Annotated in this window: 52 protein-coding genes (2 of these 52 only partly in view); 17 read left to right on the forward strand and 35 right to left on the reverse strand. The window is 64.6% G+C overall.

The window, feature by feature from the left end; genetic code table 11:
• Positions 1-1,319 carry the 5' portion of a PrkA family serine protein kinase gene (locus CQ050_RS23870; protein WP_369868742.1) on the reverse strand. The gene continues 598 nt to the left of window position 1, outside the view, so the window shows 1,319 of its 1,917 coding nt (coding positions 1-1,319); it begins with the start codon at positions 1,317-1,319; its stop codon lies beyond the left edge, outside the window.
• Between the two features lie 1,019 nt (positions 1,320-2,338).
• Positions 2,339-3,454 (reverse strand): bifunctional diaminohydroxyphosphoribosylaminopyrimidine deaminase/5-amino-6-(5-phosphoribosylamino)uracil reductase RibD, encoded by a 1,116-nt coding sequence (ribD, locus tag CQ050_RS23875; RefSeq protein ID WP_105559348.1) that lies wholly within the window; start codon positions 3,452-3,454, stop codon positions 2,339-2,341.
• Between the two features lie 215 nt (positions 3,455-3,669).
• Here ribD and CQ050_RS23880 point away from each other — a divergent pair, with 215 nt between their 5' ends.
• Both CQ050_RS23880 and CQ050_RS23885 read left to right on the forward strand, forming a co-directional pair.
• On the forward strand, positions 3,670-4,233 hold the full coding sequence (locus CQ050_RS23880) for a cysteine hydrolase family protein (RefSeq protein ID WP_105559296.1): 564 nt from the start codon (positions 3,670-3,672) through the stop codon (positions 4,231-4,233).
• Positions 4,234-4,252: 19 nt separating this feature from the next.
• Positions 4,253-5,215, forward strand: a complete 963-nt coding sequence (locus CQ050_RS23885; RefSeq protein ID WP_105559297.1) for a GlxA family transcriptional regulator — start codon at positions 4,253-4,255, stop codon at positions 5,213-5,215.
• Between the two features lie 49 nt (positions 5,216-5,264).
• Here the strand turns inward: CQ050_RS23885 and nrdR are convergent, their stop codons facing one another.
• Positions 5,265-5,744, reverse strand: a complete 480-nt coding sequence (gene nrdR / locus CQ050_RS23890; protein WP_105559298.1) for a transcriptional regulator NrdR — start codon at positions 5,742-5,744, stop codon at positions 5,265-5,267.
• A 217-nt stretch (positions 5,745-5,961) separates the two neighbouring features.
• Positions 5,962-7,212, reverse strand: coding sequence for a serine hydroxymethyltransferase (gene glyA / locus CQ050_RS23895; protein WP_105559299.1), 1,251 nt, complete (start codon positions 7,210-7,212; stop codon positions 5,962-5,964).
• A 204-nt stretch (positions 7,213-7,416) separates the two neighbouring features.
• Here glyA and CQ050_RS23900 point away from each other — a divergent pair, with 204 nt between their 5' ends.
• Positions 7,417-8,055 (forward strand): LysE family translocator, encoded by a 639-nt coding sequence (locus CQ050_RS23900; RefSeq protein WP_105559300.1) that lies wholly within the window; start codon positions 7,417-7,419, stop codon positions 8,053-8,055.
• Between the two features lie 86 nt (positions 8,056-8,141).
• Here CQ050_RS23900 and CQ050_RS23905 read toward each other — a convergent pair whose 3' ends face one another.
• The 3 genes from CQ050_RS23905 to CQ050_RS31180 form a co-directional block, all read right to left on the reverse strand.
• On the reverse strand, positions 8,142-8,795 hold the full coding sequence (locus CQ050_RS23905; RefSeq protein WP_105559301.1) for a YbhB/YbcL family Raf kinase inhibitor-like protein: 654 nt from the start codon (positions 8,793-8,795) through the stop codon (positions 8,142-8,144).
• 71 nt (positions 8,796-8,866) lie between these two features.
• Positions 8,867-10,096: a tyrosine--tRNA ligase gene (gene tyrS, locus CQ050_RS23910; RefSeq protein ID WP_105559302.1), complete on the reverse strand. Its 1,230-nt coding sequence runs from the start codon at positions 10,094-10,096 to the stop codon at positions 8,867-8,869.
• A gap of 142 nt (positions 10,097-10,238) precedes the next feature.
• Positions 10,239-10,529, reverse strand: a complete 291-nt coding sequence (locus tag CQ050_RS31180; RefSeq protein WP_233214268.1) for a hypothetical protein — start codon at positions 10,527-10,529, stop codon at positions 10,239-10,241.
• Here CQ050_RS31180 and CQ050_RS23915 point away from each other — a divergent pair.
• Complete coding sequence (locus CQ050_RS23915; protein ID WP_369868744.1) at positions 10,416-11,771, forward strand: peptidoglycan DD-metalloendopeptidase family protein; 1,356 nt, start codon at positions 10,416-10,418, stop codon at positions 11,769-11,771. The genes CQ050_RS31180 and CQ050_RS23915 overlap by 114 nt on opposite strands.
• 79 nt (positions 11,772-11,850) lie before the next feature.
• Positions 11,851-12,984, forward strand: a complete 1,134-nt coding sequence (locus CQ050_RS23920; protein WP_105559349.1) for an anhydro-N-acetylmuramic acid kinase — start codon at positions 11,851-11,853, stop codon at positions 12,982-12,984.
• 78 nt (positions 12,985-13,062) lie between these two features.
• On the opposite strand, the gene erpA is transcribed toward CQ050_RS23920, so the two are convergent.
• The 14 genes from erpA to pmbA form a co-directional block, all read right to left on the reverse strand.
• Positions 13,063-13,434, reverse strand: a complete 372-nt coding sequence (gene erpA / locus CQ050_RS23925; protein WP_006388644.1) for an iron-sulfur cluster insertion protein ErpA — start codon at positions 13,432-13,434, stop codon at positions 13,063-13,065.
• An 86-nt stretch (positions 13,435-13,520) separates the two neighbouring features.
• Entirely contained in the window at positions 13,521-14,267 is a 747-nt protein-coding gene (locus tag CQ050_RS23930; protein WP_105559304.1) for a DUF6776 family protein, read from the reverse strand.
• 48 nt (positions 14,268-14,315) lie between these two features.
• Positions 14,316-15,380 (reverse strand): N-acetyl-gamma-glutamyl-phosphate reductase, encoded by a 1,065-nt coding sequence (argC, locus tag CQ050_RS23935; protein WP_105559305.1) that lies wholly within the window; start codon positions 15,378-15,380, stop codon positions 14,316-14,318.
• A 157-nt stretch (positions 15,381-15,537) separates the two neighbouring features.
• Positions 15,538-16,152, reverse strand: coding sequence for a hypothetical protein (locus CQ050_RS23940; RefSeq protein WP_199196913.1), 615 nt, complete (start codon positions 16,150-16,152; stop codon positions 15,538-15,540).
• A 7-nt stretch (positions 16,153-16,159) separates the two neighbouring features.
• Entirely contained in the window at positions 16,160-16,456 is a 297-nt protein-coding gene (locus tag CQ050_RS23945) for a hypothetical protein (protein ID WP_105559307.1), read from the reverse strand.
• Between the two features lie 145 nt (positions 16,457-16,601).
• A complete protein-coding gene (gene rpsI, locus CQ050_RS23950) occupies positions 16,602-16,994 on the reverse strand; it encodes a 30S ribosomal protein S9 (RefSeq protein ID WP_006217310.1) in 393 nt (130 codons plus the stop codon).
• Positions 16,995-17,003: 9 nt separating this feature from the next.
• Positions 17,004-17,432, reverse strand: a complete 429-nt coding sequence (gene rplM, locus CQ050_RS23955) for a 50S ribosomal protein L13 (protein WP_006217309.1) — start codon at positions 17,430-17,432, stop codon at positions 17,004-17,006.
• Between the two features lie 325 nt (positions 17,433-17,757).
• The gene (locus CQ050_RS23960; protein ID WP_105559308.1) at positions 17,758-18,468 is read right to left on the reverse strand and encodes an ABC transporter ATP-binding protein; all 711 of its coding nucleotides are present in this window, start codon (positions 18,466-18,468) and stop codon (positions 17,758-17,760) included.
• A gap of 55 nt (positions 18,469-18,523) precedes the next feature.
• Positions 18,524-19,312 carry an ABC transporter ATP-binding protein gene (locus CQ050_RS23965; protein ID WP_105559309.1) on the reverse strand — a complete coding sequence of 263 codons (789 nt, stop codon included), beginning with the start codon at positions 19,310-19,312 and terminating at the stop codon, positions 18,524-18,526.
• The gene (locus CQ050_RS23970) at positions 19,305-20,186 is read right to left on the reverse strand and encodes a branched-chain amino acid ABC transporter permease (RefSeq protein ID WP_105559310.1); all 882 of its coding nucleotides are present in this window, start codon (positions 20,184-20,186) and stop codon (positions 19,305-19,307) included. Before CQ050_RS23970 ends, CQ050_RS23965 begins: the two co-directional genes overlap by 8 nt.
• A gap of 3 nt (positions 20,187-20,189) precedes the next feature.
• Complete coding sequence (locus tag CQ050_RS23975; RefSeq protein ID WP_105559311.1) at positions 20,190-21,071, reverse strand: branched-chain amino acid ABC transporter permease; 882 nt, start codon at positions 21,069-21,071, stop codon at positions 20,190-20,192.
• A gap of 164 nt (positions 21,072-21,235) precedes the next feature.
• Positions 21,236-22,390 carry an ABC transporter substrate-binding protein gene (locus CQ050_RS23980; protein ID WP_105559312.1) on the reverse strand — a complete coding sequence of 385 codons (1,155 nt, stop codon included), beginning with the start codon at positions 22,388-22,390 and terminating at the stop codon, positions 21,236-21,238.
• A 261-nt stretch (positions 22,391-22,651) separates the two neighbouring features.
• On the reverse strand, positions 22,652-23,749 hold the full coding sequence (locus tag CQ050_RS23985) for a TRAP transporter substrate-binding protein (protein ID WP_105559313.1): 1,098 nt from the start codon (positions 23,747-23,749) through the stop codon (positions 22,652-22,654).
• Between the two features lie 169 nt (positions 23,750-23,918).
• On the reverse strand, positions 23,919-25,283 hold the full coding sequence (gene pmbA, locus CQ050_RS23990; RefSeq protein ID WP_105559314.1) for a metalloprotease PmbA: 1,365 nt from the start codon (positions 25,281-25,283) through the stop codon (positions 23,919-23,921).
• A gap of 58 nt (positions 25,284-25,341) precedes the next feature.
• Here pmbA and yjgA point away from each other — a divergent pair, with 58 nt between their 5' ends.
• From yjgA to CQ050_RS24020, 6 genes are all read left to right on the forward strand, one after another.
• Complete coding sequence (gene yjgA / locus CQ050_RS23995) at positions 25,342-25,893, forward strand: ribosome biogenesis factor YjgA (RefSeq protein ID WP_105559315.1); 552 nt, start codon at positions 25,342-25,344, stop codon at positions 25,891-25,893.
• A gap of 33 nt (positions 25,894-25,926) precedes the next feature.
• Complete coding sequence (locus tag CQ050_RS24000; protein ID WP_105559316.1) at positions 25,927-26,604, forward strand: alpha/beta hydrolase; 678 nt, start codon at positions 25,927-25,929, stop codon at positions 26,602-26,604.
• Positions 26,605-26,919: 315 nt separating this feature from the next.
• The gene (locus CQ050_RS24005; RefSeq protein WP_105559317.1) at positions 26,920-27,924 is read left to right on the forward strand and encodes an ABC transporter substrate-binding protein; all 1,005 of its coding nucleotides are present in this window, start codon (positions 26,920-26,922) and stop codon (positions 27,922-27,924) included.
• Positions 27,924-28,736 carry an ABC transporter ATP-binding protein gene (locus CQ050_RS24010; protein ID WP_105559318.1) on the forward strand — a complete coding sequence of 271 codons (813 nt, stop codon included), beginning with the start codon at positions 27,924-27,926 and terminating at the stop codon, positions 28,734-28,736. The genes CQ050_RS24005 and CQ050_RS24010 overlap by 1 nt, the downstream gene beginning before the upstream one ends.
• A 3-nt stretch (positions 28,737-28,739) precedes the next feature.
• Positions 28,740-29,576, forward strand: coding sequence for an ABC transporter permease (locus tag CQ050_RS24015; protein WP_105559319.1), 837 nt, complete (start codon positions 28,740-28,742; stop codon positions 29,574-29,576).
• A 9-nt stretch (positions 29,577-29,585) separates the two neighbouring features.
• Positions 29,586-30,278, forward strand: coding sequence for a cysteine hydrolase family protein (locus CQ050_RS24020; RefSeq protein WP_105559320.1), 693 nt, complete (start codon positions 29,586-29,588; stop codon positions 30,276-30,278).
• A 78-nt stretch (positions 30,279-30,356) separates the two neighbouring features.
• Here the strand turns inward: CQ050_RS24020 and CQ050_RS24025 are convergent, their stop codons facing one another.
• Entirely contained in the window at positions 30,357-32,798 is a 2,442-nt protein-coding gene (locus CQ050_RS24025) for a GNAT family N-acetyltransferase (protein ID WP_105559321.1), read from the reverse strand.
• 118 nt (positions 32,799-32,916) lie between these two features.
• On the opposite strand from CQ050_RS24025, the gene gltX reads away from it, so the two are divergent.
• Positions 32,917-34,323: a glutamate--tRNA ligase gene (gene gltX, locus CQ050_RS24030; protein WP_105559322.1), complete on the forward strand. Its 1,407-nt coding sequence runs from the start codon at positions 32,917-32,919 to the stop codon at positions 34,321-34,323.
• 63 nt (positions 34,324-34,386) lie between these two features.
• Here gltX and CQ050_RS24035 read toward each other — a convergent pair whose 3' ends face one another.
• The 3 genes from CQ050_RS24035 to CQ050_RS24045 all read right to left on the reverse strand — a co-directional run bounded on the left by CQ050_RS24035 (position 34,387) and on the right by CQ050_RS24045 (position 36,906).
• Entirely contained in the window at positions 34,387-35,586 is a 1,200-nt protein-coding gene (locus CQ050_RS24035) for an MFS transporter (RefSeq protein WP_105559323.1), read from the reverse strand.
• Between the two features lie 99 nt (positions 35,587-35,685).
• A complete protein-coding gene (locus tag CQ050_RS24040; protein ID WP_105559324.1) occupies positions 35,686-36,192 on the reverse strand; it encodes a hypothetical protein in 507 nt (168 codons plus the stop codon).
• 264 nt (positions 36,193-36,456) lie between these two features.
• The gene (locus CQ050_RS24045) at positions 36,457-36,906 is read right to left on the reverse strand and encodes an Lrp/AsnC family transcriptional regulator (protein ID WP_105559325.1); all 450 of its coding nucleotides are present in this window, start codon (positions 36,904-36,906) and stop codon (positions 36,457-36,459) included.
• 130 nt (positions 36,907-37,036) lie between these two features.
• On the opposite strand from CQ050_RS24045, the gene CQ050_RS24050 reads away from it, so the two are divergent.
• From CQ050_RS24050 to CQ050_RS24070, 5 genes are all read left to right on the forward strand, one after another.
• Complete coding sequence (locus CQ050_RS24050; protein WP_105559326.1) at positions 37,037-40,543, forward strand: indolepyruvate ferredoxin oxidoreductase family protein; 3,507 nt, start codon at positions 37,037-37,039, stop codon at positions 40,541-40,543.
• A gap of 302 nt (positions 40,544-40,845) precedes the next feature.
• Complete coding sequence (locus CQ050_RS24055; protein WP_105559327.1) at positions 40,846-43,776, forward strand: ribonucleoside-diphosphate reductase subunit alpha; 2,931 nt, start codon at positions 40,846-40,848, stop codon at positions 43,774-43,776.
• Between the two features lie 21 nt (positions 43,777-43,797).
• Positions 43,798-44,997, forward strand: a complete 1,200-nt coding sequence (locus tag CQ050_RS24060) for a ribonucleotide-diphosphate reductase subunit beta (protein WP_105559328.1) — start codon at positions 43,798-43,800, stop codon at positions 44,995-44,997.
• A 350-nt stretch (positions 44,998-45,347) separates the two neighbouring features.
• The gene (locus CQ050_RS24065) at positions 45,348-46,073 is read left to right on the forward strand and encodes a histone H1-like DNA-binding protein (protein ID WP_105559329.1); all 726 of its coding nucleotides are present in this window, start codon (positions 45,348-45,350) and stop codon (positions 46,071-46,073) included.
• Between the two features lie 132 nt (positions 46,074-46,205).
• Positions 46,206-46,766 carry a YggT family protein gene (locus CQ050_RS24070; RefSeq protein WP_105559330.1) on the forward strand — a complete coding sequence of 187 codons (561 nt, stop codon included), beginning with the start codon at positions 46,206-46,208 and terminating at the stop codon, positions 46,764-46,766.
• A 31-nt stretch (positions 46,767-46,797) separates the two neighbouring features.
• Here CQ050_RS24070 and CQ050_RS24075 read toward each other — a convergent pair whose 3' ends face one another.
• From CQ050_RS24075 to accC, 10 genes are all read right to left on the reverse strand, one after another.
• The gene (locus CQ050_RS24075) at positions 46,798-48,246 is read right to left on the reverse strand and encodes a D-alanine--poly(phosphoribitol) ligase (protein ID WP_105559331.1); all 1,449 of its coding nucleotides are present in this window, start codon (positions 48,244-48,246) and stop codon (positions 46,798-46,800) included.
• Between the two features lie 16 nt (positions 48,247-48,262).
• Positions 48,263-49,390 carry an MBOAT family O-acyltransferase gene (locus CQ050_RS24080; protein ID WP_105559332.1) on the reverse strand — a complete coding sequence of 376 codons (1,128 nt, stop codon included), beginning with the start codon at positions 49,388-49,390 and terminating at the stop codon, positions 48,263-48,265.
• Between the two features lie 7 nt (positions 49,391-49,397).
• A complete protein-coding gene (locus CQ050_RS24085; RefSeq protein WP_105559333.1) occupies positions 49,398-49,550 on the reverse strand; it encodes a hypothetical protein in 153 nt (50 codons plus the stop codon).
• The gene (locus CQ050_RS24090; protein WP_105559334.1) at positions 49,547-50,734 is read right to left on the reverse strand and encodes a D-alanyl-lipoteichoic acid biosynthesis protein DltD; all 1,188 of its coding nucleotides are present in this window, start codon (positions 50,732-50,734) and stop codon (positions 49,547-49,549) included. Before CQ050_RS24090 ends, CQ050_RS24085 begins: the two co-directional genes overlap by 4 nt.
• Positions 50,712-50,951, reverse strand: coding sequence for an acyl carrier protein (locus CQ050_RS24095; RefSeq protein WP_006226661.1), 240 nt, complete (start codon positions 50,949-50,951; stop codon positions 50,712-50,714). Before CQ050_RS24095 ends, CQ050_RS24090 begins: the two co-directional genes overlap by 23 nt.
• 443 nt (positions 50,952-51,394) lie before the next feature.
• Positions 51,395-51,898, reverse strand: a complete 504-nt coding sequence (locus CQ050_RS24100) for a glycine zipper 2TM domain-containing protein (RefSeq protein WP_054427255.1) — start codon at positions 51,896-51,898, stop codon at positions 51,395-51,397.
• Positions 51,899-52,103: 205 nt separating this feature from the next.
• The gene (locus tag CQ050_RS24105) at positions 52,104-53,045 is read right to left on the reverse strand and encodes a carbohydrate kinase family protein (RefSeq protein ID WP_105559335.1); all 942 of its coding nucleotides are present in this window, start codon (positions 53,043-53,045) and stop codon (positions 52,104-52,106) included.
• A 12-nt stretch (positions 53,046-53,057) separates the two neighbouring features.
• Positions 53,058-54,608: a DUF3426 domain-containing protein gene (locus CQ050_RS24110; RefSeq protein WP_105559336.1), complete on the reverse strand. Its 1,551-nt coding sequence runs from the start codon at positions 54,606-54,608 to the stop codon at positions 53,058-53,060.
• Between the two features lie 24 nt (positions 54,609-54,632).
• Positions 54,633-55,559: a 50S ribosomal protein L11 methyltransferase gene (gene prmA, locus CQ050_RS24115; RefSeq protein WP_105559337.1), complete on the reverse strand. Its 927-nt coding sequence runs from the start codon at positions 55,557-55,559 to the stop codon at positions 54,633-54,635.
• Between the two features lie 136 nt (positions 55,560-55,695).
• Positions 55,696-56,796, reverse strand: the 3' portion of a protein-coding gene (accC, locus tag CQ050_RS24120) for an acetyl-CoA carboxylase biotin carboxylase subunit (protein ID WP_054427251.1). Its footprint extends 246 nt past the window's final position; the window shows 1,101 of its 1,347 coding nt (coding positions 247-1,347); its start codon lies beyond the right edge, outside the window — the gene reads right to left on this strand; the stop codon is at positions 55,696-55,698.

A 56,796-nucleotide genomic window follows, 5' to 3' on the forward strand; every position in this document is an offset into this window, starting at 1 on the left:
AGGTGCACCGGGTTGGCGGCCACTTCCGTCTGGTCGTAGTTGAAGACGCTGGACAGGATCTTGTACGCGAAACGCGTCGACACCCCGTTCATGCCTTCGTCCGTACCGGCGTAGTCCTTGTATTCCTGCAAGGCCTTGGCCTTCGGGTCCACGTCCTTCAGGCTTTCGCCGTCGTAGACGCGCAGCTTCGAATAGATGCTGGAGTTCTCGGGTTCCTTCAGACGGGTCAGCACCGAGAACTGCGCCATCATATCCAGCGTTCCTGGCGCGCACGGGGCGGCCGACAGCGAGCTGTGATGCAGCAGCTTTTCGTAGATGCGGACTTCTTCGGACACCTGCAGGCAGTAAGGCACCTTGACGATATAGATACGGTCAAGGAACGCCTCGTTGTGCTTGTTGTTGCGGAAGGTCTGCCATTCGGATTCGTTCGAGTGCGCCATGATCGCGCCGTTGAACGGAATCGCGGAGAAGCCCTCCGTGCCCTTGAAGTTGCCTTCCTGGGTGGCCGTCAACAGCGGATGCAGCATCTTGATCGGGGCCTTGAACATTTCCACGAACTCAAGCAGCCCCTGGTTGGCCAGGCACAAGCCGCCGGAATAGCTGTAGGCGTCCGGATCGTCCTGCGAATGGCGGTCCAGTTTGCGGATGTCCACCTTGCCGACCAGCGACGAAATGTCCTGGTTGTTCTCATCGCCCGGTTCGGTCTTGGCGATGGCGATCTGGCGCAGCACCGACGGATTCAGCCGCACGACCCGGAACTGCGAGATGTCGCCGTCGAATTCCTTCAGCCGTTTGACGGCCCAGGGCGACATGATGCCGCTCAGGTAGCGCCGCGGGATGCCGTATTCCTTTTCAAGCGTGTCGCCGAAGCGTTCGGGATGAAACAGCCCCAAAGGCGTTTCGTTGACGGGCGACCCCTTCAAGGCATAGATGGGATAGCTTTCCATCAAGGCCTTCAGACGTTCCGCGATGGACGACTTGCCGCCCCCCACGGGCCCCAGCAGGTAGAGGATTTGCTTGCGCTCTTCCAGCCCCTGAGCAGCGTGTTTGAAGAACGCGACGATCTGGCCGATCACGTCCTCCATGCCGTAGAACTCCTGGAACGCCGGATAGCGCCGGATGGTCCGGTTGGAAAACAAACGGGAAAGACGTGGGTCGTTGCGCGTATCCACGATTTCGGGTTCGCCGATCGCCGCCAGCATGCGCTCAGCGGGGCTGGCGTACGCCATGGGATCGCGTTTAGCGAGGTTCAGATATTCCTCAAGGGAAAGCTCTGACTCCTGCTCTTTTGCATACTGCGACTTGAAGCCTTCGACGATGTTTTGCACGGAAACCTCCTACAACACGCGAAAAATTCAGCACGTCCCTACGTGTCCCCATTGTGCCTCAGTGCCTACGCTTTACTAGACAAACCAGCGATAAGCATTTGCGGCCCGGTGTTATGTTGCTTTCGCCACACATCAACCATGAAGCACGATCGGGGGCCCTTTCCATTTAGGCTGCATCCCGCGGACACAAGTTCCGTCAGGGAATGCAACTTACGTGAATAAGTTATCTCGCTAGCCTTCAGCATATTGCTATGGCCGGCACGCATGGTGCGGCCGCACATGAAATGGTCAGCAATCATTTGAAGGGATGAGCGATATCCCGGTGGATTCTTATGATTCGGGCGTAAACCCGATGCGCCCGCTATGCGATGGCAGCGGACGGTCTGAACAGCGCCTTGGCGTACTTGTTCAGCAGCGTGCCGGTTCGGTCGTGAAAGGCGCCGATATCGCGGCACGGGAATCCGTGGTGACGAGGGCGCGTAGCACTGTTCGGTGCAGGCCGTTAGCACGTAGCGCCAAGTCATGTGCCTATGCTAAAGCCAATTGACGCTTTTGTGGCAATTCATTTGGCGCATCGCCGAAAATAGTGATGAGGGTTTTCGCGATGAAAACGCCCTGCGCGAATCGCTCGCAAACTTGATGCGATTGCGGCCACGCATGCGTCGCGAGGCCTTTGAGAAAGGCATTTCGCGCGGTTTCAATCGCACAATTGGCAGCCGCGCATGGCGAGTGCTATTACCCATGGCGCAAGCACGGATACTTCCTGCAAGCGTTGTCATCGACAAGAAACCAAGCCTTGCCGCCCACGCGGAAAACACGCATCCCGACGCGCGCCGCTTTTTAAACACGCAACTTCAGCAAAAAGGCGGACCAGCAGGTGCCAGCATCTGCCGTGCCATCCACGCCAGCGCGGGCGTCTTCGCACGACGCCATCGTGCGGCGTCAAGCAGCGTCACGCGGGTCCAAGGTGGGCCGGCGGGCGTGGAAACGAGTGGGGTGAAAAGAGAGATTCAGGCGTCAGCAGGCAAGGCCACGCGCTGCGCCAATTGCCGCCAGGCGCCAGGCACCCTGGCGCGCAGGCGCATGTCCGCGCCCAGCCGCGCGGCATCGATGAATTCGTAACGCTGGGCGGCGTCCAGGTGCTCAAGCATGGGCAGGCGCACCATGCCCGCCGCGTCGCCCAGCAGCACGGGCGCCAGATACAGCAGCAGTTCATCCACGCAGCCCGCGGCAACCAATGCGCCGGACAGGCCCGCTCCGGCCTCGACATGGACTTCGTTGAACTGTTCCTGGGCGAACCAGCGCATCATGGCCGGCAGATCGACGCGGTCCGGCGCCTGCCCGGGCAACACCACCACTCGCGCATTCTTGTCCGCCAGCCGCGCGGCCTTGGCGGCATCTTCGCGGGCGGTAAAGACGATCACTTCCGCGCCATCAAACAACCGGGCACCCTCCGGGATCTCGAAACGGCCGTCCACTACCGCCTTGCGCGGCTGGCGCGGCGTTTCCAGGCCGCGCACATTGAGTTGCGGGTCGTCTTTCAATACGGTGCCCATGCCGGTCAGCACCACGCAGCTGCGCGCACGCCAATGATGGCCGTCCGCCCGGGCCTCGGCACCGGTGATCCACTGCGACATGCCGTTATGCAACGCGCTGCGGCCGTCCAGCGACGCCGCCATCTTCATCCACACCCAGGGCAACGACCGGCTCATGCGCGAGATGAACCCCACATTGATCGCCAGGGCTTCCTCGGCGCAGACGCCGGTCACGACCTGGATACCGGCGTCACGCAAGCGCGCCAGGCCCTGTCCGTTGACGAGCGGATTGGGGTCGCCAATGGCGACGACGACTCGCGCGGGCTTTGCCGCCAGCACGGCGTCCACGCAAGGCGGCGTGCGTCCGAAATGGCTGCAGGGTTCCAGCGTGACGTACATCGTCGCGCCTTCCACGGGTTCGTGCCGGGCCTGGGCGTCGCGCAGCGCGCGGATTTCGGCGTGCGGGCCGCCGGGCGGCTGCGTCGCGCCTTCGCCCAGCACGCGCCCGTCGCGCACGATGACGCATCCGACCCTTGGGTTAGGCGCGGTCGTGAACAGCACGCTCTCTGCCAGCGCCAGGGCGCGTCGCATCCAGAAGATATCGTCAGGGTGGCTTACGGTCGTCATGGCAGGAATTGTATGTCCGGCGGCGCGGCGCAGGGCGTAACGTGCCTTGACCAGGAGGGGTATGCTTCCTGCATGTCCGTTTTGGGCCGGTCGAGGTCTTTCGACGATCTCGCGGGCGGCTGAAATTCACTTCAGAATGGCGCTGCACCCCCTGAAATCCTTGGCCTGGAGCCCGGAACATGAAACAAGCACTGATCGTCATCGACGTACAAGAGTCTTTCCGGCATCGTCCGTTTTGGGATGAAACCGAATATCCGGCGTTCCTGGCCCAGATCCAGGGGCTGATCGACGCTGCGTCCGCCCAAGGCATCCCCGTCCTGCAGGTGTTCCACACCAGCAAGTCGGCCGACCCTGCCAACCCGTTTTCGCTGGCCTCCGGCCACGTCAAGACACTGGAAGAATTGCGCATCGCGCCCACCGCCGTGTTCCACAAAACGGTGCACTCGTCGCTGTACGCCGAAAGCGCGGATGGCCACTCGCTGCATGACTGGCTGTGGGAAAACGGCATCGAAGGCATCATCGTCAGCGGCATCCGAACCGAACAATGCTGCGAAACGACGTCGCGCCACGCCAGCGACGCGGGCTTCAAAGTCGTCTTCCCGACCGACGCCACGCTGACGTTCGCCATGCAAAGCCCGTCCGGCAAGCACTACACGCCAGCCGAGATCCGGGACCACACCGAGCTGGTGCTTCAAGGCCGCTTCGCCCGCGTCACGCGCGCCGCCGACGCGCTGGCGGCCTGATCCGGACCAGGAAGGCGCCATGATTCCCGTGTACTTCGTGCTGTCGCGGGGCATCGTCCTGCTGGACCTGGCGGGTCCCGCAGAAGCCTTCCGCGTCGCCAACAAGCTTTGTCCCGGCACGTTCGAGCAGCACTTCTGCGGCCCTTCCGAGGTCGTGGAAAGCGGCATCGCCGGGCTGCACCTTGCCCATATACGGCCACTGCCGGGCGCACTGCCCGCCCATGCGCTTGTCATCATTTCCGGAGTGGTCGGCCAGCCCATCCGGCTGGATAGCCCCGACGCCCACGCCATCATCGACTGGCTGGCGGTCCGCCATCCGGCGGACGGCTTCACGCTGATGACCGTGTGTGCCGGCGCGTTGTTCGCCGCCTCGGCCGGATTGACCCGGCAACGCGAGTGCACCACGCACCACTCCTGCCTGACGCAGTTGACGGACATCGATCCGACCGCCCGCGTGCACGACAACCGGATCTTCGTCGAAGACGGCAACCTGGTCAGCAGCGCCGGCATCACGGCGGGCATCGACCTGGCGCTGCACATGGTGGCGCGCCACTGCGGACCGCGCACCGCCAGCGAGGTAGCGCGCGACATGGTCGTCTATCAGCGGCGGGCCGGCACGGACGCCACGCTGTCGCCCTGGCTGGAGCACCGCAGCCACATGCATCCTGGCGTGCACCGCGTGCAGGATGCGGTCGTGCGCAACCCCGCCGCGCCGTGGTCCGCGCAGTCGCTGGCGGATCAGGCGCATACCAGCGCGCGCCATCTGACGCGCCTGTTCCGCGAACACGCGGGCTGCACCCCGATGGACTACCTGTATCAGATACGCGTCGCGCTGGCGCGCGACATGCTGCGCGAAACCCGGCTGGACCTGGAGCGCGTGGCGGAAAAATCCGGCTTTGGCTCGGCGCAGCACATGCGCCGCGTGTGGCGCAAATTCCAGCCCCAGACACCCAGTCTGGCGCGATCGTCGTCAATGCCATGACGGCGCCGAAGCGCCGTCGTTCATCTTGTCATGCCGAATTCAGCCGGCGCTATTCCTTGCGCAGCTTGCCGGGCAGCAAGGGCCCCTGCATTTCCCGGATGGCCTCGACGAATTCGCCGATGTCCTCGAAGCTCTTGTAGACCGACGCAAAACGCACATAGGCCACCTTGTCCAGCTTGCGCAGCTCGGTCATGACGAGTTCGCCGATGTGTTCGCTGGGGACTTCCCGCAGTCCGCTCGCCAGCAGCTGTTCTTCGATGCGGGCCACGGCGGCATCCACGTCTTCGGTGCTGACGGGCCGCTTGCGCAGCGCCAGGCTCAGGCTGGCCCGCAACTTGGCGGGATCGTACTCGCTGCGGCTGCCATTGCGCTTCACCACGGAAGGCAAGGCAAGCTCCACCCGCTCATAGGTGGTGAACCGCTTGTCACAGGACAGGCAGCGGCGACGGCGGCGGATGGCGTCGCCCTCTTCCGAGACCCGGCTGTCAACGACCTGTGTTTCGGCATTGCCGCAAAATGGACACCGCATGTGTGTTCCCTAAAGGCACGGATAGCAATAATTGAGCATATTGTAACGATGCGCCCCCGGGGAGGCACCAATACGGCTAATTCGTCCCCGATATCATGGACAGCCCGGTCGAGGATAGCGCCTGCCGCGCGGAAAGCAAAGGGACGGCGCCTTGCGGGGCCGTCCCTTTGGTGTGGCCCCAACGGCGGATAGCCTCGGGGCCCGGGGGGATACTGCTTTACTTCTTGCCGTAGACCGGCAGGCGCGACGTCAGTTCGTTGACGCGGGCACGCACGGCGGCGATGTTGGCTTCATCACGCGGATTGTCCAGCACGTCGGCGATCAGGTTGGCCGTCAGCTCGGCATCGGCTTCCGTGAAACCGCGGGTGGTCATGGCCGGCGTGCCCAGGCGGATGCCGCTGGTCACGAAGGGCTTTTCCGGGTCGTTCGGGATGGCGTTCTTGTTGACCGTGATGTGGGCCTGGCCCAGCACGGCTTCCGCTTCCTTGCCCGTAATGCCCTTGGCGCGCAGGTCCACCAGCATGACGTGGCTTTCGGTGCGGCCGGAAACGATGCGCAGGCCACGCTTGACCAGCGTGTCGGCCAGCACCTTCGCGTTCTTGACCACTTGCTGCGCGTAATCCTTGAAGCCGGGTTCCAGCGCTTCCTTGAACGCCACGGCCTTGCCGGCGATGACGTGCATCAGCGGGCCGCCTTGAATGCCGGGGAAGATCGCCGAGTTGATGATCTTCTCGAATTCGGCCTTCATCATGATCACGCCGCCGCGCGGGCCGCGCAGCGACTTGTGCGTCGTGGACGTGACGAAGTCGGCGTGCGGAACCGGGTTGGGGTAGGCGCCGCCGGCGACCAGACCCGCGTAGTGGGCGATGTCGACCATGAACAGCGCGCCGTTTTCACGGGCGATGCGGGCCATGCGCTCGAAATCGATGTGCAGGGCGTAGGCCGAGGCGCCCGCGACGATCAGTTTGGGCTTGTGCTCGCGGGCCAGCTGTTCGACTTGCGCGTAGTTCAGGACTTCGTTTTCGTCCAGGCCGTACGCGATGAAGTTGTACAGCTTGCCCGATGCGTTGACCGATGCGCCGTGCGTCAGGTGACCGCCTTCGGCCAGGCTCATGCCCAGCACGGTGTCGCCCGGCTTCAGCACGGCCATGTACACGCCCTGGTTGGCCTGCGAACCCGAGTTGGGCTGCACGTTGGCGGCGTCGGCGCCGAAAATCTGCTTCAGGCGGTCGATAGCCAGTTGCTCGACCACGTCCACGTACTCGCAACCGCCGTAGTAGCGCTTGCCCGGATAGCCTTCGGCGTACTTGTTCGTGAGCTGCGTGCCCTGGGCTTCCATGACGGCCGGGCTGGCGTAGTTCTCCGAAGCGATCAGCTCGATGTGCTGCTCTTGGCGAACGTCTTCCTTCTGGATGGCGGCCCAAACGTCCGGGTCAGCCTTGGACAAGGTGAGGTTGCGGTCAAACATGACGGGGGATTCCTGAGGCGGTAAGAGAGGAGAAAGCCGTGTCGGGTGGGTAAACCCGAAGAATGCTGAATAGTTTACCGCGTCAGGCGGATTCAATTGCCGCCAAAATGCGTCGAAGCGGAGCAAAATACCGGCGATGGGCGCGAAAACCACGCCAACGCGCCGCGCCCGGAAACCGCTCTCAATCCGACTTGAGAAACTTTCATGCAAACCGCCACCCTCATAACCTACTCGCTAGTAGCCGCCGCCAGCGTCATCAGCCCGGGCCCCGCCACCATGCTTGCCATCCGCAATGGCGCAGCGGGCGGCGTGCGCGCCGTCGTGCCGTCCACGCTGGGCAATGTCACCGGGTTGTTCCTGCTGTCCGCCGCCGCGATGCTGGGTCTGGGCGTAGTCCTGCAATCTTCCGCGATGCTGTTCATGGCGCTGAAGATCGCCGGCGCCGCCTACCTGATCTACGTCGGACTGCGCCACCTGCTGGGCCGCGCCCACATCGCGCCGCCCGAAGACGCCGCCACCGGCACCCCGCCGCGCCGGCCCGGCCGCCTGTACCTGGAAGCCACGTTCGTGGCCGCCATGAATCCCAAGCCCATCCTGTTCTTCACCGCGCTGTTCCCGCAATTCCTGAACGCGCACGAGCCGCTGCTGCCGCAATTCTTCATCCTGACCGGCATCTTCATGGCCATGTCGCTGGTGTCGCTGCTGACCTACGGCGCCCTGGCCCGCCGCGCCCGCCGCCTGCTGCGCCAGCCGCGCATCGTGGTCTGGCTGAACCGCCTTGTCGGTTCGATCTTCGTCGCCTTCGGACTGGCGCTGCTGCGCCTGAAGCGGTCGGCCGCCTGATGCGAAGCACGCCCGAGCAACGGGCGCCGCGAACGTAAAAAAGGGCCGCGATCGCGGCCCTTCCGAAGTGGCGATAGCGGCTGGCGCTACGCCTCGGTGGTTCCGATCTGCTTGGGCGCCAGCTTCGGGTTGAGCGTGTAGGTGCCCGTGACGGAAGCCTGGGCCAGCACGTGTTTCTGCATGGCGCGCAGCGCGTCCTCGCCGGTGAAGGACCCGTTCAGGTTCAGGCTATGCACGTCCAGCGCATACAGCGTGAAGACGTAACGGTGCACGATCGAATCGTTCCAGGGCGGGCACGGGCCGTCGTAGCCGAAGTAGTCGCCGCTCATGTCGTGGTCGTTGGCGAACCACGAGGAATACGAGTTGATGCCCTGGCGCGCGTCCATCGGCGCCAGCGGGCCACCCTTGCCGCGCGGGGTGATGCCGTTGGAGAAGGCGCCTTCGTCGATTTCGCGCATGTCGGCAGCCAGGTCCACCAGCACCCAGTGGAAGAAGTCCACGCGGGGCAGGTCGGCCGGGACTTCGCGGCCTTCCTGGTTGACGTCGTCGGGCCTCGAGGGCACGTCCGGATCGTGGCAGATCAACGCAAACGACTGCGTTCCCGGCGGGACGTCGTCCCACGAAAACTGCGGGTTGTAGTTGTCTGCCAGCGCGACGTGCGATTGCGCATCGATTTTGCCGAAGGCGTAGCGTTCGGGAATCGACTCGTGATCGGAAAAAGACAAACTCGAAAGTTTCATGTCGTGCTCCTTGAAGTGCCGCAAAGGCTTGCCGCCCCTGCCTGTACCCTCAGCGTATCAAAACTTCGCAATTATGGGTTCAAGTTAACACGCGCGAACTTGCGCTTGCCCACCTGCACCACATAAGTGCCGGCCGGCAATTGCAACGATTTATCTTCGACCCGATCGCCGTTGACCCGCACGCCGCCCTGCTCCACATTGCGCTGCGCCTCGGACCCCGATGCGACCAGGCCGGCTTCGCGCAGCAGCTTCAGGATGCCCACCGGCGCGCCGCCGATATTCACTTCGGGCATGTCTTCCGGGATGGCGCCGTCGCGAAAGCGCGCCTCGAAGGACGCCAGCGCGTCGTCGGCCGCGCGGGCGGAATGGAAGCGCGTGATGATTTCCTGAGCCAGCATGACTTTGGCATCACGCGGGTTGCGGCCGCCATCGGTCTCTTGCTTGAGGGCCGCGATGTCTTCCAGGGACCGAAACGACAGCAGCTCGAAGTAGCGCCACATCAGCGTGTCGGAAATCGACATGAGCTTGCCGAACATCGAATCGGGCGACTCCGAAATGCCGATGTAGTTGCCCTTCGACTTGGACATCTTCTCGACCCCGTCCGTGCCCACCAGCAGCGGCATCGTCAAAATGCACTGCGGCTCCTGGCCATACTCCTTTTGCAGCTCGCGCCCGACCAGCAGGTTGAACTTCTGATCGGTGCCCCCCAGCTCCAGATCGGACTTCAGCGCCACCGAGTCATATCCCTGCATCAGCGGATACAGGAATTCGTGCACCGAAATCGGGATGCCACCCTTGAAGCGCTTGGTGAAATCCTCGCGCTCCATCATGCGGGCCACGGTGTAACGCGACGCCAGCTGGATCATGCCGCGGGCACCCAGCGGATCGCACCACTCGGAGTTGTAACGGATCTCGGTGCGCGCCGGATCCAGCACCAGGCTGGCCTGCGCGTAGTAAGTCTTGGCGTTGGACTCGATCTGCTCGCGCGTCAGCGGGGGACGGGTGCTGTTGCGGCCGCTGGGGTCGCCGATCGTGGAGGTGAAATCGCCGATCAGGAAGATGACGTTATGGCCCAGATCCTGCAACTGGCGCATCTTGTTCAGCACCACGGTGTGGCCCAGGTGGATGTCCGGCGCGGTGGGATCCAGCCCCAGCTTGATGCGCAGGGGCACGCCGGTCGCGCGGCTCTTGGCCAGCTTGCGGGCGAACTCGGACTCGACCAACAGCTCGTCGCAACCGCGCTTGGCTATACGCAGATCGGCTTCGACTTCGGGAGTGATAGGGGCTTCGGAGGATGACATGGCAGGGGGACCAACGCGGCTTCAGCCGACAAAAAGGTGTAAAAAGTGACGAAAACTATCGAAAATTCTAGCCGAATCAGCTAGGATACCGCCCAATCATACGCAACTGCTATCTATACGCAGTTCGCAGTTGCGGTTCAGCCTACCACCCGTTGTTCACAAGATGCGCCCGCGCCAGCAGCCCTGTCCCCGATTTCGTGGCGCGCAAGGGCCGTTCGTATTGCGCACCCTGCGAGCTCAAGCCACCTGAGAGGGTATCTTCACGATGAATCGTGGCCTCCACGAACTGGCGAGTAGCATCAAGCGCAAAGTTGCTGCCCTGTTTGCGCCCGTTGAGCCCAAGCCCCATCGCTCGGGACTTTTCCGCCGCACTCTTCTCGTCACCGCTATTGGTCTGTTTGCTGGCGCCGCCGCCCTCGGCATGGTGCAGCAACCCGACCGCACCGAACTTCCCCCGTCCCGAATCATCCAGAGCGTTCTGCCGCTGACCGCCGAACAAGTCGAAGTCAGCAGCCCCAGCGCCGCGCCGTACATCAGCGAAACCCGCATCCGTGCCGGCGACACGCTGGCCGCCGTGCTGCAACGCCTGGAGCTGGACGCCCCGAACCTGCAGACCTTCCTGACGCATGAAGCCAGCGCCCGCAGCATCTACAAGCTGTACCCGGGCCGCTCCGTCCAGGCTGCGACGGACGATCAGGGCAACCTGATCTGGCTGCGCTACATCCACACCCCCGGCAATGAATCCGACGGCCAGGTCGTGACGCGCATGCTGCACGTCGCGCCGTCCGGCGACAGCTACAAAGCCGAGGAAGTCACCGAAAGCACCGACCGCCAGACACGCGTCGCCGTGGGCACGATCAAGTCGTCGCTGTTCGGCGCCACGGACGCCGCCGGCATCCCGGATTCGGTCACCATGCAGATGGCCGACATCCTCAGCGCCAAGATCGACTTCCTGCGCGACCTGCGCCAGGGCGACCAATTCCGCGTGGTCTACGAAGTGCGCTCGCACGACGGCCGCTACGCTGGCGCCGGCCGCGTGCTGGCCCTGGAATTCATCAACGGCGGCAAGACCTACAGCGCCGTCTGGTTCAGCCCCGACGAGAAAAGCGGTTCGTACTACGACTTCGACGGCACCAGCCTGCGCGGCGCCTTCCTGCGCACCGCGCTGAAGTTCAGCCGCATCAGCTCGACGTTCGGCATGCGCATGCATCCCATCCACAAGACGTGGACGGGCCACAAGGGCGTGGACTACGCCGCGCCTTCGGGCACGCCGATCCACTCCACGGCGGACGGCACGGTCGAATTCTCGGGCTGGCAGAACGGCTACGGCAACGTGGTCATCGTGAAGCATCACGGCAAGTACTCGACGCTGTATGCCCACCAAAGCCGCATCGCCGCAGGCGTCACCAAGGGCTCGAAGATCTCGCAAGGCCAGCTGCTGGGCTATGTGGGGTCCACCGGCTGGGCCACCGGCCCGCATCTGCACTACGAGTTCCGCGTGGACAATCAGCCGATCGACCCGCTGTCGGTCGACCTGCCCGTTGCCCGTGCCCTGGAACCCGCGGAAGTGCGCGCGTTCAACCAGGCCGTGGCGCCGTACAAGCAACAGATCAAGTTGCTGACCGAGTTCCAGCAGACGCTGCCTGACGCCCTGACCAACGTGGCCAGCCGCTAACCGGCCCGCCGCAACAAAACGTCCCAAGAGGCGGCCCGTGCAGATTCTGCCGGCCGCCTTTCTTCTTTCCGAGGCGCCCGTGAATTCCTCCGCACCCCGCCCGCAGGGCAACCCCGCCCTCTATATCGGCTTGATGTCCGGCACCAGCGTCGACGGCGTCGACGGGGTGCTTGTGCGCCTGGACGCTGACCAGGCGCCGCAGGTGCTGGCCAGCGCCAGCCTGCCCATGCCCGAGAACCTGCGCCGCGAACTGCTGGCGCTGAACCTGGCTGGCGACGACGAGTTGGCGCGCGCCGCCCTGGCGGCCAACGCGTTGGCGCGGCTGTATGCCCAGGCGGTCGCCGCCCTGCTGCGGGACGCAGGCGTCTCGGCCAGCGCCGTGACCGCCATTGGCGCGCACGGCCAGACGGTGCGCCACCGGCCGGACAGCGGCTATACCGTGCAACTCAACGCCCCCGCCCTGCTGGCGGAATTGACCGGCATCGACGTGGTGGCGGACTTTCGCAGCCGCGACGTGGCCGCCGGGGGCCAGGGCGCGCCGCTGGTGCCGCCGTTCCATGCCGCGATCTTCGGCGCCGCGCATGGCCGCGCGGTACTCAACCTGGGCGGCATCGCCAACGTGACGCTGCTTGCGCCCGGCCAACCGGCCCGAGGCTTCGATACGGGTCCGGCCAATGTGTTCCTGGACGCGTGGTGCCAGCGCCATCTGGGGCAGCCCTATGATGCTGGCGGCCGCTGGGCGGCCACGGGCCAGGTGGTGGCGCCGCTGCTGGAGCAACTGATCGCCAGCGAGCCCTGGTTCGCGCTGCCGCCCCCCAAGTCAACCGGCCGCGACCTGTTCAACCTGCAATGGCTGGACGACCGCCTGGCGGCGTTCGACGGCCCCAAACCCGCCCCTCAGGACGTGCAGGCGACGTTGCAACGCCTTACCGCCAGGACCGTCGCCAACGCCATCGACGCGGCGGCTGCGGGCACGCAAGAGGTATTCGTGTGCGGTGGCGGCGCCTACAACGCCGGGCTGATGCGGGAACTGGCGTACTGCCTGCAGCGCCCGGTGCAGCCGACGGACGTGCTGGGCGTGCCTGCGCAGCAGGTCGAGGCCCTGGCGTTTGCCTGGTTGGCGCAGGCCTTTGTGGAACGCCGGCCCGCCGGCTTGCCGGCCGTCACCGGCGCCCGGGGCGCCCGGATCCTGGGCGCGCTCTATCCCGCTTGACGCGGGGTCGAGGGGCGTGGCCCCATGCAAAAAGCCCTTCGGCACGCCGAAGGGCTTTTTATTGTCCTGCTTCGGCGATTACACCGAGAACGAGGAACCGCAGCCGCAAGTGGTGCTGGCGTTGGGATTACGGATGACGAACTGCGCGCCTTCCAGGTCTTCCTTGTAGTCGATCTCGGCGCCGACCAGATACTGGAAGCTCATCGGATCGACCAGCAATTGAACACCGGCCTTGTCCAGCACGGTGTCGTCTTCGTTCACGACTTCGTCGAACGTGAAGCCGTACTGGAAGCCCGAACAGCCGCCACCCTGGACAAACACGCGCAGCTTCAGCTCGGGGTTGCCCTCTTCGGCCAACAGGTCCTTCACTTTGGCGGCGGCCGAGTCAGTAAATACCAAGGGAGCAGGCGGGGCGGCCTGAAGGTCGACGGTTTCGGTTACTGCATTCATGGTTCACTCCTGGCCGGATCGGCCATATTTCGGTGAGCGGCAACGGCGCTCGCATAGTGTCACTATAGCCCAGGGCTTGACTAGACTCAAAGTTCCAGTTTGATACTGCGCGATGCCCGGACGGTATCCCCTTCCAGCACACTGACCGTGACGCTTTCGGGGACAAAACCCTCGGGCACGGCCAGCAAGCCCTGGCTGCGCTGATATTGATCGAATTGCAGGGCCAGGGACGCCGCCGTGGTGGATTCACCCGTGGCGGTGACCGGCCCGGCTTCGGCTTTGACTTGCAGGGGCGCCAGGTCGACGGTCATGGTCTCGCCCTTCAGGATGCCCGTGGCCTGGAACCGCAGCGCGCCCGCGAACGGCGATCCGCCATTGCGCCCGCTGCGCATCAGCAGCACCTTGTAGCGCAAGCCCCCGCCATCGCGGTCGATTTGCACCCCCCGGATATCCACCGAACCTTCCGGGCCCGGAGGCAGCAATTGTTCGTAGAAAGCCAACTGGTCGCGCACCCGGCCGACTTCGGCCTGCACGGTGCGCAGTTGCGTTTCAAGTTCTTCGCGGGCCGCGCGCTCGATGACAAGTTCGCCATCCGCGGTATCCAGCTGGCCCTGCGTGTAGCGTAGCTGTGCGGCCTGCTGGCGCATGGCCTCTTGCTGGACCTCGGCTTGGGCCGCGCTGATCACGACGGCATCCTGCGGCAGGGCTTGCCGCTGGGCATGGAAATACCCCGCGACGCCGCCCAGCAGCACGCCGATCAGCAATCCGGCCGCCACGCGCAGCAGCCCGCCGGCGGGGCGGGACTGCGGGGTGGCGGGAGAGTCAGCTGACATAAAGCGCGTCGAGGAGCAGCGGCCAGGGCCGGCTGCCCGATCCAGGCATCAGGGCAGGATCGCGACCTGATCCAGCCCGGTCGATTCCGGCACCCCGAACATCAGGTTCATGTTTTGGACCGCCTGGCCCGCGGCGCCCTTGACCAGGTTGTCTTGCACGACCAGAACAATCAGCTGGTCGCCATTTCCGGGGCGGCTCAGCGCGATGCGCAGGTTGTTCGACGCGCGCACCGAACGGGTTTCAGGCAGGCTGCCGGCCGGCATCACGTCCACGAAGGGCTCGTCGGCGTAACGCTGCTCGAACAACGCCTGGAAGTCCGTATCGCGGGCTTCCGGCAGGATGCGGGCGTAGATCGTGGAGAACATGCCGCGGATCATCGGCACCAAGTGCGGCACGAAGGTCAGGCCGACCTTGCCGCCGGAGATCTTTTCCAGCTGGGCGACGATTTCCGGATGATGACGGTGCCCGGCCACGCCGTAGGCCTTGAAGTTATCCGAGGCTTCCGAGAACAACGACCCCACTTCCGCCTTGCGGCCAGCGCCAGACACGCCCGACTTGCAGTCGGCGATCAGGGTTTGCGCATCGACCAGCGCCTTGCCGCCCTCCAGCAACGGGGCCAGGCCCAGCAGCACGGTGGTGGGATAGCAGCCGGGGTTGCCAATGACGCGTGCCTTGGAAATGGCTTCGCGGTTCAGTTCCACCAGGCCATACTGGGATTCGGCCAGGATGTCCGGGCAGGTGTGGGGAATCTTGTACCAGCGCTCGAAGGTCGGGATGTCCTGCAAGCGGAAATCGGCGGCCAGATCGATGACGCGGGTGCCTGCGGAAATCAGTTCCTGGGCCTGCGCCATCGCCACGCCGTGCGGCGTCGCGAAGAACACCACGTCGCAGTCGGTCAGCGACGCTTTTTCCGGCGCCGAAAAGGCCAGGTTCACGCGGCCGCGCAGGTTCGGATACATATCAGCCACCGGCAGCCCGTCTTCCTTGCGGGACGTGATGGCGGTCAATTCCACATTGGGATGCTGCGACAGCAAGCGCAGCAGCTCGACGCCGGTATAACCGGTGCCGCCGACGATACCAACCTTGATACGGGTGTTCGATGCTTGGGCCATGATGGATATGAACTCTTCGTAGGACGAAAACAGATTGTATCGCCCGGAGGATACAGGGTTGCCTCACCACCGGCAGAACCGCCCGACAACCTGACTTCATCCGACCGATAGACAGGCGCGAAGTTCCGCGCCGGAAAGGTGGCGCCGCCTGGCACCACTATGCCGAAATGGCCGACAGCGCCCTCAACTCTTCAAGCAACCGCGGGGATGGCCGCTCCAGCACTTTGTTCTGGATATCGAACACTACGGACTTGATCAAATCCGTCTTGTTCAGCGACGTGCTCGCTTCCAACCTGCGGATGTCTTCCGTGACTCTAGCGGGCACCTTCATCGACAGGCGACGGCGCGGCGCGCCGCGCTTTTCGGGAAACGTAGCCACTGCCCGCTCGAATGCGGCCCTCAACAACTCAGGGGCACCCGCATCGTTCGCCGCCTTGTGCATGAAATAAGTCAGCAGTACCCGCCGGAAATCAGTGGAGGCGCGGTGATCAATCGTATGCACCGCGTAGTCCAGGATATCCACGTATACCGCAGGCAGATTCGTTTCAATGGACTCCAGCGCTTGCTTGCGCGCCTTGCTGATGGCGGGGGTGGACTGTGCGGGAATGGACACCGTGCCGCCGCATTGGCTGCAAACGCCGACCAGGATATTCCTGACCGTGCCCGATCCGTCACTGAACGGAACGTCGCGACGAACGAACGCCGTCGAGACCAACGCGGCGCAATCGTGGCAGAACGCCTGGCTACGATCGCCTTCCTGGAAAATTTTCATGACGCCCTCAACGGTGGACACTGATGAAGATGGTGACGGGGTCGATGAAGTAGAACTTCACGTACCAGCCGCTGGCCCGGAGGATGTGGCAATCGATGTTCAGGCCGCCATGCAACGGGCTGCGTGTGTAGCCTGCCCCGTCGCTGCGCCGCAGGAGGTCAGCCAGGTCGACAGCGGAAACCTCGCCTGTGGCCAGCAGATTCTTCACATCGACGTGACGGCGGGCTTCGTGCTGATAGGTGCCCTCAAGCAGGGCTGCAACGACTGCGGCCCTGACTGCCTTGAACCCGTGCGGCTGCGCCATCTTCCGCTCCCGAAAATTATTATACGAATATCATCGTATAAATGGAAGCGAGAATCGAGGTCAAGCTGGTAGTCACCGCAAGGCGCCATGGAGCGTGGTCGCCCAAAAGCAAAAAACCCGCCGAAGCGGGTTTTTTGCAGCAACATTAACGCTTGCTGAACTGCTTGCGACGACGTGCCTTGCGGAAGCCGACCTTCTTACGTTCGACTTCGCGGGCATCGCGGGTCACAAAGCCAGCTTGCGACAGTGCGGGCTTCAGGGTCGCGTCGTAGTCGATCAGGGCACGCGTGATGCCGTGACGGACTGCGCCAGCCTGGCCGGTTTCGCCGCCGCCATGGACGTTGACTTTGATGTCGAACGATTCCAGGTGGCCGGTCAGTTCCAGCGGTTGGCGCACGATCATGCGACCAGTTTCGCGGGCGAAGAAGTCGTCGACGGGCTTGCCGTTGACAACGATCTTACCCGTGCCCTTCTTGATGAAAACGCGAGCCACCGAAGTTTTGCGACGGCCGGTTCCGTAATTCCAGTTACCGATCATGGCGTTTCCTTAGATATCCAGCGTCTTGGGCTGCTGGGCGGTGTGCGGGTGCTCGGCACCAGCATAGACCTTCAGCTTCTTGATCATGGCGTAGCCCAGAGGACCCTTGGGCAGCATGCCCTTGACGGCCTTCTGAATGGCGCGACCGGGAAAACGCTCTTGCATTTTCTCGAAGTTCGTTTCGCGGATACCGCCCGGGTACGTGGTGTGGCGGAAGTACTTCTTGTCCTTCGCCTTGGTACCGGTAACGACGATATCGGATGCGTTGATGATGACGATGTAATCGCCCGTATCAACGTGCGGCGTGAATTCAGGTTTGTGCTTGCCACGCAGACGACGTGCGACTTCGCTGGCCACACGACCGAGGACTTTGCCCTTGGCGTCGATCACAAACCAGTCACGTTGGACTTCATGCGGCTTGGCCACAAAGGTCTTCATGATGGTTCCTAAGAATAAAAAGTTCTTGCTGACTAGAACGTCTAGCCAGTGTTCTTTCCCAGACTGGGCAAAACCTGGATCCTGATGAAGAGAAACCAATGAATAATTCACGGATTTCAGTTCGGGGATTTTGCCTTTATCGACGTCCCGCCTAAGCGTTATTACCCGCCCGTGCAATAGTCAAAATGAGGGAAAGCCTGAAATTCTAACACGGCTGCTCAAAAATTGGGCAAGCGAAAAGAATTCAGGTGGCAGCTGGCCGCAAGCGATGTTGCAGCCAGCGCACAAGGAAATCCGGGGACAAATCCCCGGCGGGCGGGCGCGTTCACGCGCCCAGGTAGGCTTCCAGCACGCGGGGGTGACCCAGCAGTTCGCGGCCCGTGCCCGTCAGCGCCATGGCGCCGTTTTCCAGCACGTAGCCGTTTTGCGCAATCTTCAACGCCTGGCGCACGTTCTGCTCCACCAGGAACAGGGTCAGGCCGTCGGCGTTGATGGCGCGCAGCGAACGGAAGATCTCCTGCACGACGATCGGCGCCAGACCCATCGATGGCTCGTCCAGCAGCAACAGGCGCGGCTTGGCCATCAAGGCCCGGCCGATGGCCAGCATCTGCTGTTCGCCGCCCGACAGGTTGCCGGCGATGCCCGTGATCCGCTCTTTCAGGCGCGGGAACAGGTTGAACACGTATTCCAGGTCGGAATCCACGTTCTTCAGACCCCGACGATAGGCGCCCAGCTCAAGGTTTTCCAGCACCGTCATGGTGGTGAGGATGGCCCGGCCTTCCGGCACCTGCACGATGCCGCGCGCCACGAGCTGGTGCGGCGGCAGGTTGGTGACGTCTTCGCCTTCGAACAGGATACGACCGCGCGCTTTGGGCAGCAGGCCCGACAGCGCCAGCAACGTGGTCGATTTGCCGGCGCCGTTGGCGCCGACCAGGGCGGTGATTTCGTTGGCGTTCAGGTCCAGGTCGATGCCGCGGACGGCTTCGATATGGCCGTAGTTGACCTCGAGTCCGCGGACTTCCAGCATCGCGCTCATCGTGCAGCCTCCGCGCAATGCGCTACGGTATTCGTCTTGGGAGCGGCCCGGTGACTCATCGTGCAGCCTCCGCTTGTTCGGTGTCTTCGTCGTCTTCGCGGCCCAGATAGGCCTCGATGACCTGCTCGTTGTTGCGGATCTCTTCGGGACCGCCGCAAGCGATGATCTTGCCGAAGTTCAGCACCGCGATGCGCTCGCACAAGCCCATGACGAAGCGCATGTCGTGCTCGATCATCAGGATGGTGTAGCCACGGTCGCGAATGGCGAGGATCTCGCGCATGAGTTCGGCGCGTTCGCCGGTATTCATGCCCGCGACCGGCTCGTCCAGCAGCAACAGCTTTGGCTCGGTAGCCAGCGCGCGCGCCAGCTCCAGGCGGCGCTGCTCGCCGTAGGACAGGTTGTCGGCCAGGTCGTTGGCCTTGTGATCCAGGCGCATCCACGTCAGCAGTTCGTGCGCGCGCTCGCGGGCGCGCTTTTCGTGCTCGCGGTAACCCGGCAGGCCCAGCAGCAGGCTGGGAAAGCCGTAGTTCATGTGGCGATAGGCGCCGACCACCACGTTTTCCAGCAGCGTCATCTCTTTAAAGAGACGGATGTTCTGGAACGTGCGGGCAATGCCCATGCGCGTGATGCTGTGCGGCTTCTTGGCCAGGACGCTTTCGCCGTTGAACGTGATCGTGCCGCCGCTAGGCGGCAACAGGCCGGTGATCAGGTTGAACACCGTGGTTTTGCCGGCGCCGTTGGGGCCGATCAGGCCGAAGATCGCGCCTTCGGGCACGGACAGACTGACGTCATGCAGCACATGCAGGCCGCCAAAGCTCTTGGAGACGGAGGACAGTTCAAGCATGGCGCTTGCCTCCCTGGCCGCCCTGGCCTTGACGCATCCAGCGCTTGAAGCGCGCCGGATCCCAGATGCCTTGCGGCAGGAACAACACAATCACCACCAGAATCACTCCGTTCGCGATCAGGCGCAAATCCGCGAAGCCGCGCAGCAGCTCGGGCAGCACCGTAATGATGAAGCTGCCCAGTACCGGACCGGCCAGGCCGCCGATGCCGCCCAGGATGGCCATGGTCAGGATTTCAACGCCACGGTCGAAACCGTATTCGTTGGGGCCGATGAAGAAGGTCAGGTGCGCGTTCAGGGCGCCGGCCAGGCCGGCGATCATCGCGCCCGCCACGAAGGCCAGCATTTTGTTGGCGCGCACGTCGATGCCCATCAGGCCCGCGGCCGTTTCGTCGCCGCGAATGGCGTCGAACGAGCGGCCGATCTTGGACGCGCGAACGCGCCACAGCACGAACAGGACAATGACGACCGCCACCACCACATGCCACCACTGCGTCAGCTGCGGGATGCCGTTCAGGCCCAGCGCGCCGCCGGTCAGGGACTCGGTGTTCAGGATGGTCACGCGAACGACTTCACCGAAGCCCAGCGTGGCCATGGCCAGATAGACCCCTGACAAGCGCAAGGTCGGCAAGCCGATCAGCGCCGCGACCAGGGCTGGCGCCGCCATGCCCCCGGCCAGTGCAACCGAGAACGGCGCGTCGTAGTTCATGGTGAGCAGCGCGGCGGTGTAAGCCCCGATGCCCATGAAAGCGGCGTTTGCCATGGCAAGCATGCCGCAAGCCAGGGTCAGCCAGATGGAGAGGGCCAGCAAGGCGTTGGTGCCCAGCGTAAGCACCAGGTTGCCGTAGATGGCCCAGAAGTTTTCGAATCCGCTCATTCTTTAAGCCTTGCGTTGAACCACTTTGCCGAACAGACCTTGCGGGCGCACCAGCAGGATCAGGAACAGCAGGCCGAAAGCCACCGCATCGCGCATGGTGGAGCCGACGTACGCGACGGACAGCACCTCGGCGAAGCCCAGGAAAAGTCCGCCCAGCATGGCACCGCGGATGTCGCCCATGCCGCCCAGGATGATGACCGCGATGCCCTTGTGCAGCATCGGCTGGCCCATCAGCGGGAATAGCGCGTTGGAATACAGCCCGATCAGCACGCCGGCCACGCCACCCAGGGCAGCCGCGGCGAACGAGGTGGTGACGAACAGTTTTTCGACGTTGATACCCAGCAGCCAGGCGGCTTTGGGCGATTCGGCGATGGCGCGCAGCGCGCGGCCGAACTGCGTGCGGCGCATGACATACATCAGCACGGCCATCAGCGCGAACGACAGGAAGATGATGCCGAGTTCGATGACCGTCAGGTGCAGGCCGGCTACTTCGATGACTTCCTCGGGCACGGTGCCGTGCGGGAAGCGCAGGTTGCTGGCGCCGAAAATGCTTTGGGCGCCATTGTTCAGGATGATGCCCACGCCAATCGTGGCGATCATGGGGATCAAGTGCGGTGCGTTGCGCTTGCGCAGGGGCTTGAGCACCAGGTAGTCGATGATGACCCCGGTGAAGCCAGCCACGAAGAACGCGACCATCAGCGCACCCCACAGGGGCAGGCCGAATTGCTGAACGACGAACAGTGCCGCGTAGGCGCCAACCATGAAGACGGCGCCGTGCGCCAGGTTGATCACCCCGAGCACGCCGAAAATCAGCGTGAAGCCCAGCGCGAACAGTGCATACACACAGCCCAGCGACAAGGCATTGACGAATTGTTGTTCGAACATGATGGGACTTTCCAGATCTATGAGGGCCTCCACGCGCCCGCTGCGTGGTCTAGCTCTCCCGAGGGAGGCCATTTTTGTCTTGGGACGGCCCTACGATAAAAAGCGCCTTGCGGACAGCCGGGCCGTCCGCAAGGCGCATCCCCCCGCGCGGGGATGCGTACTGCTTACTTCTCGATGACGTACTTGCCGTCCTTGGTCACGCTGACGATCGGCGCCTGGTCGGCGTCATAGCCGGCGGGTTTGCCGGCACGGTCGTTGGCTTGACGGAACTTGAACGCGCCGGTGGCGCCGGTCCAGGTTACGGAAGGCAGGGCGTCGCGCAGGGCAGCGCGGTCCTTGGGCAGTTCGCCGGTCAGCTTGGTGTTCTTCAGCGCCTGGGCCACGATGTACATGGCGTCATACGACTGGGCGGCGAACTGGTCGGGCGAACCATTGAACTTGGCCTTGTAGGCGCCAATGAACTTGACGTTCTCGGGGGCCTTGTTCTCGATCGACCACGGGCTGCCGATCCACAGATTGTTCGATGCGCCACCGGGGGCCAGGTCGAAAATCTTGACCGAGTTCATGCCGTTGCCGCCGATGACCGGCACGTTCAGACCCAGTTGGCGAGCCTGCACCATGATCGGGGCGCCTTCGGCCAGCAGTGCAGACAGCACGATGGCGTCGGGGTTGGTGCCCTTGATCTTGGTCAGCTGGGCCTTGAAGTCCACGTCGCCCTTGGCGAACGTTTCGGTCGTGGTGACCGGAATCTTCTGGTCTTCCAGGGCCTTCTTGAAGTTGTCGTAGCCGCTCTTGGTGAAGACGTCGTCGTTGCCGTAGAGCACCGCCACGTTCTTCAGGCCGGTCTTGGCCTTGACGGTGGAGATGGTGGCCGGCAGCACGTCGGCTTCGGTGACCGAGTTGCGGAACACATAGTTGCCGATGGACGTGATGCCGTCGGCGGTGTTGGACGTGCCGAAGGCAACCGTCTTGGCGGCTTGGGCGATCGGGTCGGCGGCTTGGGCCGAGTTCGACAGCGTCGGGCCGAAGACCATCAGGACGTTGTCCTTGAAGATCAGTTTCTTGAAGACGTTGATGGCTTCTTCTTTCTTGCCTTGTTCGTCCTCGACCACCAGCACGAGCTTGTTGCCGTTGATACCGCCCGCAGCATTGATTTCATCAGCGGCAAGCTGGAAACCGTTGCGGATCGAGACGCCGTACTGAGCGGCGCCGCCGGACAGGGCTTCCGCCACACCCAGCTTGATGTCAGCCGCGTTCGCAGCCGGGACGATACCGGCGGCGATCAGCGCGGCCAGCAGCTTCTTGGTCTTGGATTGCATGGTTGATACCACCTTAAAGTCTGTCTCGGAATATTGGTAATCCGGGCTGGTGTAATCCCGCCGGATTGACGTCTTATGCCGCCTAAAGGCGTCATGATTGCGCGTCAAGACCCGGGATATTACTCCTTTGTATCAGGCCGAAACTCGAATGTGGTTCGAGAAAAGCCCCAAAACCGCCCATTTTTTTGTAAAAAACGCGGTATTACTAGCAAAAACCCTACGCTTCGCCGAATGCCGTTCAGGCTGCGGCGAACCTCCCTGCTACCTGCCCGACAGCGCCACGCCCAGGTACTGGTCGTAAGCGTTTTCGGTCAAGCGGAACCACGGCATCTCGCTGTCGCGAAAGCCCATGTAACTGTCGTATATGGCCTTGAACTTCGGGTCTTTGGCCGCCAAGTCCTGGTATGCCTGCTGCGTGGTCTCGAAGGCCACGTCCATGATGGAGCGGGGAAACGCGCGCACTTGCGTGCCATTTGCCGTCAATTGCGCCAGCGCGGCGGGATTGCGGGCGTCGTAGCGCGCGGTCAAGGAGACATGCGCGGCCAGCGCGGCGGCCTGCACCACCGCCTGGTAATGCTTGGGCAGCTTGTTCCAGGCCTCGTCATTGATATAGAGCGACAACTGTTCGCCGGCCGCCCACCAGCCGGGTGCGTAGTAATACTTAGCTACTTTATTCAGGCCCAGCTTGTCGTCGTCATAGGCGCCCGCGCCGGCCACGGCTTGCAGACCGCCTTTTTCGAAGGCCTCGGCCAACGGCTTGGCCGGGTCGGCCGGCTGCGGCGCTACGCCCATGCGACCGAGCACATCGGCGGCCAGGCCGCCGACCCGCATTTTCAGGTCTTTCAGGTCGGCCAGCCGCTTGATTTCACGGGTGTACCAGCCGCCCATCTGCGCGCCGGTGTTGCCCAGCGGGAAGTTGATGATCTTTTCGGGTTTGAAGAGCTCGCGGGTCAGGCGCAAGCCGTCGCCTTCGTTCATCCAGGCGTTCATCTGGCGCGCGTTCAACCCGAAGGGCACGGCGGCGTCAAAGCAGAAGGCGGGATTTTTGGCGAAGAGGAAGCGGGACGAGCCATGGCCGCATTCCACCTTGTTGGTGGAGACGGCTTCCAGCAAGTCGGATGCCGGCGCGATCTCGCCCTCGGGGTAGTGGCGGATGTTGAACTTGCCGCCCGTGGCTTCCGAGACGATTTTGCAGAAATGTTCGCCGGCGCCGATACGCAGGTCCAGGGCGGCGGGAAAAGCAGACGACAGGCGCCAGCTCAGGGACGGCATGTCCTGCGCGAACGCAGGCGCGCTGACGGCGGCCCCGGTGGCGACGGCGCCGAGTCCGGCGTGCTTCAAGAATGAACGTCGTTGCATCTCTCTTTGCTCCTTACAGCAACACCTGGGACTTCGAGCAATACCCGCCGGATATTACACGCTGGCGGGGCTTGGAATCGCTAGAGGAATTCCCGAGCCGGTAAGGGAATGCAAAGACGGGGACATGCGAAGACGCGCGGCAGCCGGGGCGGCCGCGCGTCGGGCGGGATCAGGTGCCCGCGATGGCCATTTGCTCGATCAGGATCGAACCCGTGGTCTTGGTGCCGCGCGAAATGGTGTCCGCGCCCACGGCCACGATCTGCTGGAACATGTCGGCCAGGTTGCCGGCGATGGTGATTTCCTGGACGGCATGCTGGATCTTGCCGTTTTCGACCCAATAGCCAAACGCGCCGCGCGAATAATCGCCCGTCACGTAGTTGACGCCCTGGCCGATCAGTTCGGTGACGAGGAAGCCCGTGCCCAGCTTCTTCAGCATGGCTTCGAAGTTGTCGCCGCGCTTGGTCAGCGTGGAGCTGAACACCAGGTTGTGCGAGCCGCCAGCGTTGCCGGTGGTGGTCATGCCCAGCTTGCGGGCCGTGTAGGAAGACAGGAAATAGCCTTCCAGCACGCCGGCCGACACCACGTTGCGGTGGCGCGTGCGCACGCCTTCGTCGTCGAACGGCGAACTGCCCATGCCGCCGGGGATGTGGGGGTCTTCGGTCAGGTTGATGTGCTTGGGGAAGATCGGCTTGCCCAGCGAATCCACCAGAAAGCTGGCCTTGCGATAGAGCGCGCCGCCATTGACCGCCTGGGTCAGCGCGCCGACCAGCCCCAGCGCCAGCGGCGCTTCGAACAAGACAGGAAACTTGCCGGTGCGGATGCGACGAGCCGACAGGCGGCTCAGCGTGCGCTCGGCGGCATAGCGGCCGATGGCCTCGGGCGACGCCAGCTTGGCCGGATCGCGTTCCGAGGTGTACCAGTAATCGCGCTGCATGCCGTTGCCGCGGCCCGCGATGGGCGCCACGGACAGGCTGTGGCGCGAATACGGGTAGCCGCCCATGAAGCCCCGGGTATTGCCCATCACGAACTGGCCTTCGTAGGTGCCCACGGTGGCGCCGTCGGTATTGGTGATGCGGGAATCGACGTCGCGCGCGGCACGTTCGGCGCGCAATGCGAGTTCGGCCGCCTCTTCGGTGGACACGCTCCAGGCGCGGTGCAGGTCCAGGTCGGGGAATTCGGTGGCCAACTGGTCGGCGTCGGGCAGCCCGGCGGCCGGATCGGCGGCGGTATGGCGGGCGATGTGCCAGGCAGCTTCGACCGTCTGGCGCAGGGCCGCTTCAGAAAAATCAGAGGTCGAGGCGGACCCGCGGCTCTGGCCGGCGTAGACCGTCAGATCCAGCGAACGGTCGCGCGTCTGCTCAACGGTTTCGATGTCGTTCTTTCGGACCGAGACCGACAGGCCCAGGCTTTCCGAGACTTCCGCCGCGGCGTCCGAGGCGCCGATCTGGCGCGCATAGGCGAGGGTTTGTTCGACGAGTTCGGAAAAACGCGCGTGATTCGCCGCCAGCGGCAAGGATGAGGAGGTTTTAACCATTGCTGTCCAATTTGCAGAGACGGTTATCATAGCCAAGTCTGTCAACGCGCAGTTTTCCATGAATTCCCATACTGAAGAAGAATCCGTCGACGACGGTTACGATGAAAACGGCTACGACCGTCCCAGCAAGTCCCAGGTCAAGCGTGAAATGCACGCCTTGCTGGACCTGGGCAAACAGCTGATCGAACTGTCCCCCGAACGCCTCAAGCAGCTGCCGCTGGCCGAACGCCTCTATGAGGCGATCCGCATGGCGCAGCGCACGACCGGCCGCGAAGGCCGCCGCCGGCAGGTCCATTTCGTGGGCAAGCTGATGCGCGACGCCCCCGCCGACGAGATCCGCGCCCAGCTCGATGTCTGGGAAAACGGTTCACGCGAGGAAACCGCCGCGATGCATCGGCTGGAAACGCTGCGCGACCGCCTGCTGGACGACGACGATCTGCTGACCAAGCTGTTGGCGAACAATCCCCAAGCCGATGCGCAGCAGTTGCGCACGCTGATCCGCGCCGCGCGCAAGGAAAAGCTGGCCAACGCCGCGCTGCTGCAAGGCCAGGAGCCGCAGAAGAAGCACTATCGCGCGCTGTTCCAGGCGCTGAAGACCCTGACGCTCTGATCCCTCACCCCTGATTTTTCCCGCCGGCCGTCCATGAACGCATCTACCGACCTGCTCGATTGCATCGAGATCGAAACCGCCCCCCACCCCACGCACGCCGTGATCTGGCTGCACGGCCTGGGGGCCGACGGCAATGACTTCGCGCCCATCGTCCCGGAACTGGACCTGCCCAAGGGCCTGGGGGTGCGTTTCGTGTTTCCGAACGCGCCGGTGCAGCGAGTGACGATCAACAACGGCATGGCGATGCGCTCGTGGTACGACATCCTGGTGATGGACCTGGTGCGCGTGGAAGACGCCAAGGGCATCCGGGCGTCCGAAGCCGCCGTCCACAAGCTGATCGCGCGTGAAAACGCCCGGGGCATCCCCACGTCGAACATCGTGCTGGCCGGCTTTTCGCAAGGCAGCGCCATGACGCTGCACACCGGCCTGCGCCTGCCGGAAAAGCTGGCAGGCATGATGGCGCTATCGGGATACCTGCCCCTGGTGGACACCGCCGAGGCCGAACGCCACAGCGCCAACAACGCCACGCCGATTTTCATGGCCCACGGCCAGTACGACCCGGTCGTGTCGCTGGCGCGCGCCGAGGCGTCGCTGGCCGAGCTGAAACGGCTGGGCTACGACGTGCGCTGGCACACCTACCCGATGCCGCATTCGGTCTGCGCCGAAGAAGTCCGCGATATTTCGGCGTTTTTGAATAGCGTGCTGGCCTGATCGGGGCTCGACCCCGGGCTGAACTCGGACTGATCCCGGGTTCAGCCGTGACGCCCCATCCAAACGGCTAAAACCGTCTCTTGTATACCAAGTGGTATTCCAGCCCTGAATTTTCCCGGCTGTGCTGGCGCTCGTCCATAGAGAAAAACGCCAATCCCAAAATGCTTGTCGCCCATTTGTATTGAATATAGTATTCGATCCATGCCTTGCGGCCCGGGCAGCGATCGTTCGGGCTTCCCTGTTGTTGTCGATTCCATCCCATTGGCCGCGTTGCGCCGGGTTCGGCGCGCCATACAAGACGCAGGAGAAAGTCCCGTGAAATCCTTGCCATTGCCCCGCCTGGCGGGCGCGGCGCTGCTTGCGCTGCTTGCCCCGCTGGCCGCCCACGCCGAAGCCCTGAATCCCCCCGTGAAAGTCCGCTACGAAGAGGTGGTGCGCTCCATCCTTTACGTGCCCAAGTACGTGGCCCTGTCGCAGGGCTACTTCAAGGATGCCGGGCTGGACGTGTCCATGAAGACATCCCAAGGCACGGACAAGGGCATGACCGCCCTGCTGTCGGGCAGCGCGGACATCGTGCTGATCGGGCCCGAAGCGTCCATCTACGTGCAGAACAGCGAATCGCCGGTCAAGCCGAAGATCTTCGCCGGGTTGACGGCCACCGACGGCTTTTTCCTGTTGGCTCGCAAGCCCGTCGACAAGTTCGACTGGTCGATGCTCAAGGGCAAGGACATCATCGGCTTTCGTCCGGGATCCAACCCCATCGTTTTCCTGGAAACCGCGTTGCGCAAGCATGGCCTGGACCCGCAGAAGGACGTGAAACTGCTGAATAACATCGGCATCCCGGCGCGCGCCGGGGCATGGATGGCGGGCCAGGGCGAATACGGCATTTTCCTGGAGCCCGAGGCCGGTGAACTGGTGCGCAACGGCAAGGGTTATATCGTGGCCTCGGTCGGGCATGAAGTGGGCCAGGTGGACTACACCGTCTTCACCGCCACCGACAAATACATCCGCGACAACCCCAAAGTCATCCAGGCCTGGACCGACGTGGTCGCGCGTGCCGAAAAGTATGTGAAGGACACGCCCGCCGCCACGCTGGCCCCACAGATCATGACGTTCTTTCCCGGCATGGACACGGGCGCGGTTACCGAGGCGATCGACCGCTACAAGCAATACCAGATCTGGAAGACGTCGCCGCTGGTCACGGCCGAAGCCATGTCGAAGCTGCAGGACATGCTGATCGCCAGCGCCGTCATGAAGGACACCGCCCGCGTCAAGTATGAAGACGTGGTGGTGGCCGACTTCGCCAAAAAGGCGCCGTGATGGGAGCCGCCGTCCACAACCTGAAGCCGGCCGCCGCCACGGCGAAGATCGAGCTGCGCGACGTCTGCCTGTCGTACTTCACGACCGAGGGCGAAACCGAAGCACTGTCGAACGTGTCGTTCACGCTGGCGCCGGGCGAATTCGTCAGCCTGATCGGGCAAAGCGGATGCGGCAAGAGCACCCTGCTGTCGCTGATCGCCGGGCTGATCCCGCCGACCTCGGGCGCCGTGATGATCGATGGCCAGGGCGTGACCAAGCCCAATCCGCGCATCGGCTACATGCTGCAGCAGGACTACCTGTTTGAATGGCGCACCATCCTGGACAACGTGATGCTGGGCGCCGAGATCCAGGGCAGGCGCGATGCGCGCAGCGAGGCGCGCGCCGTGCATCTGCTGGAAAAGTGCGGGCTGGGCGCGTTCCTGTCGCACACGCCGCGGCAATTGTCGGGCGGCATGCGGCAGCGCGCCGCGCTGGCCCGCACGCTGGTGACCGAGCCGGACGTGATCCTGCTGGACGAGCCGTTTTCGGCCTTGGATTCGCAGACGCGGCTGGCGATCTCGGATGAAGTCGTGGATATCCTGCGGCGCGAAGGCAAGACCGTGGTGCTGGTCACGCACGACATCGGCGAAGCCATCGCGATGACGGACCGCGTGATCGTGCTGTCGCGCCGCCCCGGCAGGCTGAAAAGCCAATACCGCATCCACTACGGCGACGGCGCGCGGCCCACGCCTTTCCAGGCGCGCTCGCGGCCGGAATTCAATACTTACTTCAAACAGCTCTGGGACGAGCTGGACGTCCACGTGGAGGGTTGACCCATGAATGCGCCCATCGCCAATACCGTCCCGCTGCGCGCCGTGCCGGCGCCCAGCGCGAAGTACCTGGACTACCTGCGCCGCGACCGCGCCCGCAAACGCAACATCCGCCTGACGCAGGCGCTGCTGCTGCTGGTGTTTCTATGCGCGTGGGAAATCCTGCCGCGCATGCACGTGCTGAACCCGCTGCTGACCAGCTACCCCAGCGCGCTGTGGCCCACTTTCATCGAACTGTGGAACAACGGCCAGCTGGGCAAGCACATCATGACCACCCTGTCGGCCACGCTGGTCGGCTTCACCCTGAGCATGGCGATCGGCATCGTGGTGGCCGCCGCGCTGTGGTGGTCGGACTTCCTGTACAAGGTGCTGGACCCCTTCCTGGTGGTGGCCAACGCCATGCCCAAGATCGCCTTCGTGCCGATTTTCTACCTGTGGCTGGGGTCGGACTACGCCGTGTACGGCATGGCCGTCGCGATTGCGGTGTTCGTCACCATCATGGTGGTCTATGCAGGCTTTCGCGGCATCGACCTGAACAAGGTCAAACTGGCCCACACGTTCGGCGCCAGCCGCTGGCAGGTGCTGACCAAGGTGGTGCTGCCCGGCAGCGTGCCGACGCTGATCGCCGCCGTGAAGATGAACATCGGCCTGGCGCTGGTGGGTGTCATCGTGGGCGAATTCCAGTCGGCGGATTCCGGCCTGGGTTTCCTCATCATGAACGGCAGCCAGGTGTTCAAGCTGAACATCGTCATGACCGCCATCGCCATGCTGGCGCTGATTTCCAGCGTGATGTACCTGATCATCTACCGCGTCGAGGCCGCCGTGGCGCGGCGCTACGGATAAGGAACGACCATGGAATTTCCGCAATGGGTACAGGATCGCGTCGTGGCCCGGCAGGGCTGCCTGCATCCGTACGACGAACTACCCGCCGCCCGCACGGCGGTGATCTTGGTGGACATGCAGCAGTACTTCACGCTACCCGGCTACCAGGGCGAATGCGCGCCGGCGCGCGAGATCATCGCGCCGGTGAACCGCCTGTGCGACGCCGTGCGCGCGGCGGGCGGCACGGTCGTCTGGGTGCAGACAGCCTCCGACAACGCCGATGCCTTCTGGTCGCATCACCATGGCGTGATGCTGACGCCCGAGCGCAGCGCCCGCCGGCTTGAAACGCTGCGCCGCGATTCCCCGGGCTTCCAACTGCACCCCGACCTGCATGCGCACGAGTCGGACCTGCGCGTGGTCAAGCGTTTCTACAGCGCCATGGCGCCCGGCTCGTCCGAGCTGGAGCCCCTGCTGCGCGGGCTGGGCGTGGACACGCTGCTGATCGCCGGCACCGTCACCAACGTGTGCTGCGAATCCACGGCGCGTGACGCCATGATGCGGGACTTCCGCACGATCATGGTGGACGACGCGCTGGCGGCGGTCACGCCCGCCGAGCACGAGCATGCGCTGCATGGCTGGATGCTGTTCTTTGGCGACGTGCTGTCGGTGGATGAAGCGGCGGCGCGGCTGACGCCGCGCGTGGCGGCCAGAAAGAGCGCCTGAAGGCGGCCTGATCCCCGCGCGCCGCGCGGAATCAGGCCGGGAATCCGGACACCGTCAGGCCGCCGCCGCGCGGCCGTATCAGGCCAGGCCCAGCCAGACCCGGCGCATCGTGGGGTCTTCGGGGTCCGCGTCGTTGGTGAAGCCCAGGCTGGTCATCAGCGCCAGCATGGGCCGGTTCGTCGACAGCACCAGGCCGTCGATGTATTCCAGCCCCTGCTCGCGCGCGGCATCGATCAGCGCCGTCATCAGTTGGCGGCCCAGGCCACGCCGCTGCCAGTCGTCGCCGATGACCAGCGCGTATTCCGCCCCCCGCCCGTCGGGGTTGCGCAGGTAGTGCGCGAACCCGACGATGACCTCGCGCGGATGGCCGCGATTGGCCGGGTTGGGCACTTGCGTCGCCGCCACCAGCGCCAATTCGCGGTGGTAGTCCACCTGGGTGTAGCGCGACACCATGCGCGGGGTCAGTTCTCGCATCATCGACACGAAGCGCATGTAGCGCGAACGTTCCGACAAGCCACGGATGAATTCCTGCAGGGCCTCGCCATCTTCCGGGCGGATCGGGCGCAGCACCCAGGGGATGCCGTCGCTGAACCGGCGCACTTGCACCAGGCGTGTCGGGTAGGGGTGGATCGCCATGTGCGGATAGCCCGAGGTCTGCGGCGTTGCGCAGCCCGGGGTTTCGGTCAGCATCAGGCGCAGGCCGCCCGCGCGCAGATGCGTTTCGCCGGCGTAGAGGGGGTCGATGTCCAGCGTTTCGATGTCGGGTAGCTCGGACACCATTTCAGACACCAGCACCACCGCTTGCTGCAAGGATTCGGCGGCGATATGGCCGATGCGCGGTGCCAGCACGCGGCGCCACAGCCGGCTGCGTTCGATCAGCTGGCGCGCCAGGAAGCCGTTGAGCGGCGGCAGGTCCATGCCGCGGTCGGACGCTGACAGCATCGCGTCGGGGCCACCCGCGCCAAAGCGGATGACGGGGCCGAATTGCGGATCGCGCCGCACGCGGATCGCCATGGGCCGGGATTCGGGCTCGGCCGCGGCCACGTCCACGGGCATGTCGCGCAGCGGCACGTAGAACAGCCCTAGCAGGGTCCGGATCTCGGATGTGTTCAATTCGCGCCGGCAGTCGGCGCGCACCCGCGCGATGACGTCGCGCGCGGCGGCGAGGTCGGGCACGTGACTGGGGGGCTCTTGCGGCTGCGTCTGCAGCAGCAACTGCTGGTTGTAGTGGTGCGAGGCCAGCACGCCAAAGGCGTCGGCGGCGGATTCCGGGGTGCGGAAGGCCGATGTGCCCGCGTCGTCGAGCATGCGCCGCAGCGGCCGCATGCCGGCGTCGCCCATGAAGCAGCTGACGACCGGTTTTTTTGCCTTGGGCGCGATCAGCGCCAGCTCGCGCGCGACGGCGGGCATGTCGGCCAGCGCGTCGGGGGCCAGCAGCACCAGCACGCCGTCCACGCCGGTATCGTCCAGCACCGCTTCCAGGATGGCGCGGATGCGCTCCGGCGTCATCGGCATATAGGTAATGACGGGGTTGGCGCTGACGGCGTCCGGCTCCAGCATGGCTTCCAGCGCACGGCGCGTGGCGGGCGCCAGCTCGGCGCGCAGCACGGCGGCGTCGGGGCCGATCAGGTCCATGGCCAGCTGCGGGGGGCCGTTGCCGTTGGAGATCAGCGCCACGCGCCGGCCCTTGGGACGCCGCGTGTAGCCCAGCACCTTCACGGCCGAGAACAGCTGCACGAAGTAGCGCACCCGCACCGCGCCGGCGCGGCGCAAGGCGGCGTCGAAGATGGCGTCGGCACTGTCGGCGTCGGAGCGGCCGGCTTTCAGCACGATCACGGGCTTGACGCTGGCGGCCGCGCGCAGCGTGCTCATGAATTCACGGGCCGGCCCCACGTCTTCCAGATACAGCACGATGCTGTCGGTGCGTGGATCGCTGGCCAGGTAGTCCAGTACTTTCGACAGCCCCACGACCGCCTCGTCGCCCAGCGACACGGCGGTGGAAAACCCGATGTGCACGTCTTCGGCCCAATCCATGACCGCCGCCATGATCGAGCGCGACTGCGCCAGCAGCGCCACGCGGCCGGCGCGCGCCAGCACCGGGTGCTGGCTGAAATTCAGGCCGGCATGGGGACGCTGGGCGCCGAACGAGCGCGGGCCCAGCAGCTCGCAACGGTTTTCTTCGGCCCAGGCTCGGCAAAGGGCCAGCGTGCCGCGCGGATACGGGTCAGGCAATTCGTGAGGCAACAGGATCACGGCGCGCGGCGCCAGGGGCGACAGGCGCCGCAGCGTCTCGGGCAGCACCGCCGGCGATACGCAAACCAGGGCCAGATCAGGCCGTTCGCCGGGCGCCAGCCCTTGCAGGGCCGCGGGCAGCTCGGGCGCAGCCCCGGTTTCGCAGGCCACCACGGTGGTTTTCGCCTTGAGCGCGGGCGACAGGGAACCCGACGCCGGCAGGGGCCGGTCGGCAACGATCACCAGCGAACTGGGTTCGAACATCGGGGCAAGAGCGTGTCGCAGCATAGGGGGCAGGCCCTAATCTAAAATACCGTTCATCGTAACAAGACAATCCCGTCGTCCGCTTGATGTGGACCCTGCCTGACGCCGCTTTGTGGCGCCGCAGCCGCTATCATTGCCACCTATGACCTCCAACGCCTCCTCCCCCATTCGTACCCGTTTCGCGCCTTCGCCCACGGGCTTCCTGCACTTGGGCGGCGCGCGCACCGCGCTGTTCTCCTGGGCCTTCGCGCGCCATCACCAAGGCACGTTCGTGCTGCGCATCGAAGACACGGACGTCGAACGCTCCACGCCGGAAGCGGTGCAGGCCATCCTGGACAGCATGGAATGGCTGGGCATGCAGCCCGATGAAGGCCCGTTCTACCAAATGCAGCGCATGGACCGCTACCGCGAAGTGGTGGCGCAAATGCTGGCCGCCGGCACCGCCTACCACTGCTATAGCTCGCCCGAAGAAGTGGAAGCCATGCGCGAGGCCGCCCGCGCCCGCGGCGACAAGCCGCGCTACGACGGCACCTGGCGCCCCGAGCCCGGCAAGACGCTGCCCGCCATCCCCGACGGCCGCAAGCCCGTCGTGCGCTTCAAGAACCCCCAGGAAGGCGCCACCTCCTGGAACGACATGGTCAAGGGCACGATCAGCTTCGACAACACCGAACTGGACGACCTGATCATCGCGCGCCCGGACGGCACACCCACGTACAACTTCTGCGTCGTGGTCGATGACTGGGACATGGGCATCACCCACGTGCTGCGTGGCGACGACCACGTCAACAACACCCCGCGCCAGATCAACATCCTGCGCGCGCTGGGCGCGGCGCTGCCGGAATACGGCCACGTGCCGATGATCCTGGGCCCGGACGGCGAAAAGCTGTCCAAGCGCCACGGCGCCGTCAACGTCATGGAATACGACAACGACGGCTACCTGCCCGAGGCCATGATCAACTATCTGGCGCGCCTGGGCTGGAGCCACGGCGACGACGAGCTGTTCTCGCGCGAGCAACTGGTGTCCTGGTTCGACACCAAGCACTTGTCCAAGTCGGCGTCGCAATGGGATCCGAAGAAGCTGAACTGGGTCAACGCCCACTACATCAAGCAGATGGACAACGCGGAACTTGCCGAACGCGTGGCCCCGCGCGTGGCGAACCGGGGTGGCCATCCGGAAAAGATCGACCTGCCGGGCGTCATGGGCCTCTTGAAGGACCGCGCTGAAACGCTGGAGCAACTGGCCGACGGCGCCATGCTGTTCTGCGCCGAGTTCAAGCCCGCCGCGGCCGAACTCGTCGAACAACACCTGACCGCGCCCGCGCGCGAAGCGCTGGCCGATTTCGCCCAGCGCGCGCAGGACACTGAATGGACGCGCGAGGCCCTGTCCGCCCTGATCAAGGCCGTGCTGGCCGACCGCGGCCTGAAGATGCCGCAACTGGCCATCCCGCTGCGCGTGGCCGTCACCGGCCAGACGCAAACGCCCGCTGTCGACGCCGTGCTGGCCCTGCTGGGCAAGCAGACGGTGCTGACCCGCCTGGCCGCGATCTAACCCCCGCAGCCAACCGCCCACGGGCCTGGCGCATCAATGTGGATGCGCCAGGCCCGCGTCGTTTCAAGCCTGTTGAACCGCTGCCCGCGACTTCAAGGCCCGCGCGAAGAAGGCGCCCAGCAATGGCAGGAGCACGGCGGACCCGCCGAACAACGCGGCCGCGCCGATCTGGTCCACCACCGCGCCCGCCAGGGCCACGCCCGCCGCCTGCCCCATGAACAGGCAGGATGCGAACCAGGCCACGGCGGTGCCGCGCGCGGACGGCACCATCTGCGTCGCATTGGTCTGCAGCGTGGCGTGCAGCAGGTAGTAGCCGAAGCCGGCCAATACGCTGGCAAGCAGGCTCCACATCCAGACGGGGCCCAGCAGGTAAGACAGAAAGGCGACGCTTAGCACCAGGCCGCCAGCGACCGCCAGGCCGCGTTCGCCCAGGCGCTTGAGGATGCGGCCGGCCACCACGGTATAGATCAGGCCGCCCACGGCGTACACCGCCACGAGCGCCCCCGCCGCGGTCAGCGAAATATTGAAGCGTTCATGCAGATACGACGGCGCGAACGCCAGCGCCCCGAACACCAACAGGCCTTCCGCGAAGACCGTCGCCAGCACGATGCGAGCCCACGGCGTGCCCAGCACCAGCCGCGCCTGCGCCACGAACCCCTGCTTGACCGCCCCCGCCTCCACCCGGCCGAAGCCGGACACCTGCTGGCGCCGGACTTCCAGATGCAGCAGCACGCCAACGGCCAGATATCCGACGACCAGGGCGGCAAAAGCCCAGCGCCAGCCAATCGTGTCCGCGAACAGGCCGCCGGCCAGTTGCCCGGCCGACATGCCCAGGATGGTGCCGGTCAGAAAGCGCGCCAGCGTCGCCTGCCGGCGCTCGTACGGCACGTTGTCGCCGATCCAGGCCATGGACAGCGGCACGATCCCCGCCCCCGCCGCGCCCGACAGCGCGCGGCAAAGGACCAGCACATCCAGGGATTCGGCCATGACGGCGCCCGCGCTGCCCAGCGCGCAAGCCACGGTCGCCACGCTGACGACGCGGTACTTGCCGTAGCGGTCGCCCACCGGGCCGAAGAACATCTGCAGCACGCCGTAGGCCACCGCGAACGCCGTCACGGCACGCGCGGCCTGCCCGGTGGTGGTGCCGAATTCCGCCGCCAGTTGCGGCAGCATGGGATCACAGATGCGGAAAGCGCTGGCGCTGACGAAAGCGGCCAGGGCAAGCAGCGCGATGGCGCGCGCTTCGGAGGACATGGCGGGCATGGAGGGCGGGACGGCGCGGCGAAAGTCGAAGCCCGCACCTTACCGCAGCCCGGCCGTCTTGGCGAAGCCACCGGGCGGAGTGTCCGCCCGGCGCAACGATCAGTAAGGCAGGCGGTAGCCTGCGGGCATGCGGCGCGCGGTGACGACCTGGCCGCCGTGCTTCAGTTCGCGCAGCGTCAGTTTGGCCTTCTCGACTTTTTCAACGCGGTAGCGGTTCAGGTAGATGGGATCGTTGGCGTCCACCAGCTCACCGGCGGATTTCGTGGTCCGCATCGTGTAGATGCCGTCGGCCACCGTCCAGCACCCGGTCTCGCGTAGCGCGGGCCGCGCCTTGCGGCCGATCTTCAGCAGGGTTTCGTAGGCCATCGTGCCATCGGCGGACAACACGATCAGCGATTGCAAGTCGCCGCTGACGTCGCGAGGCTTGGTGTTCGACAACCACGTGCCGATCATCGGATCGCCGCTTTGGGCGGGTACGCAAGCCACCGGTTTGGGCGGCTCGGCGGGCTGGGCCTCGGTGATGACGGCGGGCTTCCTGGCCACGCAACCGGCCAGGACAAGAACGGCGCAGGCGATGCCGGCCGAACGCAAATACACACTGCTCATGTCTTCCTCAACACGTCTGTCGACGCGTCGCGCCGATCACACCGGCACGCCCTTCGCGCAGCAAACATCACGCACTCTAAAGAGCCGCCAGGGAAGAATCAACGACGATCCGCGCGGAGTGCAATTGCGCAACAGTCCGGCCTTGAAAGGCCGGGCTTTAGCCCCGGAAACCGCACGAATGCGTTGGTTTCAAGCGACACCGCGACGGGCAGACTGCCTAGGACGAATATCGCGCCCTCTATATATAGAAGGCGCGATGCGCTTTCACAGCGGCAGGCGCTGTTCGTGCTTGATCTCGCGCAGCGCCACGATCGTGCGCGTCTGGCGGATACCCGGCATGTTGAACAGGAAGCGATGCAGGAAACGGTCGTAGGCCTCGGGGCTTTCCACCAGGATCTTCAACAGGAAATCCGAATCGCCCGTGACCGCATAGCACTCCAGGATTTCGGGGGCATCGCGCACCGAGCGCTCGAAGTTCTCGACCGTGCTGGCGGAATGCCGCTCCAGGCTGATCTGCGCGAACATGCAGCCCAGCCCCACCTTGCTGCGGTCCACCTGCGCGCTATAGCCCTGGATGACGCCGCTGGCTTCCATTGCCTTCACCCGCCGCCACACGGGCGCGGCCGACAGCCCCACCTTCTCCGACAACTGCTGCGCCGAAGCCCGGCCGTCCTCCTGCAAGGCCTTGAGGATGCCGATATCGGTCTTGTCCATCGCTTTGTCTCCTGGTTTTTATCGAACACGAAATGTTCATTGCGTATTATAGGGATAGCACGATCCGAAAACGCAATAAATCGAATGCTCCGCGAACCTATCATGGTGCGAAATACCAGGAGCATTCATTATGGACGGCACGCCCGCCCCCGAACCCCAGCTGGACCTTGACTACCAGCTTGCCGACAACCTGACCCGGGAGTCCGGCCGCATCTTCCTCACGGGAACGCAGGCCCTCGTGCGCATCATGCTCACGCAGGCGCGCGTCGACCGCGCGCGCGGCCTGAACACGGCCGGTTTCGTGTCGGGCTACCGCGGGTCGCCGCTGGGCGGCGTCGACATGGCGATGTGGAAGTCGAAGCAGGCGCTGGACGCCGCCAAGATCTCTTTCCTGCCCGGCATCAACGAAGACATGGCGGCCACCGCCGTCATGGGGACACAGCAAGCCGGCGTGCGCGGCGACCGCAATGTCGATGGCGTCTTCGCCATGTGGTACGGCAAGGGCCCCGGCGTGGACCGCGCGGGCGACGCCCTGCATCACGGCAACGCGGCGGGCGCATCGCGCCACGGCGGCGTGCTGGTGGTGGTGGGTGACGACCATACCGCTGTCTCGTCGTCGATTCCGCACGCCAGCGAAGCCTCCCTGATCGGCTGGCAGATGCCCATCGTGCATCCCACGTCCATCGACGAATACGAGACCTTCGCGCTGTGGGGCTGGGCGTTGTCGCGTTATTCCGGCACCTGGGTCGCGTTCAAGGCCGTGTCCGAAACCATCGAAAGCGGCCATTCGTTCACGCCCGCTGCGGTGCATGCCTACGACATGCCCGCCGATCCCGACATGCCGCCCGAATCGCTGGAGTATTCAGCGCGCGACTTCCTGTCGCTGGCTGTCGAAACGCGCATGAACCTGCGCATGAAGGCCGTGGCCGCGTTCGCGCGCCGCCACAGCATCGACCGCCTGACCTGTCCCGCCCCGAAGGCCACGGTAGGGATCGTGACCGTCGGCAAGGCGCATCTGGACACGATGGAAGCGCTGTCACGCCTGGGCGTGGACACCGTCACCGCCAATGCGCCCGTGCGCATCTACAAACCCGGCCTGACCTGGCCGCTGGACGGCGAACGGCTGCTGGCGTTCGCGCGCGGCCTGTCGCACATCCTGGTGATCGAGGAAAAAGGCGCGGTGGTCGAAAGCCAGATCAAAGACCTGCTGTTCAATCGTCCCGACCGCCCCTCCGTCATCGGCAAGAAGGGCTTCGACGGCGAAACCCTGGTGCCGTCGGCCGGCCAGTTGCGCCCATCGCTGCTGGCGCAGCCCTTGGCGGGCTGGCTGACCCGCACGGCCGGCGTGCCGCTCGCCGCCGACCTGGCGGCGTTCGAATGCCAGGCCGCGCTGTCCAACGACGCCGACGGCATGCGCCGCCGCCCCTACTTCTGTTCGGGCTGTCCGCACAGCACGTCGACCAAAGTGCCGGAAGGCAGCCAGGCGCTGTCGGGCGTGGGCTGCCACTACATGGCGGCATGGATGGACCGCGACACCGGCGGCCTGACGCAGATGGGCGGCGAAGGCGTCGACTGGATCGGCCTGTCCCGCTACACCAAGATGCCGCACATCTTCCAGAACATGGGCGAAGGCACCTACTACCACTCGGGCTATCTGGCGATCCGCCAGGCCGTGGCGGCCGGGGCCAACATCACCTACAAGATCCTGTTCAACGACGCCGTCGCGATGACGGGCGGACAACCGGTGGACGGACCGATCTCGGTGCCGCAGATCTGCCAGCAACTGCGCGGTGAAAACGTGGCCCGCATCGTCGTCACCAGCGACGAACCCGAGAAGTACCAGGGCGTGGACCTGGGGCCGAACATCATGGTGCACCACCGCCGCGAGTTGGATGCGCTGCAACGCGAACTGCGCGAGATCCCCGGCGTGACCGTGCTGATCCACGACCAGACCTGCGCGGCCGAAAAGCGCCGCCGCCGCAAGAAGAACCAATTCCCCGACCCCGCGCGCCGCATGCTGATCAACAGCGCCGTGTGCGAGGGCTGCGGCGATTGCGGCGTGCAGTCGAACTGCCTGTCGGTCGTGCCGCTGGAAACGCCGTATGGCCGCAAGCGCGCCATCGACCAGTCCAGCTGCAACAAGGACTACTCCTGCGCGGAGGGCTTCTGCCCCAGCTTCGTGTCGGTCATGGGCGGCAAGCCCAGGAAGAGCGCGGCGCCCAAGACCGACCTGGAACGCCTGCAACAACTGATCGGACAACTGCCGCTGCCGGCCACGCCCACGCTTGACCGTCCCTACCGGTTGCTGGTCGCGGGCATGGGCGGCACCGGCGTCATCACCATCGGCGCCATCGTCTCGATGGCCGCGCACCTGGAAGGCCTGTCGGCCGCCGTGCTGGACCTGACCGGCCTGGCGCAGAAGGGCGGCACGGTCGTCAGCCACATCCGCCTGGCGCCTGCTGGCGCGCCGGCGGGCCCGGTGCGCCTGGACTGGCAGCAGGCCGATGCCGCCATCCTGTGCGACCCGGTGGCCTCGGTGGCGCCGGATTCGCTGGGCGCGCTGCGCCGCGGACACACGCAAGTCACCGTCAACACCTATGTGGCGCCGGTCTCGGACTTCACCCGCAATCCCGATGCCGCCATGCGCCCCGAAGCGCTGCTGGCCAAGATCCGCCACGCCGCGGGCGAGTCCAACACCGCTGCCATCGACGCGCACGAAGCCGCGCTGGCCCTGTTCGGCGACAGCATCCTGTCCAACATGTTCATGCTGGGCTATGCGTGGCAGCGCGGCGGCGTGCCGTTGTCGCAGGCCGCCATCCATCGCGCCATCGAGCTCAACGGCGTGGCGGTCGCGGCCAACCGCGCCGCGTTCGACAGCGGCCGCCTTGCCGCGCACCAGCCCGACGCGCTGGATAGCGCCCTGCGCCCGCGTGCCCAGGTGGTGCAGCTTCACGTGCCCGAGACCTTTGAACGGGCCGTCGCGCGCCGCATCGCGGACCTGACCGCCTATCAGGACGCCGGCTATGCCCGCGAATACCAGGACGTGGTCGAGGCCGTCGCGGCCCGCGAACGCGAACTGGCGCCCGACGCCAAGACCCCGCGTCTGGCGCTGGCGGTGGCCCGCGGCCTGTTCAAGCTCATGGCCTACAAGGACGAATACGAAGTGGCGCGCCTGTACACGGATGACGCGTTCCAGGCGCAATTGAAGGGCCAGTTCGAAGGCGACTACAGCCTGCGCTTCCACATGGCGCCGCCGATCTTCGCGCGCAAGGACCCGCGCACCGGCGTGCCGCGCAAGATGACGCTCGGCCCGCGCACCATGACCGCACTGAAATTGCTGACCCGCATGAAGGGCCTGCGCGGCACCTGGTTCGACCCCTTCGGCCGCACCGCCGAGCGCAAGATGGAACGCGCGCTGATCGGCGAATACCGCCAGACCATAGACCAGCTTCTTGTAGGGTTGACGCGGGACAAGCTCGCGCAAGCGGCTACAATCGCCGGCCTTGCAGAAACCATCCGCGGCTACGGCCACGTGAAGGCTTCGAACGTCGAGAAGTATCGGACGGAATTGGGTCGATTGATGCAGAGCTATATGGCACCGGCCCCGCGCGACATGCCCCTGCGGAAAACCGCATAAACATTCGCTCTTAGCGGTCCGGTCCTGGGCGCGCCTTACTGGGCGCGCCCAGTGCATTTAGTAACAATCTTTTGTGAGCTTCGTCATATCTTCTTCTTGTCCCTGTAGTTCTCGATCACTAGAATTAGTGTCCAACGAGGGGTGCTACACTACATGTTGTGGTCGCCTAAGCGCTGATTCTCGTCGGCCACGCCTTTTGGACTAGCCCGTCCAAGCGTTCCGACCCCCTCAAAAGATCCACATTCGTACCGGACATGACCGTCGTCATGTCGCTATCTACGCGTTTTCGCACAGGAGCTTCCATGCAGACTACGATCGCCTCTGTGACCCGGCCTTCGGCCGTGCCGCCCTCGCAAACCGATTCCCCTGCCGACGCCAATGGCGGGCAATGGGCCAGCTACAACATCATTCGCCGCAATGGCTCGGTGGTCGGGTTTGAACCCAGCAAGATCGCCATCGCCATGACCAAGGCCTTCCTGGCCGTGAACGGCGGCCAGGGTGCGGCGTCCGCGCGCGTGCGCGAACTGGTCGAGAACCTGGCCAGCCAGGCCGTGAACGCCCTGGTGCGCAACCGCCCCAATGGCGGCACCTTCCATATTGAAGACATCCAGGACCAGGTCGAACTGGCCTTGATGCGCTCCGGCCAGCACGACGTCGCCCGCGCCTACGTGCTGTACCGCGAGAAGCGCACGCAAGAGCGTGCCGCCGCCGCTGCCGCCGAAGGTCAGGACAAGGCCGCCGCCGCCCCGCAGGAACACGTGCTGAACGTGACCGATGCCGGCGTGCGCCGTCCGCTGGATCTGGCTGAACTGCGCGCGACCATCGTCGCCGCCGGCGAAGGCCTGGACGAATTCATCGATAGCGAAAGCATCCTGAAGGAAACGGTCAAGAACCTGTACGACGGCATCCCCGTCGACGAAGTGTTCAAGTCCGCCATCCTGTCCGCACGCGCGCTGGTCGAAAAGGACCCGGCCTACAGCCAGGTCACAGCCCGTCTGCTGCTGCACACGATCCGCAAGGAAGTGCTGGGCGAAGAAGTGTCGCAAGACGGCATGGGCGCGCGTTACGCCGAATACTTCCCCACGTTCATCGCCCGCGGTATCGAAGGCGGCCTGCTGTCGCCCGAACTGGCCAGCTATGACCTGACCCGCCTGGGCAAGGCCCTGAACGCCAAGCGCGACCTGCAATTCGGCTACCTCGGCCTGCAGACGCTGTACGACCGCTACTTCCTGCACATCCGCGGCACCCGCATCGAACTGCCGCAGGTGTTCTTCATGCGCGTGGCCATGGGCCTGGCGCTGCGCGAGGCCGACCGCGAAACGCGCGCCATCGAGTTCTACGAGATCCTGTCCTCGTTCGACTTCATGAGCTCGACGCCGACGCTGTTCAACTCGGGCACGCTGCACTCGCAACTGTCGTCGTGCTACCTGACCACCGTCTCCGACGATCTGGAAGGCATCTACGACGCCATCAAGGAAAACGCGCTGCTGGCCAAATACGCCGGCGGCCTGGGCAACGACTGGACCCCTGTCCGCGCGCTGCGCAGCCACATCAAGGGCACCAACGGCGAAAGCCAGGGCGTCGTCCCGTTCCTGAAGGTCGTCAACGACACCGCAGTCGCGGTGAACCAGGGCGGCAAGCGCAAGGGTGCGGTCTGCACGTACCTGGAATCGTGGCACCTGGACATCGAAGAATTCCTGGAACTGCGCAAGAACACCGGCGACGAACGCCGCCGCACGCACGACATGAACACGGCGAACTGGATTCCCGACCTGTTCATGAAGCGCGTCATGGAAGCCGGCGAATGGACGCTGTTCTCGCCGTCCGACTGCCCTGACCTGCACGACAAGGTTGGCCGCGAATTCGAAGAAGCCTACATCGGCTACGAAAAGCGCGTCGCCAGCGGCGAGCTCAAGCTCTACAAGAAGATGCCGGCGCTGACGCTGTGGCGCAAGATGCTGTCGATGCTGTTCGAAACCGGCCACCCGTGGATCACGTTCAAGGATCCGTGCAACATCCGTTCGCCGCAGCAGCACGTGGGCGTCGTCCACAGCTCGAACCTGTGCACCGAGATCACGCTGAACACGAACGAATCCGAAATCGCGGTGTGCAACCTGGGTTCCGTGAACCTGGTCGCGCACATGAAGCCGGCAGCCGGCGGCGGTTTCGAACTGGACCACGACAAGATCAAGCGCACCGTCAGCATCGCGATGCGCATGCTCGACAACGTCATCGACATCAACTATTACGCCGTCGAGAAGGCCCGCAATTCCAACGCGCGCCATCGTCCGGTGGGCATGGGCATCATGGGCTTCCAGGATTGCCTGCAGATGATGCGCGTGCCGTACGCATCGCAAGCCGCTGTTGAATTCGCCGATCGTTCGATGGAAGCGGTGTGCTATCACGCCTACTTCGCATCGAGCCTGCTTGCCGAAGAACGCGGCCGCTATCAGTCGTATGAAGGTTCGTTGTGGTCGCGTGGCATCTTGCCGCAAGACACGCTGAAGATGCTGCGCGATGAACGCGGCGGCCATGTTGAAGTCGATGAATCGAGCTCGCTCGATTGGGATACGTTGCGCGCGCGCATCAAACAGCACGGCATGCGCAACTCCAATTGCGTTGCAATTGCCCCAACCGCGACTATTTCCAATATCATTGGTGTATCTGCGTGCATCGAACCTACTTTCCAGAACTTGTACGTCAAATCGAATCTCTCCGGCGAGTTCACGGTCGTTAACGATTACCTCGTGCGTGACCTGAAGAAACTCGGTCTCTGGGACGAAGTCATGGTCGCCGACCTCAAGTACTTCGACGGCAGCCTGTCCCGCATCGATCGCGTACCTTCCGAACTCCGCGAACTCTACGCCACCGCGTTCGAAGTCGAACCGAGCTGGCTGGTGGAATGCGCGTCGCGCCGTCAGAAGTGGATCGATCAAGCCCAGTCGCTGAACATCTACATGTCGGGCGCATCGGGCAAGAAGCTGGATGACACCTACAAGCTGGCATGGCTGCGTGGTCTGAAGACGACGTACTACCTGCGCACCTTGGGCGCCACCAGCGCCGAAAAATCCACGGGCCGCGGCGGCGAACTGAACGCCGTCACTGCCGGTGGCCAATCCACGGCTGCGGCCGTGGGCACCGCACCTGTTTTGCCGGAACCCGAAGTTCTCGGGGCGGTTTGCACCATGCGGCCGGGCGACCCCGGCTTCGAAGAGTGCGAAGCCTGCCAATAACCGCCTCCGGAGAATTGAATCATGATTAATTGGGAAGACGACACCCTCGCCACGCAACCTGCAAAGACCCCCGCCCCCGCGGGCGGTGGGCAGGCTGCGCCCGAAGTCCGGGCGGCGACCGGTGTATTCGGCGACACCGCCATGCCGACGCCCGCCGCGCCTGAACACGCGGCCGGCCTCGCCACGAGCGGCGCCGCCACCTCGCAACGTGTAAAGGTTGCTGACAAGCGCATCATCAACGGCGAAACCGACGTCAACCAGCTTGTGCCTTTCAAGTACAAGTGGGCGTGGGAAAAGTATCTGGCCACTTGCGCCAATCACTGGATGCCGCAAGAGATCAACATGTCGCGCGACATCGCCCTCTGGAAGAACCCGAACGGGCTCACCGAGGACGAGCGCCGCATCGTCAAGCGCAACCTGGGTTTCTTCGTCACGGCCGACTCGCTGGCCGCGAACAACATCGTGCTGGGCACCTACCGCCACATCACGGCGCCTGAATGCCGCCAGTTCCTGCTGCGCCAGGCATTCGAAGAAGCGATCCACACGCACGCCTATCAATACATCGTCGAAAGCCTGGACCTGGACGAAGCCGAGATCTTCAACGCTTACAACGAAGTTCCGTCCATCCGCGCCAAAGACGAGTTCCTGATCCCGTTCATCGACGCGATCGCGGACCCCCACTTCAAGACGGGCACGCCCGAAGCCGACCAGACGCTGTTGAAGTCCCTGATCGTCTTCGCATGCCTGATGGAAGGCCTGTTCTTCTACGTGGGCTTCACGCAGATCCTGGCGCTTGGCCGCCAGAACAAGATGACCGGCGCCGCCGAACAGTACATGTACATCCTTCGCGATGAATCCATGCACTGCAACTTCGGCATCGACCTGATCAACACCGTCAAACTGGAAAATCCGCATCTGTGGACGCCGGAATTCCGCGAAGAAATTCGAGAACTCTTCCGCAAAGCGGTCGAACTCGAATACGCTTACGCCGAAGACACGATGCCGCGCGGCGTGTTGGGCTTGAATGCACCTATGTTCAAATCCTACCTGCGCTTCATCGCCAACCGTCGTTGCCAGCAAATCGGTATCGAACCGCTGTACCCGCAGGAAGAAAATCCCTTCCCCTGGATGGCGGAAATGATCGATCTTAAAAAGGAACGCAACTTTTTTGAAACTCGCGTGATCGAATACCAAACCGGTGGCACGCTGAGCTGGGAGTAAAAGCAGTTCGTCATCAGGCCCGGCGCGGGCACGCTCCAGCAGCACGGGGCGTCGCGTTCGCGACAGGCTTGATGGCACTCTCCTCGATCAGGGTGTTTTCGAACACGTAGAACAAGCGGTCGGCAAGCCTGTGATCAGGCAGCCGATCGGCGCCATTTGAAATGGCTCGCGCCAAAGGAGCGGGGGCCATATCAAATGGCTGTGCCGAATTCATTAGCGCAAACCGTAGTAGCTGTTGCTCGCACAGAACAGCGGCATGCGCCGATGAATAGCCCGGGCACGGTTCGCCTTGTTGGCGAGTCGGGGCACGGGTTTAAGTTCTGGGACCCCTGAACCTAAGGAGCATGACCATGGCAACAGCCAAGAAAGCCGTAAAGAAAGCAGCGGTGAAGAAGCCCGCCGCCGCCAAGAAGGCAGTCGCTAAGAAGGCCGCACCGGCCAAGAAAGCCGCTGTCAAGAAGGTAGCTGTCAAGAAAGTCGCCGCCGCCAAGAAGCCGGCAGTGAAGAAGGTTGCCGCCAAGAAGCCGGCAGCCAAGAAGGTCGTCGCCAAGAAAGCGGTAGCCAAGAAGGCCGTCGCCAAAAAGGCCGTCGCTAAGAAGGCCGTCGCCAAGAAAGCGGTAGCCAAGAAGGTTGTCGCCAAGAAGGCGGTTGCCAAGAAGGCCGTCGCCAAGAAAGCGGTAGCCAAGAAGGCCGTCGCCAAAAAGGCCGTTGCCAAGAAAGCGGTAGCCAAGAAGGCCCCCGCCAAGAAGGCCGTTGCCAAGAAAGCGGTAGCCAAGAAGGCCCCCGCCAAAAAGGCCGCTGCCAAAAAGGCGCCTGCCGCCAAGAAGGCTGTTGCCAAGAAGGCCGTAGCCAAGAAGGCCCCCGCTGCCAAGAAGGCTCCTGCTGCGAAGAAGGCTCCTGCTGCCGCCAAGCCGGCTGCTGCTGCCAAGCCCGCCGCTGCCAAGAAGCCTGCTGCAAAGAAAGCCGCTCCGAAGAAGCCCGCAACGCCTCCGTCGTCGACGGCTGCTGCCCCGGGCGCGAAGACCGCGCTGAACCCCGCCGCGTCGTGGCCGTTCCCGACGGGTGGCCGTCCGTAATCAGGACGGTTGAAGCCCTGGCTTCACCAGAGCCGCCCGGCATGCCGGGCGGCTTTTTCGTGGCCGCGGCCGCGGCCCAGAACCATCATGCCGTGAGACAATTGATTCCTTCTTTTTTCGGTGATCGCGTCCATGCTCGGTGATATCTTCCGCTTTCTCCTCGAAATCGTGTTCACGCTGTTCGGCGCCGCCTTGATTGCCCGCGCCTGGATGCACGCGATCCGCCTTCACCCCTTCAATCCGCTTTCGCGCGCCATCTACCAAGCCACGAATTGGCTGGTGATGCCGCTGCGCAAGATCATCCCGGCCGGCAACAAGATCGATTGGACGAGCCTGGTCTCCACGTGGCTGGCCGCGCTGGCCTATATCGTGCTGATCTGGCTGGTGTCCATCGGCGCGCTGATCCCCGCCGCCCTGCTGCCTGCGGCCATGGGCTCGGCCCTGCTGATGGCCATCAAATGGGCGCTGAACCTGGTGGTATGGCTGACGCTGATCCAGGCCGTGCTGTCGTGGGTCAACCCGACGGCCCCCATGATGCCGCTGCTGCAATCGCTGACGGCGCCCATGCTGGACCCGATCCGGCGCCTGCTGCCGCGCACCGCGATCGACTTTTCGCCGCTGGTGCTGCTGATCGTGGCGCAAGTGCTGCTGATGGTGCTGAGCAATCTCAGCCAGCGCATGATGGGGTTGTAAGGCGCGGGGCGCTGCGCCCCGCCCTTGGGCACTACGCCGGAATGCCGGCGTAGATCTCGACCAGCTTCTTGCGGTCGATCTTGTGATTGTTCGACATCGGCAGCGCCGCGCAGGCCACCAGCTCGGACGGCACCATATAAGGCGGCAGCCGCTGGGCCAGCCGCTCTTTCCATCCCGCCAGCGCCTCGGGCGCCAGAAAGCGCGCTTGCTCGGCCGCGTCGCCGGCTTCCGCCACGAAACCGATCAGGCGAACCGCCGTGCCGTCAGGCCGGCGCAGGACCGCGCACGCGCCGCCCTCCACGCCCGGCAAGCCATGCAGGGCTTCGTCGATCTCGGCGAGTTCAATGCGATAGCCATTCAGCTTGATCTGGTCGTCCATGCGGCCGCGGCAAAACAGCAGGCCGTCCGCCTCCATCTGCCCCAGATCCCCCGTGCGAAAGGCGCGGCGCCCGTCGGCATAGGTGTAGAGCTTGGCCTCGTTCAGATCGGGACGGTTCAGGTAGCCTCGCATGACGTGGTCGCCCACGATGCAGATCTCGCCTTCGTCCACGATCAGCACGCTGTCCGGCTTGGCATGCCCCACCGGCAGGGGGTCATGCGCCGCCAGGACCGCATCGGTGACTTCGATCCACGTGGTGGCCACGGTGGCTTCCGTGGGGCCATACGTGTTCAGGATGACCGCGCCGGGGAAACGCTGGCGCAGCTTCTTGGCTAGAGCCGACGGCAGCGGCTCGCCGCAGAACAGGAACGTGCGCAGCGCAGGCAGGCTGGCCGGCGAGAAATCGCGGTTGGCCAGTTGCTGGTGCGCGAACGACGGCGTAGACACCCAGACCGTCACGCCGTGCTGGGCCAGGCGGGGAATCCAGGCGCCCGCTGCCGCGATCTGCTCGCGGGCGTTCAGCACGCAGGCGCCACCCGATGCCAGCGTGGCGAACACTTCGTACATGGACAAGTCGAAGCTGAACGGCGCCTGGTTCATGAACACGGGCGCATCGCCCAAGCCGAAACTGCCCAGCATCCAGTCGCCCAGCAGGCCGACGCTTTCGCGGCCGATCTGCACGCCCTTCGGGTCGCCCGTGCTGCCGGACGTGAACATCACATAGGCCAGGCCGCGCTCGGCCAGCTCAGCGCCCTCGCCCCGCGTGAACGTGCCGGATGCGGCGTCGTAGACGGCGGCGGCGCGGACGATCTCGACAATGCGGCGCAGGCGTTCTTCCGGGTAGATAGTGTCCACCGGCACGAACGGCGCGCCGATCAGCAAAGCGCCGACCATCGCGACGAAAAACGACGCTTCCTTATGCCCGTAGATGGCCACCGGCACGTCCGGCGCCGCGCCGTTCTTGCGGGCCTCGTCGGCCCACGCGGCCGCTTCGGCGCGCAATTGCGCCCAGGTCAGGCTGCGGTCGGCGCCGGCGATGGCCAGCGCGTCGGGCGCCACGCCGGTGTCGACGAATTGGAAGGACTTCAGGTCGAAACGCATGCCGAAACTCCCGGCGTCAGATGGGGCTGCGGCCGCTGAACACGTACAGCGCCAGCGCGGCCAGGATCAAGGTAAGCACGCGGCCCAGGAAGCGCATGACGGGCTGCGCCAGGGCGGCCTGCAAGGCGGGGCGGGTGCGCGAAGCGTTGATCAGCAGGTTGTGGCCCACCGAATACGCGCCGAACATCAGGCCGCTGACGATGTAGTGCAGCGACAGGCCGTTCCAGACGCCCATGGCCAGCAGCGTCGCGAAGATGCCGATGTTCTGCGCCGCCATGCGGTGGCGGCCGAAGAACTTGGTCTTGCTCAATGCCTTGTAGATCGGCATGAACACCACGTCGCGCAGCCACTCGGACAGGCTGATGTGCCAGCGGCGCCAGAAGTCCTGCGGATTCAGCGTCGCCAGCGGATTGCGGAAGTTGATCGGCAATGTGAAGCCGAACAGCATGCCGATACCGATGGCCATCGTCGAATAGCCGGCAAAGTCGAAGAACAGGTAGGCGCTGTAGAGCGACGCGTTCAACGCCACGCCCGTGAACGAATAGTCGTGCGCGTCCAGCGTGGACAATCCGTAGCGCCAGATCAGTTCGGCCAGCCCGAACTTCTGGATGACGCCCAGCATGATCAGTTCCAGGCCCGTCAGCCAGGTGCTCAGGTTCACGCCTTCGTAGCCGCGCTTGAGGTCCGCCTGGAAATTGCGCCAGCGGTACATCGGGCCGGCCAGCAGCGTCAGCGGGAAGAACAGATAGATGAAGTAGTCCAGCGGCGACACGCGTTCGTTGCGCTGCGCGAACAGCAGCACGTCGATGGCGCGGAAGGTCGCGAACGACAGTCCCAGCATGGCGCCCAGGTGCGACACGCCGGTCTTCACCAGCAGCAGCGGCGTCATTGTGATGACGACGGCAAGCCAGGTGGGGATGTAGTTGCGGCGCACGGCCCATAGCGCGCTGCCCGAAATGGCCAGCAGCGCGATGGGTTGATAGGGACGCGCCCAGAACACCGCCATCCACACGCCCAGGCAGACCACGCCGATGATGTGGCGGTAGCCGATGCGGAACGGCATGCCGAAGGACCGGTACGCCAACAGGCCAAGGCCCCCGAACAGGGCCCCGCCGAAAAAGCTCAAGCTTGCGAACAGTTCCATGGCGTGGTCAGAACTGCTGATACTGGAATTCGACCTTGATCGGTCCGCCGCTGCCCGTGGTGGGCTGCGCCTGCAACACGAACACCAGGATCACCCCGATGTACAGGCACAGGTGCCAGAAGAAACGGCGCCCGGCGCCCTCTTTTCGAAAGAACTTCATCGGGAAAAGTACTCCGCAATGCCTTGGTCCGCCATCGCCCAGCCGAGTTCGGCCAGATGCATGTCGTCGCGCACCATGCCGGGTTCGAACGGGATGCTGTAGAGATCCAGGCAACCCATCTGATACCGCTGGCACATGCCCGTAATGGCAGCCACCACCGGGTCGAATCGCTCGACATCCAGGATGAGCTTGGGATTGAACGGCTGAATGACGAAATACGCCTTCACCTTGCGTCGTTGGAGCAAGGCCATGACGCGCGACAGATCGCCCAGCTCGGTGCGGGTGATCGGGTCCACGTCGGCGAACTCGTTGCGCGCCGGCGAATACAGCGGCGCCAGGTACTGCTTGTAGTAATCGTCGCGGACGTCGTAGGGATTATTGCCGCCCAGGCCACGCTCGACTTCGCGCGCCTGATGCGTCAGCCGGCCCCACTGCCCCGCGTTCAGACGGGCGGACGACGGCCAGGAAACGAAACGGTGCGCCGGCACCGACAGCTTGCTGCGCGGACGATCCGGTGCAGGCTCTTTACGGGCGTGCCACCACAGCGACAGCTTATCCTTGAGCTCGGCGACCTGGCCATTGGCGATCAGCCACAGCAGACCCCAGTTGGCGTTGTCGCTGATCCAGTTCTGCATCTGCTCGCGCGTGTTCGGCTGGTCCCACAGACGGTCCCAGACCGGGCCCGTCACGTGTTCGGCGAACGCGCTGCGCGGCAATTGGCCGCCCGAGGCGAACCAGGCGGGCGACACCATGATGACCAGCCGTGTATTCGGCGTCAGTGAATCCGCCACGGATTCCAGTACGCTGACGATGCCGTAAGACTGGAACATGGCGTGGCCGTAGGCCAGCGTCGGCACCTTCAGCTCTTCCGGAAAAAAGCGGTAAGGCACGAAGCGCAGGTCATGGCTGGACAATTCGGACGACCCCAACACGACCAGCGTGCCGTCGCTCAGGGCGTTGCCCAGGCGATTCAGGTTGACGTGCTGCGTGCCCCAGTCCGGCCCCAGGTTGGGCAGGTAGTTGCTTTTGTCGGCCGCGGCCACGGACGGAGCCGACACCGGCGTCACGATGCGGCTGAGCAAGTCATCCGCGCCGCAGTACGCCCCGAACGCCAGTGCTACGGCGGTCGCGGCGGCCGCGACGTGGGACCACAACTGCGTATTACGAAGTATGGGCAGCGACATAGCCGGCAAGCGTGCGGACCGACTGAAGGTGCTCGGCGATCTCGGGAGCCGGGATGCTGCAACCGTACTCCGACTCGACGGCCAGCGTGATGTCCACTGCGGCCAGGGAATCAACCAGGCCAGTGGCGATCAATTGCGTGTCGGGGGTGACTTTCTTCATGACGATCGACTCGACGATCTCGCCGATCTTGGTGTGGAGTTCTTGCTCGGTATGCATAGATAGTGCAGGTTGCCTCGTCGGCAAAACATCCCCATCCCCTGGGATTCAGGTAGACGAGGATACAGAAAAATGCTGAAGCTCAACTGACGGCTCCAGCGATCCAGACCGGCAACAGGACGCACTTGGTTACATCAAAATCGAATCGCGATGCCGATCGCAGGCGCAATCATTGCATTTCGGCCGTTGAATCGCCATGAAACTTTTGGGGTAAATAGCGAGAAATGGCTGGGAAACGTAACGCTTGCGGGTAAATCCCGGGTGCTGCGTTGCGGCAGAACGACAAAATCGCGGCGCCCACGCCGCCGCTTCCCCCCTGCCCCCACAATTCACCGCCCGGATTTTCGGGCAAAAACAGCGGCGCGTTGAATGCGGCCACCCCATGCCGGCCACGGGCAAAAAAAACCCGCTTGCGCGGGTTTTTCGCAAACAGGGCTTGCCGATTACATCGGCGTGACGCGGGTGGGACCGGAGCCGCTGATCACCTGGACGCGCTGGCCCACGCTGACGGGCACATCCGCCTCTTGAGCGACTACGCGGGTTTCGCCGTTATCCAGGCGCACGGTGATTTCGTAGCCAGAATTCGTGCCGACGCGGTTCTCGACTGCGTTACCCGCCAGGGCGCCAAGAATCGCGCCGCCGACCGTGGCGATGGTGCGGCCCGTGCCGCCACCGATGGCATTGCCTGCCACGCCACCCAATGCGCCGCCGGCCAACATGCCGACACCGCTGGATTTGTCGTTCTGGATCACGATCGGGCGCACGCCCGTGACCGTGCCCGTGCGAACGATTTGCTCACGCTGGGCCTGATCGTAGCTGTACACGCCGCTTGATGCGCTGCGATTCGCGCAACCGCCCAGGACAGCCATCGACGTCACAACGGCTGCGATGGCCAACCACCGGCCAGTACGCGGCGTCACCAGGGAAAGAGATTTGCTTTGGTTCATTTGGACTCCTCGATCGGCACTACCGACGACTGTTGATCATAATACTCTGCCCCGAACAAGCGGCACCCGCGGCTGCAACACACTGAAACTCACAGCCAAAGGCCGAAAACAGCGTTTAGATCACGGCGGCACCCAGCCGCCTTGCGGAAACACGATGCGGGTTCGACCATTCCGCCGCATCGCGGTTCCCAAGGAGCAAAGGGAATCAGGCAGGCAGATGGATGCCGTAGGTCGCGTGCAGCACGGCGTCGATATCCGCGCGCGACGGCGCGTGGTTCTGCGGGCCGCGAGACGCGATCTTGATCGCGCCCATGACGTTGCCCAGGCGGCAGCTGTCTTCCCAGTTCCAGCCGCTGGTCAGGCCATAGAGCAGGCCGCCGCGCTGCGCGTCGCCGCAACCCGTCGGGTCGACGACTTGCGAGGCGCGCACCGGTGCGATCTGGACGGTCTTGCCGCCGGTGTACAGCGTTGCGCCTTCGGCGCCGCGCGTCACCACCACGGCTTGCAGCGTGGCGGCGATATCGGCCACGCTGCGGCCCGTGCGCTGCTCGACGATACCCGCTTCGTAATCGTTGACGGTCAACGCCTGCGCCAGCTTGAGCATGCGGTCCAGGTCGGCGCCGTCAAACAAGGGCATGGCCTGCCCCAGGTCGAAAATGAACGGGATGCCGCGGCGGTGCAGGCGTTCGGCGTGCGCGAACATGCCTTCCTTGGCGTCCGGCGCCACGATGGCCCAGGCCGCATCCGCATCGCTCAGGTCGTTTTCGGCAGCAAACGACATGGCGCCCGGATGGAAGGCAGTGATCTGGTTGTCATCCAGATCGGTCGTGATGAAGCACTGCGCGGTGAAGGTGCCGGGCATGACCTTGACGCGGCTGGTGTCGATGCCCAGGCCCGACAGGCGTTCCATGTATTCGCCGGCGTCTTCGCCCACGGTCGCCACCGGCACGGGTTTGCCGCCCAGCAAGTTCATGTTGTAGGCGATGTTGCCCGAGCAACCGCCATATTCCTTGCGCATGCTGGGCACCAGGAACGACACGCTGAGCGATTGGATGCGGTCAGCAAGAATGTGCTCTTTGAAACGGCCTTCGAACACCGCGATCGTGTCGAACGCCATCGAGCCGCAAACCAGAACGGGGGTTGCCATGCTTGTCATCCTTTAAGGAAAGAACTTATCGAGTTGGTAGCCATTGACCTGCACGCCAGTCACTTCAATGGGCACTGAGATCTTGAGCTCGCCAGCCGGGCCGAACGGGCCGCTCAACTGATCGGGCGTCAGGTAGTTTTCGGGCATCAGCACTTTACGCACGACCACCGTATCCGACAAATCGGTCAGATCCAGCACCAGGGCCGGCCAATGCTGCGGCTTGTCGTAGCGATTGCGCAGCACCAGGTTCAACACCAGGCGGCTGCGGCCGTCGTCGATCGCGGCGGCGCCCGGCGGCGGCTGCAGCGACGACGAGGAAATCGCGATGCGCTCCAGGCGCCGGGCGTATCCGACCGTGCAGCCCAGCGGCTTGCACGCGACGTCCAGCACTGGCCGCAATGCCGGCACGGAATTGGCGATGTCGGTGCGGTACGCGTACACCAGTTGCAGGCCCAACGCGATCAAGCCCAGCAAGCAGGCGTAGCCCCACACCTTGCGCAACAGGCCGCGGCGCTCCTGCCGATCCTGGTCCAGGAATTCGGGGGGAGCGCGGCCCACGTCGGTGGCGCTGGAATAGCGGGTGCGCGCTTCGCCCAGGACGGGTTCGCGGGTGTCGTCGTCGAGCTCGTCGTCGGCGTCCTCGTCGGCGCGGATGCGGTATTCGTGCGGGCGGTCATCGCGGTGATCGTCGCGAAGGCCGTCCGGGCGGTCATCGAGGGAATCGTCGTCAAGGTAATGGTCGTCTGCGCCGTCTGCGCCGTCTGCGTGATCGCGGACGTCATCGGCGGCGAAGGACGGCTCGGCAGGCGGAGCGCCGCGGCGCCGGGCGTCCCAATCCATGATCGGTTCCGCGGCGCGCGATGCGATGACGGGCTCGTTGCGTGACGTCGGCGGGGCCGGCGGCGGCGGAGGCACCCAACGCGGCGCGGGGTCGCGGGCCGGTTCCGGATGGCGCGCGAAGCTGGCGTGGCGGGCGTCATCGCGCAGATCGACGTCGTCGTCGTCTTCCTCGTCCAGATCATTTTCCGGCAGGTCGTCGTCCGGCTCGGTGCGCCGGCGAATGTCTTCGCGGCCGCGCAGCACGGACGGCGGCACGGCAGGCGTGGCGGGCGCAATGGGCGCGACGGGTGGGGCGGATACCGCCGGCGTGGCGGGAACCGGAGTCGGCGCAGGCGCCGGCGCCGCCGGAATGGGCTCGTCTTCCCATGGGGCAATCTGGCGGGGCGGCTCTGCGGAAGGGCGCGCCAGCGGCGGCGGCGCCTCGGGGGAAGGTGATGGCGCCGGAACGTAGCGCGGCGGCGGGGCGGCGACGGGTGCGGCAGGCGCGGCAGGCGTAACAGGTGGCGTCGCCAGCACCGGCGCAGCCGCCGCAGCGGCGGGCGCCACGACCGGGGGCACGGCCGACGGCGTCGACGGCGCGCCGGATGCCGGCAGCAGGCACGCCCGGCCGTCGAAGACGGTGGAGCAAGCGCCGCAGCGCACCAGGCCATTACGGACCCGGAGTTGGTCGGGCACCACCTTGAACGAGGTGCCGCACTGTGGGCAGCGCGTGGTCAGAGCCATATTGCGATCCAGCCGAACCGTCGCTCAGGCCTTCTGGCCGTGCAGGCACACCCAGCCGTCACGCGCGCGCCAGACCGACATGGCGATCCAGGGCGCGTAGGCAGCGGCCACCTCTTCGGCCTGGCGTTCCAGCACGCCGGACAACACCAGATGGCCGCCTGCGGCGACGCGTCCGGCCAGCATCGGTGCCAGCACCTTCAACGGATTGGACAAGATGTTGGCCACGACCACCTGGAACGTACCATCGGCCAGCGCATCGGGCAGCATGGCCTGCAGCTCGACGCGGTTGACCTCGGCGTTGTAGGCGGTGCTTTGCACGGCCTGCGTGTCGATGTCCACGGCCTGCGTCGGACCCGCGCCCAGCTTGCGGGCGGCGATCGCCAAGATTCCGGAACCGCAACCGTAGTCCAGCAAGGTGGCGCCGGCGGGCAGCTCGGCTTCCAGCCAGGCCAGGCACAGGTGTGTCGTGGGATGGCTGCCGGTGCCAAAGGCCAGGCCCGGATCCAGTTCGATGTGGATGGCGCCGTCGCCCGTGGCGGCCGGATCGAAGCCCGGCACGTCGGGGCTGTCACGGTGCCAGCTGGGCACGATCCACAGGCGTTCGGCGATGTGGATGGGGCCAAACTGCGATTGCGTCAGGCGCACCCAGTCGGCGTCGGGAACATCGCGCAGGGTCCAGCCGGCAAACAGCGCCGGGTCGAGCTCGCCTGCCGCGGCGGCCTCTTCCATGATCTGCGAGGGATCGGCTCCGTCGGGCAACAAGGCGACGACGCGATTGCGGTCCCAGGCCTGCACGTCGGGCTCGGTGCCGGGTTCGCCGAACAGCGGGCGTTCGTCGTCGGTGCCGAAGTCGGCGTCTTCCACGGAAACGGACAGTACGCCCGCTTCCAGCAGCGCGTCCGACAAGGCTTCGGCCTGCGCCTCTAGGCAATGGAGCACGAGTTCACGCATGATTATTCTTCCATCTGGTCATCGGGCCGCGGCGGATGCCGCGGCCCGATGACCGTAAAACAATTAAAAGGCCCCGAGGGGTTTGCCTTGGCGTCGCCCAAAGGCAAAAAGGGGCCGCGAGGCCCCTAGTGGTCGGTCAGGGACGCTGAGCCAACTTGTTTTCCAGATAATGGATGCTGGTGCCGCCCTCGATGAAGCGGGCATCTTGCAACAGTTCGCGGTGCAACGGGATGTTGGTCGAAATGCCTTCCACCACCATTTCCGACAGCGCGATGCGCATGCGGGCCAGCGCCTGGTCACGCGTGTCGCCGTACGTGATGACCTTGGCGATCATCGAATCGTAGTTCGGCGGCACGAAGTAGCCGTTGTACGCATGCGAATCGATCCGCACGCCAGGACCGCCCGGCGTATGCCAGTTGGTGATACGGCCAGGGCTGGGCACGAAGCGGAAAGGATCTTCCGCGTTGATGCGGCATTCGATCGCATGGCCCTTGAACTGGATATCGCGCTGGCGCAGCGTGAACTTCTCGCCTGCGGCGACCAGGATCTGCTGCTGCACCAGGTCGATGCCGGTGATCAGTTCGGTCACGGGGTGTTCGACCTGGATGCGGGTGTTCATTTCAATGAAATAGAACTCGCCGTTCTCGAACAGGAATTCGAACGTGCCGGCGCCGCGGTAGCCCATCTTGCGGCAAGCGTCGGCGCAACGGTCGCCGATGCGCTCGATCGCGCGGCGGGCGATGCCGGGAGCCGGCGCTTCTTCGATGACTTTCTGGTGGCGGCGCTGCATGGAGCAGTCGCGTTCGCCCAGCCAGACGGCGTTGCGGCCGCCATCGGCCAGCACCTGGATTTCCACATGGCGAGGGTTCTCAAGGAACTTCTCCATATAGACTTCCGGGTTGTTGAACGCGGCGCCCGCTTCCGAACGCGTCATGGTGACGGCGTTCAGCAGCGCGGCCTCGGTGTACACCACGCGCATGCCGCGGCCACCGCCGCCGCCTGCCGCCTTGATGATGACCGGATAACCGACTTCGCGCGCAATACGGATGATTTCCTGCGGATCTTCGGGCAACGCGCCCTCGGAACCCGGCACCACCGGCACGCCCGCTTCGATCATGGCGCGCTTGGCGCTGACCTTGTCGCCCATCAGGCGAATGGTGTCGGGACGCGGACCGATGAAAACGAAGCCGCTCTTTTCGACGCGATCGGCGAAGTCGGCATTTTCGGACAAAAACCC

Origin of the sequence: Achromobacter sp. MYb9, from assembly GCF_002975275.1 — a bacterium.
Taxonomy (GTDB): Bacteria; Pseudomonadota; Gammaproteobacteria; order Burkholderiales; family Burkholderiaceae_B; genus Achromobacter.

Excerpts from the sequence above, each read along its gene's own strand:
- CQ050_RS24060 (WP_105559328.1), top strand. The coding sequence starts at position 43,798 with ATGATTAATTGGGAAGACGACACCCTCGCCACGCAACCTGCAAAGACC.
- CQ050_RS24100 (WP_054427255.1), bottom strand. The coding sequence starts at position 51,898 with ATGAACCAAAGCAAATCTCTTTCCCTGGTGACGCCGCGTACTGGCCGG.
- CQ050_RS23970 (WP_105559310.1), bottom strand. The coding sequence starts at position 20,186 with ATGAGCGGATTCGAAAACTTCTGGGCCATCTACGGCAACCTGGTGCTT.
- CQ050_RS24035 (WP_105559323.1), bottom strand. The coding sequence starts at position 35,586 with ATGCCCGCCATGTCCTCCGAAGCGCGCGCCATCGCGCTGCTTGCCCTG.
- yjgA (WP_105559315.1), top strand. The coding sequence starts at position 25,342 with ATGAATTCCCATACTGAAGAAGAATCCGTCGACGACGGTTACGATGAA.
- pmbA (WP_105559314.1), bottom strand. The coding sequence starts at position 25,283 with ATGGTTAAAACCTCCTCATCCTTGCCGCTGGCGGCGAATCACGCGCGT.
- CQ050_RS24070 (WP_105559330.1), top strand. The coding sequence starts at position 46,206 with ATGCTCGGTGATATCTTCCGCTTTCTCCTCGAAATCGTGTTCACGCTG.
- tyrS (WP_105559302.1), bottom strand. The coding sequence starts at position 10,096 with ATGTCATCCTCCGAAGCCCCTATCACTCCCGAAGTCGAAGCCGATCTG.
- CQ050_RS23985 (WP_105559313.1), bottom strand. The coding sequence starts at position 23,749 with ATGCAACGACGTTCATTCTTGAAGCACGCCGGACTCGGCGCCGTCGCC.
- CQ050_RS24085 (WP_105559333.1), bottom strand. The coding sequence starts at position 49,550 with ATGAAGTTCTTTCGAAAAGAGGGCGCCGGGCGCCGTTTCTTCTGGCAC.
- CQ050_RS24000 (WP_105559316.1), top strand. The coding sequence starts at position 25,927 with ATGAACGCATCTACCGACCTGCTCGATTGCATCGAGATCGAAACCGCC.
- CQ050_RS23885 (WP_105559297.1), top strand. The coding sequence starts at position 4,253 with ATGATTCCCGTGTACTTCGTGCTGTCGCGGGGCATCGTCCTGCTGGAC.
- glyA (WP_105559299.1), bottom strand. The coding sequence starts at position 7,212 with ATGTTTGACCGCAACCTCACCTTGTCCAAGGCTGACCCGGACGTTTGG.
- CQ050_RS23930 (WP_105559304.1), bottom strand. The coding sequence starts at position 14,267 with ATGTCAGCTGACTCTCCCGCCACCCCGCAGTCCCGCCCCGCCGGCGGG.
- CQ050_RS23975 (WP_105559311.1), bottom strand. The coding sequence starts at position 21,071 with ATGTTCGAACAACAATTCGTCAATGCCTTGTCGCTGGGCTGTGTGTAT.
- CQ050_RS24095 (WP_006226661.1), bottom strand. The coding sequence starts at position 50,951 with ATGCATACCGAGCAAGAACTCCACACCAAGATCGGCGAGATCGTCGAG.
- CQ050_RS24065 (WP_105559329.1), top strand. The coding sequence starts at position 45,348 with ATGGCAACAGCCAAGAAAGCCGTAAAGAAAGCAGCGGTGAAGAAGCCC.
- CQ050_RS24105 (WP_105559335.1), bottom strand. The coding sequence starts at position 53,045 with ATGGCAACCCCCGTTCTGGTTTGCGGCTCGATGGCGTTCGACACGATC.
- CQ050_RS24020 (WP_105559320.1), top strand. The coding sequence starts at position 29,586 with ATGGAATTTCCGCAATGGGTACAGGATCGCGTCGTGGCCCGGCAGGGC.
- gltX (WP_105559322.1), top strand. The coding sequence starts at position 32,917 with ATGACCTCCAACGCCTCCTCCCCCATTCGTACCCGTTTCGCGCCTTCG.
- CQ050_RS24025 (WP_105559321.1), bottom strand. The coding sequence starts at position 32,798 with ATGCTGCGACACGCTCTTGCCCCGATGTTCGAACCCAGTTCGCTGGTG.
- rpsI (WP_006217310.1), bottom strand. The coding sequence starts at position 16,994 with ATGATCGGTAACTGGAATTACGGAACCGGCCGTCGCAAAACTTCGGTG.
- CQ050_RS24045 (WP_105559325.1), bottom strand. The coding sequence starts at position 36,906 with ATGGACAAGACCGATATCGGCATCCTCAAGGCCTTGCAGGAGGACGGC.
- CQ050_RS23900 (WP_105559300.1), top strand. The coding sequence starts at position 7,417 with ATGCAAACCGCCACCCTCATAACCTACTCGCTAGTAGCCGCCGCCAGC.
- CQ050_RS24090 (WP_105559334.1), bottom strand. The coding sequence starts at position 50,734 with ATGTCGCTGCCCATACTTCGTAATACGCAGTTGTGGTCCCACGTCGCG.
- CQ050_RS24080 (WP_105559332.1), bottom strand. The coding sequence starts at position 49,390 with ATGGAACTGTTCGCAAGCTTGAGCTTTTTCGGCGGGGCCCTGTTCGGG.
- CQ050_RS23960 (WP_105559308.1), bottom strand. The coding sequence starts at position 18,468 with ATGAGCGCGATGCTGGAAGTCCGCGGACTCGAGGTCAACTACGGCCAT.
- CQ050_RS23880 (WP_105559296.1), top strand. The coding sequence starts at position 3,670 with ATGAAACAAGCACTGATCGTCATCGACGTACAAGAGTCTTTCCGGCAT.
- ribD (WP_105559348.1), bottom strand. The coding sequence starts at position 3,454 with ATGCGACGCGCCCTGGCGCTGGCAGAGAGCGTGCTGTTCACGACCGCG.
- CQ050_RS23965 (WP_105559309.1), bottom strand. The coding sequence starts at position 19,312 with ATGCTTGAACTGTCCTCCGTCTCCAAGAGCTTTGGCGGCCTGCATGTG.
- rplM (WP_006217309.1), bottom strand. The coding sequence starts at position 17,432 with ATGAAGACCTTTGTGGCCAAGCCGCATGAAGTCCAACGTGACTGGTTT.
- CQ050_RS23940 (WP_199196913.1), bottom strand. The coding sequence starts at position 16,152 with ATGAAAATTTTCCAGGAAGGCGATCGTAGCCAGGCGTTCTGCCACGAT.
- CQ050_RS24110 (WP_105559336.1), bottom strand. The coding sequence starts at position 54,608 with ATGGCTCTGACCACGCGCTGCCCACAGTGCGGCACCTCGTTCAAGGTG.
- CQ050_RS24015 (WP_105559319.1), top strand. The coding sequence starts at position 28,740 with ATGAATGCGCCCATCGCCAATACCGTCCCGCTGCGCGCCGTGCCGGCG.
- CQ050_RS24055 (WP_105559327.1), top strand. The coding sequence starts at position 40,846 with ATGCAGACTACGATCGCCTCTGTGACCCGGCCTTCGGCCGTGCCGCCC.
- erpA (WP_006388644.1), bottom strand. The coding sequence starts at position 13,434 with ATGAATGCAGTAACCGAAACCGTCGACCTTCAGGCCGCCCCGCCTGCT.
- CQ050_RS24050 (WP_105559326.1), top strand. The coding sequence starts at position 37,037 with ATGGACGGCACGCCCGCCCCCGAACCCCAGCTGGACCTTGACTACCAG.
- CQ050_RS24010 (WP_105559318.1), top strand. The coding sequence starts at position 27,924 with ATGGGAGCCGCCGTCCACAACCTGAAGCCGGCCGCCGCCACGGCGAAG.
- argC (WP_105559305.1), bottom strand. The coding sequence starts at position 15,380 with ATGGCCCAAGCATCGAACACCCGTATCAAGGTTGGTATCGTCGGCGGC.
- nrdR (WP_105559298.1), bottom strand. The coding sequence starts at position 5,744 with ATGCGGTGTCCATTTTGCGGCAATGCCGAAACACAGGTCGTTGACAGC.
- CQ050_RS23945 (WP_105559307.1), bottom strand. The coding sequence starts at position 16,456 with ATGGCGCAGCCGCACGGGTTCAAGGCAGTCAGGGCCGCAGTCGTTGCA.
- CQ050_RS23905 (WP_105559301.1), bottom strand. The coding sequence starts at position 8,795 with ATGAAACTTTCGAGTTTGTCTTTTTCCGATCACGAGTCGATTCCCGAA.
- CQ050_RS24040 (WP_105559324.1), bottom strand. The coding sequence starts at position 36,192 with ATGAGCAGTGTGTATTTGCGTTCGGCCGGCATCGCCTGCGCCGTTCTT.
- CQ050_RS23980 (WP_105559312.1), bottom strand. The coding sequence starts at position 22,390 with ATGCAATCCAAGACCAAGAAGCTGCTGGCCGCGCTGATCGCCGCCGGT.
- prmA (WP_105559337.1), bottom strand. The coding sequence starts at position 55,559 with ATGCGTGAACTCGTGCTCCATTGCCTAGAGGCGCAGGCCGAAGCCTTG.
- CQ050_RS24075 (WP_105559331.1), bottom strand. The coding sequence starts at position 48,246 with ATGCGTTTCGACCTGAAGTCCTTCCAATTCGTCGACACCGGCGTGGCG.